We start from the raw sequence: 48,376 nt of genomic DNA, 5'->3' as shown, positions 1-48,376 counted from the left end.
TTTCTTCCCTCGACAAGAGGAATCATCGATCAAGGGCTGTCCTCATGATCAGCCGGGGTCGATGCCACCCAGCCGCAGGTTAAAACTCAAGCTAGGCCGAGTCGGGTTTCGCGCGTCGCACCCCCGGCGCCCGACGCCGGCTGCGCTGGGTCAGCACGACGCACCCCAGCACCGCCGCGGCCGCCAGCATCGAGGCGGCGGTCACCCGCTCGCCGAGCAGCAGTGCCGACCACCCCAGGGTGAGCACCGGCTGCGCGAGTTGGACCTGGCCGACCCGCGCGATGCCGCCCCGGGCCAGGCCCGCGTACCAGGCGAAGAAGCCCAGGAACATCGAGACCACTGTGAGGTAGCCGAACGCCGACCAGCCCGCGGCATCGGTGTGCGGCGGGTCGGCCACGGCGGCGGCGACAGTGACGGACGCGGTGGCGGGTAACGCGAGCAGCAACGCCCAGCAGATCGTCCGGGCGCCGCCCAACTCGCGGGCGAGCGCGCCGCCCTCGGCATAGCCCAGGCCGCAGAGTACGACCGCCACGAGCAGAAACGCATCGGGCGGGGTGATCACCCCGCGTACCGCGCCACTCGCGCCGAGGAACGTGAGCACCGCCAGCAGCCCGCCGACGCTCGCCACCCAGAACAGCGGCGGTGGACGTTCGCCGGCGCGCAGCACCGCGAACACGGCCGTCATCGCGGGCAGCGCGGCGATGACCACTGTGCTGTGCGCGGAGGTCTGCGTGCGCAGCGCCAGGGAGGTGAACAACGGGAAGCCGACGACGACGCCGAGGGCGACGATCCCCAGCCGCCGCCACTGTTGCGGAGTGGGCCGGGGTGCGCCGCTGAGGCGCAGGTACGCCCAGGCGAGCAGGCCCGCGCCGACGGCCCGGCCGAACGCGACGAACCATGCGTCGAGGTGATGCACGGCGATGCGGGTGGCGGGCAGGGAGAGGCTGAAGCCGAGTACGCCAAGCGCGCCGAGGGCGAGGCCGCCGACCCGGTCGGTTGTTATCGTCCGGGTCGCAGTAGCGCTACTATCCTCACTCATGGAAAACGGTAACGCAGCCGAGCGCGTTATCCAAGATCTACGCCGACTGGCGACCGCCTCCGGTCCGGGCGCCCGACTGCCCTCGGTCCGTGAGCTGACCGCCCGGCACCAGGCGTCGCCGGTCACCGTCGCCGAGGCGATCCGGCGGTTGGTTGCCCAGGGGTTGATCGAGGCGCGACCCGGCAGAGGCACCTTCGTGGCCGCGCCGTCCGACGGGCGGCGCGTGTCCGACCTGTCCTGGCAGACCGTCGCGCTCGGCCCGCGCCCCTCCGGTGAGGACGAGATGCAGGCACTGCTGGCGCTACCACGCGCCGGCGCGCTGTCGCTGTCCGGTGGCTACCTGGACGCGGAGTTGCAGCCTGCTGCCGCGCTGGGCGCCGCCCTTACCCGGGCCGCCCGCCAGCCGGCGTCCTGGCAGCGCGGACCGGTCGAGGGTCGCGAGGACCTGCGCGCCTGGTTCGCCCGCGAGACCGGGCACGGACTGCGGGCCGACGACATGGTGATCTGTTCCGGCGGGCAGGCCGCGCTGTCGTCGGCGTTGCGGGCGCTCGCCGCCCCCGGCGACACACTGCTCGTCGAGTCACCGACCTACCTGGGCGCGCTGGCGGTGGCCCGCGCGGCCGGACTCCGGGTGGTGCCAGTGCCGGCGGACGCCGACGGGGTACGCCCCGATCAGCTCGCCGCCGCGTTCGCCCGCACCGGCGCGCGACTCTTCTACTGCCAACCGCTGCACGCCAACCCGCACGGCGCGACGCTGGCGGCGCACCGCCGCGCGCAGGTCGCCGACGCGGTACGCGACGCCGGGGCGTTCCTGATCGAGGACGACTACGCCCGAGATCTGACCATCGACGGCCCGGCCCCACCGCCGCTGGCCGCCGATGACCCCGACGGGCATGTCATCTACCTGCGCTCGTTGACCAAATCGATCGCGCCTGGACTGCGCGTCGCCGCCATCGGCGCACGCGGGCCGGCCGGCGCTCGGCTGCGCGCGGCGCGGCTGCTCGACGACTTCTTCGTCGCCGGCCCGCTGCAACAGGCGGCCCTGGAGTTCCTCACCTCCCCGGGGTGGCCGCGACACCGGCGGGCCCTGGCCACGGCACTTCGGACACGGCGCGAGGCGCTGGTGAGCGCGCTGCGGCGGCACCTTCCCAGCCTCTGCCCGCAGACGATTCCGCGTGGGGGTCTGCACCTCTGGGCCCGCCTGCCGGACGGGACCGACGACGTGGCGTTGGGCGTAGCGGCTGCCGCCCAGGGGGTCGTCATCTTCCCGGGTCGTCCCTGGTACGCCGCCGAGCCACCGGCCCCTCATCTGCGTCTCACCTACGCGGCCGCCGCGCCCGACCTCATGGACGAGGCCGTGCGCCGCCTGGCCCGCGCGATGCGGTGAGCCAGGTGGCGTCCCGGGCGGTGACGGCCCGCCTCAGGCATTGAGGGTCTCGCGCGGCGGCACCCCGTAGCTGGCGTGGTACCGGGCGGTGAACCTGCTGTGGCTGGCGAACCCCCACCGGCTGGCGATCGCCGAAACGGTCTCCTGTCGAGGGTCGGCGCGCACCAGATCGTGGTGGGCCCGGTCGAGTCGGATCCGACGCAGGTACGCCATCGGGGTGGTGCCGAGATGGCGACGGAAGGCGAGTTGCACCGCGCGCAGGGAGACGGCGGCGGCGCTGGCGACGTCGGTGGCGCTGATGTCCCGGTCGGCGTTCTCCTCCATGAAGGCGACGGCGCGGCGCAGGGTGGCGGTGCTGGCGTCGCGGCGGTCCTCGGCGGTCTCGTCGGTGAACGCCGTGTTGGGAAAGATCGCGAGCGCCGCCGCGGCGAGCATCCGTGCGGCATTGCCGATCACCAACGGCTGGGCGCTGGCGCTCGGGATGCTCGCCACGATGTCGCTGACGTAACTGGTGGTCAGGTGCCACTGCCGGGCGAGCGGCGCGTCGACTCCGCCGAGGTCGGTGAATCGGATCTGGCCCGGCCGGCGGGCCGGCGCGGCGGTCGCCACCTGCGTCAGCACTCCGAGGTCCAGGACGCAGAGTTCCACCTCGCCGGGTTCCCACCGCAGGTGGAACGGCTGCCCGGGGCGGGTGACCAGAAAGGTCTCGCCGGGGCCGAAGCGATGGGGTGACCCCTCGCAGGCGCGGCTGATGAGGGCGGTGCGGGTGCGGCAGACGACCAGTCCGTCGAGGTCGCCCACCTGGATGTCGAGATGGGCGGTCTGCCGTGTCGTGGCGAGGGCGAACGGCCCGGTGTCGACGCGCTGGTGGACGAGGTGGTACCCGATCTCGCCGGCGCGGATCCGCAGGTGCGGGGTGTACGTGCTGGCCAGGAAGCGGTGGATGGCCGCCGGGTCGCGGCTCTCGAATCCACGGGTCTGCACTGGTGACGTCATCCGCTGTCTCCGTCCGGGAGGAAACCGCCGGGTGGGGACCAGGGCCGGCGGTGTGGTCGGGACGTATCCGGGCGCGTGCGCCGCTGATCGCGGCACGTTGCTGACCGGCGGTACGGCGGTGGTGGCGGCCTCCTTGGGGTCGCCCGGGATCGGGGCGGCCGGAGGAGGATCCCAGTGGATCTCGGGTGTCGGCGGAGGGACGGGTGGTGACCGGTCGAGCGTTGTCACGGTGGGCGGAACTCTAAGCATTCCCAACAACTCAGATATCCATTGATGGGAATTCCACCATACGGCAGTCGGCGGCGCGCTGCCGACGATCCGACAAATTGCAAGTCGGCTTCGCTTTTCGGCTATCGGGCGCGGCGATCCTGCGCCCGCTGTCCTAGTCGTCCCGGCGGCCGCGACGAAATCTTGTTCATGATCCCCCGGACGCCGCCGGCGTCCGGACCGCTGCCGGAGGATCCGGCCAGCAGGCGGAGGTGAGGCGTTGGACAGTACCGATCCGGAGCGCGTCGTTCGGCTGGCGGTGGCCGAAGCGCTGGCGCGGGTGGCGGACGAGGACAGCCTGGGACTGGGCGAGGGTGATGCGCTGGTGAACCTCGGCGCCGCGCTGCGGACGGTGCTGCGCCGCGCGCTCGACGACCGGGTGCCGTTGTCCACGCCCGAGTTCGTCGACCTGTGCCGGGACCTGCGGCTCAACCGTGACTCGTTCGACGTGTTGGGGCACTACCTGCTCACGGCGTTGCTGGCCCACCACGTGGGACCGGACGCCCTGGTTCGCGTCGGAGCGCTCCTCGGCACCGTCCGGCGCTATCTGCCCGCCCCCCGACCACCCGCGCACCGCAACGGCGGCCCCGAGCCTCGGCGACGCGACGTGCGCGCGGACAACAGTGTCGTGGGCCGGTACCGGCGCACGAAGCTGCCCGAGCACCTGCCCAGTCCACCGAGCTGGACCTGCACCGGATGTGGCCGCGAATGGCCCTGCGCGACCAAGCAGAGCCAACTGCTCGCCGAATTCGGCGGGGCGCGTGCCGCTCTCGCCGTCTATCTCGGCTCCTGCCTCGTCGCCGCCGCCCAGGATCTGCCGACGCTGCCCCTGCCCCGAGCACGACTCCGTTTTCTCGGCTGGCTGCCGCGCGCCCGGATCTGACGACGACGCGCCGCCGAGGACACTAGGCAGGAGAACATCGATGCGATGGAATGTCCTCACGCGTCGTAACCGGGAGGACACCCATGTCGACCGCCCGACCCCGCGCACGGATCGCCACCGTCCTGGCCAGCCTGCTGGTCGCGGTGCTCGCCGCCGTCGAACCCGCCGCCGCGACGGCGGCCGCACCGACGGCGCGACACCGCCCGACCCCGCCGCACGTCGTCGGAACCGGGACCGTTCCCGCCTACTCCTACGCCGACGCCATCCGGGAGAGCGTCTGGGTCGAGACCCGTGTCGACAGCGATGGTGACGGTGCGCGTGACCGGGTGGCGGTGGACGTCGTCCGGCCCCGGGAGGCGGCCGCGGCCGGGTTCCGCGTGCCGGTCATCATGGAAGCCTCGCCCTACTACCTCTGCTGCGGCCGGGGCAACGAGGGCGAGCTCAAGACGTACGACGCGGCGGGTGTCATCGCCAAGGTGCCCCTCTTCTACGACAACTACTTCGTCCCGCGCGGATACGCCTTCGTCGCCGTCGACCTCGCCGGCACGGCCCGCTCGACCGGCTGCGAGGACGTCGGCGGGCCGGTTGAGGTGGGCAGCGCCAGGGCTGTGGTGGACTGGCTCAACGGCCGGGCCCGCGCCTTCACGGCCGACGGTCGACAGGTGGACGCCGGCTGGAGCACCGGCCGGGTCGGCATGATCGGCAAGTCGTGGGACGGCTCGGTCGCCAACGGGGTCGCCGCCACCGGGGTGCCGGGCCTGGCCACCATCGTGCCCATCTCGGCGATCTCCAGCTGGTACGACTACATGCGGTACCGGGGGCTGTTGACCGCCCCCGACTATCCCGGCTACCTGCACGAGGCCGTCAACGGCCGCCCGGAGGACGTCTGCGCGCAGGTACTGGCCCGGCTGCGCGGGGACAGCGCGGAGGAGACCGGGAACTACAACGGGTTCTGGGCGCAGCGGGACTACCGGCCCTCGGCCGACCGCGTCCAGGCCAGCGTCTTCGCGGCGCACGGCCTCAACGACCTCAACGTCACGACCAACCAGTTCGCCGACTGGTGGCAGGAGCTGGCCGAGCGTGGCGTGCCCCGCAAGCTGTGGCTCTCCCAGTCGGGTCACCAGGATCCGTTCGACGTGCGACGCGCCGAGTGGGTGGCCGCCCTGCATCGCTGGTTCGACTACTGGTTGCAGGGGCTGCCCAACGGGGTGCTGGACGAGCCGCGGGTCGACCTGCAGACCGCGCCGCACACGTGGACGACGCAGCGGGACTGGCCGGCCCCCGGCGCCCGCGACGTCCGCGTGCCCCTCGGCGTCGGCGACGGCGTGACAGGCACGCTGGGCGGGCGCGGCGCGCGACCGGGCGAGGAGCAGGCGTACGTCGACGAGTCGTTGACCGAGGAGGAGGTGACCGCCGAGCCGAACACCGCGACCGCCGGCCGGCTGGTCTTCCTCTCCGGCACCCTGCGCACTCCACTGCGGATCTCGGGCAGCCCGTCCGTGCGGCTACGGGTGCGGGTGGACCGGCCGACCGCCGCGCTGAGCGTCCGGCTCGTCGACTACGGCACCGCCGAGCGAATCAGCTTCGGGGGAGTGCGGACGCTGGACACCGAGTCCTGCTGGGGTGCATCCACAGACGTCGACGACGCCTGCTACCACGACACCGAGGAGATCACCGAGGTCTCCGACCACGCGGTGCTGACCCGGGGCTGGCTGGACGCCGCGCACCACCGCACGCTGCGGTTCACCACGCCGCTGCGGCCGGACCGGTGGTACGTGGTGACCGTGCCGCTGAGCGCGTACGACGCGGTGGTGCCGGCCGGGCACGTCCTCGGCCTGGTGCTCGGCCAGAGCGACCCGGAGTTCACCGATACCGACGACCAGGACGCGACAGTCCGGGTCGACCTCGGTCGCAGCCACCTGATCCTTCCGGTCACGGGCCGGGCCGGACTGCCCGCCGTCGACCTCGCGCCGTCGGTGCCCACCGCACCGCGCCAGCCGTCGGCGGCGCGGTCGGCCCGCGATCCGCGACAGTTGCCCTGACCCGGGCCGTTGCCCTGACCCACGCTGCGCTGTCGTGGCGTGACCCGCGACCGCCGCACACCACGCCCTTCAACGGGCTCGGCCAGGGTGTTCATCGGGAGCCCGCCCGTCGTACTGCGGGCGTTCACCGAGCTCTTCAAGGCTTCTTGATCGAAAGAGCATTCGCTTGATCGAGGAGAGGCTCTCACGTGAGAGACAAGCAAGCCGAAGAGGTCGAGCGCGCGCAGCTGTCGCGGCGCAAGCTGGTCAAGTACGCCGGCGTCGGCGCGACGCTGGCCGCCGCCAGCCCGCTCGTGGGCGCGGGCGCGGCGTGGGCCGACGACGAGCGCCGACCCGGCGACGACACGAGCGACCGGGGCAACACCAAGAACCGGGCCTGGCGCGCTGGTGACCACCACGTGCACTCCGAGTACAGCGGCGAGTTCGACACCACGAAGAGCCCTATCGTCTTCCACAAGGGCGCCGACGCGGTCTACCCGATCGTCACCAACGCGATCATGGCCAAGAACTTCGGTCTGACCTGGGCCATGTGCACCGACCACGGTGGCCCGACGCACTCGAAGGTGAACATCGAGCAGGCGTACCCCGACCTGTTGCGCTCGCGCAAGCTGGTCCCCGAGGTGCTCCAGTTCTGGGGCATGGAGTTCGACGCGCCCGCGCTGGACCACCACACGCTGATGATCCCGCGCCACGAGGACGAGGCGAAGCAGCTCTTCGAGCTGGAGAGCCGGTTCGCCAAGTACGACGCCTTCCCCACCGACCCGGCCCGCGACACCGAGGCCAGGATGGTGGAGTTCCTCAAGGTCGCCCGGGGCATGCCGCACAAGCCGCTGGTCATCGCCCACCACGCGTCCCGCTCGGCCACCGGCCTCGGCGTCTACGGCCAGGACACGCCGCGGGAGTTCCGCAACGGCAACAACGCCGCGCCGGATGTCTACATCGGCTTCGAGGGCGCGCCCGGCCACCAGGCCGGTCCGCTCAACGGCGGTAAGCGCGGCGGGTACGGCAACCACCCCACCTACGGCGGCTTCGACCAGATGACCGCGCGGGTCGGTGGGCTCTGGGACTCGCTGCTCGGTGAGGGCCGGCGCTGGTGGATCACCGCGACGTCGGACTCGCACGTGCACTGGTCGCGCGGCGGCTCGGACTTCTGGCCGGGCGAGTACAGCAAGACCTACGTGCACGCCCGTCAGGACTACGGCGACATCATGGACGGCCTGCGCAACGGCCGGATCTGGGTGACCACCGGTGACCTGATCCGCAGTCTCGACGTGACCGCCAGGTCCCAGGGGCGGACGGCCGAGGTCGGCGAGACCATCACGGTCAGCCGCCGCAGCCGCACCGACGTCGAGATCGAGATCAGGTTCCGTCCGCTGGACGGTGTGAACGGCAACGGGGACCGTCCCGAGGTCCGCCGGGTCGACCTGATCGTCGGTCAGATCACCGGGCCGAGCGCCAACCTGGACGCCGACACCAACCCCACCACCAAGGTGGTGGCCCGGTTCGGTCCGCGGGACTGGCGTCGTCAGGGTGCGGACTACGTCATCCGCCACACCCTGCGCAACGTCGAGGCCGACACCTACGCGCGGGTGCGCGGCACCAGCACCGACGAGGCCGAGCCGCTCGCCGACGGGCTGGAGAGCCCGTGGGACGACCTGTGGTTCTACTCGAACCCGGTGTTCGTGCACGTGCGCTGACCCGTCGCCGCAGCGACACGGCGGGCCCGCCGGCACCCCTCGACGCGCCATGGTCGGGGAGGGGCCGGCGGGCCCGCGCCGTTGCGGCCGGCGCGTGAGCGATGCCCGGCGCGGTCAGTCGTCGCTGCGGCGGCGCGATCGGGTGGCGCGTGGCCGAGCGGGGTCGGCCGCTGTGTGCGGTGGACTCGGCGCCGGCGCAGCGGGCTCGGGCCGCACCTCGGCCACCGCCTGGCAGAGATCGCGCAGGGGGTCGATCGCCTGTGTCGAGCAGGCGACCCGTTGCAGTAGGGCCCGCAGGGTCGCCGACTCGGCAGGCGTGAGCGCCCCCAGCAGGTGCGCCTCGACCTGTCGCAGCGCCCCGCGCCGCTGCTCCCGGGCCGCCCGCCCGGCGTCGGTGACGTCCACCAGCCGGCTGCGCCGGTCGGTCGGGTCCGCCCGCCGGGCGACGAACCCGGGGCGTTCGAGGTCGTCGATCAGGTACGTGAGCACCGTCCGGTCGATGCCCAGCTCCTCGGCGATCGCGCCCTGGTTGCGGGCCGGCCCGGTGGCCGCGGCGGTGAGCACCTGGTAGCCACGCGGGCCGCCGGGAAAGTCGGTAAGGGCGTGCTCGGCTGCCCGGACGTAGCCCCGGAAGACGATTCCCAGCATCCAGCCCAGAACGTCGTCGAGGGGATCGGGCCGGTCCGGCCGGTCGGTGACAGCCGTCATGCCCCCGACAATAGCGCAGGCGCACCAACCTTGTTGGCAACAGATGTTCTGTCCGACATAAGGTTGAGGTCACGACGCATCGTCCGACGCGTCACGACGGGAGGCTCGCCATGAGCGACTACGGCCACGACCTGGTCTTCGGATCGTTCACCACGCCGGGCAACGACGATCCGGACCGCACGGTCGGGCTCGCGGTCCTGGCCGAGCAGGTCGGGCTGGACCTGGTCACCTTCCAGGACCATCCGTACCAGCCGCGGTTTCTGGACACCTGGACGCTGCTGAGCTTCGTCGCCGCGCGCACGGACCGGGTGCGCCTGTCGGCGAACGTCACCAACCTGCCGCTGCGCCCGCCCGCCGTGCTCGCCCGCAGCGTCGCCAGCCTCGACCTGCTCAGCGGCGGTCGGGTCGCGCTGGGCCTCGGCGCGGGAGCGTTCTGGGACGCCATCGAGGCGATGGGCGGTCGGCGGCTGACGCCCGGGCAGGGCGTGCGGGCGCTGGAGGAGGCCGTCGACGTCATCCGGCAGATGTGGGACGCGCAGGCGCGCGGTGGCGTGCGGGTCGACGGCGAGTTCCACCGGGTGGTCGGTGCCAAGCGCGGTCCCGCACCCGCCCACGCGGTGCCGATCTGGCTCGGGGCGTACAAGCCGCGCATGCTCGCGCTCACCGGTCGCCGGGCGGATGGCTGGCTGCCGTCACTGGACTACCTCCAGCCCGGCGACCTGGCCGGCGGCAACAAGATCATCGACGATGCCGCGCGGGAGGCCGGCCGCTCGCCAGGCGACGTCCGCCGGCTGCTCAACATCTCCGGCACCTTCTCGTCGACCGGTGGCGGCCTGTTGCACGGGCCCGCCGGGCAGTGGGTGCGGGAGCTTGTCGACTTGGCGCTTGTCGACGGCGTCAGCACGTTCATCCTCGCCAGCGACAACCCCGACGACCTGCGCCGGTTCGCCGGCGAGGTGGCTCCCGCCGTACGCGAACTGGTCGCGGCCGAACGTGACAGTGGCACCCCGTCGGCGCGTACTCCCGCCGAGCCCGTGGTGGCCGCGCAGCCGGCGGCGCTCGTCGCGCCCGCCCCACGGCCGACCCGCGCGAGGGTGACCGGCGGGGCCTTCGCTGTGGTGCCGACGCCTGACGACGGCCGGCGGCTCAGCGACCGGCGGGTCTGGGACGAGTCCGCTCGCCCGAGCGGGCCCACACCCGACCCGACGCGCACCTACACGGCGCACGAGCAGGCAGCCGGCCAGCATCTCGTGCAGGTGCACGACGGCCTGCGCGGCGAGTTGGCCGAGATCCACGACCTCATCGAGCAGGTCGCGGCGGGCGAGATCGACGCCGGCGCGGCGCGATCGCACATCAACACGATGACCATGCGGCAGAACCGGTGGACGCTTGGCGCCTACTGCGAGTCCTACTGCCGCATCGTCACCACCCACCACACCATCGAGGACCAGGCACTCTTCCCACGATTGCGGCAGGCCGACCCGCGGCTGCGGCCGGTCGTCGACCGGCTGGAGCAGGAGCACCACGTCATCCACGAGGTGCTGGAGGGCGTCGACAAGGCGCTTGTCGCGTACGTCGGGACGCCGGACGGCCTGGCCGAGCTGCGCGATGCGATGGACCTGTTGACCGATGCCCTGCTGTCGCACCTCAGCTACGAGGAGCGCGAGCTGGTCGAGCCGCTGGCCCGCCTGGGGGTGAGCTAGCGAAGGCTTGCCTCGGTGAATCTGAGAGACTACTTTCGAAACATGTCTCTCACTAATCCGTACGGGGATTTCGAGATCACCGAGCCGCAGGCGCTGCGGGCGCTGGCGCATCCCGTCCGGTTGGCCATTCTCGACCGGCTCCAGCGGCACGGCCCGGCCACGGCCACCGGACTGTCGCCGCACGTCGGCGCCACGCCGTCGGTGGTCAGCTGGCACCTGCGCCACCTCGCGACGTTCGGTCTGGTCACCGACGCCGACGGTGCCACCAGCAAGCGGGAGCGCTGGTGGCAGGCGGCCGCCCGGGGGTTCCGGTTCACGCTGCCCGACGACGCCGAGGGGCAGGCCGCGGGACGGCAGCTACGCGGCGAGATGTTCGCCCGGATCGCGGAGACGCCACAGCAGTGGCTGCTGCACGACGAACCCCGTCTGGACGCCGAGTGGCGCGTGCTCGCCGGGGTGGCCGACACCCGCTTCGTCGCGACGCCCGACGAGATGCGGCACCTCGAAGAGGCGATCGAGGAGCTGATCGGCCCGTACGTGCGGCGCAAGGACGACGACACGAAGCCGGCCGGCGCGCAGATCGTCCGGATGCTGCGCTACCTGCTGCCCGAGCCGGCCGACGACTCGTCCGCGTCATGACCGCCGTCGACGCCCCGCCCGCACCGGCGCTGCACCACGACAGCCGGTTCCGCACCTTCTGGATCGGCCAGACGATCTCGGCGTTCGGTGACCGGATCAGCGAGCTGGCCCTGCCACTGATCGCCGTCTCCCTGCTCGCCGCAACGCCCGTCCAGGTAAGCGTCCTCACCGCGCTGATCTGGCTGCCCAACCTGCTGGGCCTGTTCCTCGGCGCCTGGGTGGACCAGCGCACCCACAAGCGTCGACTCCTGATCCTCGCCGACCTCGCCCGCGCGGCCGTGCTGCTCAGCCTGCCCGTGGCCTACCTGGTCGGCGCGGTCACCCTCACCCAGCTCTACCTGGTGGCGCTGCTCACCGGCGCCGGGGCCGTCCTGTTCGCCCTGGGGCAGCAGGCGTTCTTCGTCGCCCTGGTGCCGCGATCGGCGTACGTGGACGCGAACAGCAAACTCAGCGTGAGCCGGTCCCTCTCGTTCATCGCCGGTCCGGCCGTCGGCGGTGGCCTCGTCCAAGCGCTCAGCGCGCCGGTGGCGATCCTCGTCGACGCGGTGTCCTTCCTCGCCTCCGCGCTGCTGCTGCGTCGCATCCCGGTCACCGAGTCGCCTCCGCCGCCCCGCAAGACGTCCACCCTCGGGCTGGTCCGCGAGGGCCTGGTGCTGGTGCTGCGCCACCCGGTGCTGCGCGCCGCGCTCGGCTGCACCACCACCGTCAACTTCTTCACCTTCATCGCCGCCGCGCTGCTGGTGCTCTACGCCAACCGTGAACTCCACCTCTCGCCCGGCGCCATCGGCGTCGCGTTCGGCGTCGGCGCGCTCGGCGGACTGGCCGGCGCGGCCCTGGCGCCCCGCCTGTCGCGGGCCATCGGACTGGGCCGGACCGCGATGATCGGCGTGGTGGCCTTTCCCGCGCCGCTGGCGCTGACGGCGCTGATCGCCGGCCCGACGTGGGCGAAAATGGCCATGCTGGCGGCCATCGAGCTGGTGTCCAGCCTCGGTGTGATGCTGATGGACGTCAACCTCAACGCCCTGCTCATGGCCGTGACGCCCGACGACGCGCGCGGTCGTCGGGCCGGCGCGTACAGCGCCGTCAACTACGGCATCCGGCCACTCGGCGCGCTTGTCGGCGGCGCGCTGGGCACCACCCTCGGGCTGCGCTCGGCCCTGGTGGTCGCCGGGGTGGGCGGCATGCTCGCCGTGCTGTGGCTGCTCGCGTCCCCGGTGCGCCACATCAGGACGCTCGACGCGGCCGCGCCCTGAGCCCTCCGGACCGGTCAGCCGATCTCGTCGGCCAGCAACCGGGCCAGCTCGGCGGGCTGGGAGAACATCGGCCAGTGGCCGGTTGCCATCGGGACCAGTCGCCACTGCTCGCCTGTCAGCAACGCGGCCACCGTGTCGTTGGGCTCCGGCCCGTCGAGCAGGCACTTGACGTACGTCGTCGGCAGCTCGCCCAGCGGGCGTGCCAGCACGGCCGGCTCGGTAAGCGTGGCCCCCGGGTGCGGGGTGGCGCCCTTGAGCAGTCGGGCAACCTGTTCGTCGGTGAGCCCCTGACCGTCGAACTCGGACGCGTCGAGCGGCGGCCAGTCGCCGCCGTTGTCGGCGAGCACCGACTCGAACGCCGCCTGACCCTGCCACCAGCCGGACGCGAACGACTCACCGTCGACAGGCACCTCCGCGTCGACGTAGACCACCCGGGTCAACCGGTCGCCGATCCGCGCGGCTGCCTGACCCACCGGGATGCCCGAGTAGCTGTGCCCGACCAGCACCACGTCACGCAGGTCGCGCCGCTCGATCTCGCCGACGACGTCCTGCACGTGGGTCTGCTGCCCGGCGGGCACGCCCTGCCTCTCGGCGAGACCGGACAGGGTCAGGGGAAGGACCTGGTGCCCGGCGGCCCGCAGCGCCGGCGCCACCTCGTCCCACGCCCACGACCCCAGCCACGCACCCGCCACCAGCACCACATCAGCCATGGCGCGAACCCTAGCGCCGACCCCTGACAGGCCGATGGGTCACGGCCAGGTGCGGGCCTGGGCGTCGAACACCTCGGGCGGGCTCTCCACCGGCAGCACGCAGAGCAGGTGCCCGCCGGGCGCCCGCAGAATGCGGCACTCCAACCACTGCGACACCTCGGTGGCGCCCAGACCGATGAGCCGTGCGGTCTCGGCCGCCACGTCGTCGGTCTCGATGTCGAGGTGGTAGCGCGGCGCGTCGTCGACGGCCTGGACGGCGGTGACCAGGCCGGGCAACGCCTCGTGCAGACCGACGAACTGCGGCTCGGCCGGATGGGACCGGGTGCCGACGCCGAGCGCCGCAGACCAGAACTCCGCCGCCCGCGCGGCCTCCGCCTCCGGCGTGTCGATCAGCAACGCGTACACACGGCTTCGATGCATGCGAGGCAGGATATCGAGGACTCCCGTCCGTCGCCCGTCGTGGCGAGGCGGGCAGGGTGGCGATGCGCGGTATCCCCATGCCGAGCGCCGCGAAGCGCCGGCCTCGCCGGGTGCGCTCAGGCAGGCCGGTCAACCAGGGCGACCAGCCGTTTGGGTGCCTGCACGCTGTAGCTCTCGGTGAGCAGCTCGCCGACCTCGGCCCAGTCGGTGGCCTCGTCCAGAATCATGCCCAGCACGTTCGGGCTCCAGTCCGGCTTGTAGAAGGGGTGCCCGCCGCTCAGGAGACCGGCGATCTCGTCGAGCGGCGACCGGAAGACCATCAGGCAGGACGGCCGGTCGAGCGCGGCGGCACGCGCGAGCACCGCTTGACGGTGGGGGTCGACGGTGAGTACGTGGGCGAAGGTGCGTCGGCGGATCCGCCAGCGGGTGCCTACCCAGGCCGGCTCCTCGTACGTCTCCGGCAGCCCGCGGCAGATCGGGCGCAGCCGGTCGAGAACCTCGGGGTCGACGTCTCCGGGTGCGGTCACGGGCCAGAACGCTAGGCGACGGGTACGACAATGACGCCCGACGACGGGCGGCGGTGGTGTGCTCCCGATCCATCGGTCAGGATGGTCGGGGCGACGCCGGCCGCCACCCCGAACCGACACCCCAGCCCCGCCGAGGAGTTCCGTGCCGTCCACCCTGCTCTCCCGCCGTGACCTCGACTTCCTGCTGCACGACTGGTTGCGGGTGTCGCAGCTCGTCGAGCGTCCCCGCTACGCCGAGCACTCCCGGGAGACCTTCGACGACGCCCTGGACCTCGCCGAGCGGGTGGCCACCGAGCAGTTCGCTCCGCACAACCGCGCCGCCGACCTCGCCGAACCGACGTTCGACGGGCAGCGGGTGCGGCTGATCCCGCAGGTACGCGCGGCGTTGGAGAGCTTCGCCGAGACGGGACTGCTCACCGCCGGGCTGGACGAGTCGGTAGGCGGTCTGCAACTGCCGCAGGCCGTCGCCGCCGCCTGCTTCGCCTGGTTCCAGGCGGCCAACGTGGCCACGTCGGCGTACCCGATGCTGACCCTCGGCAACGCGAAGCTGTTGCTGGCGCACGGCAGCGCCGAGCAGGTCGACACGTACGTGCGACCCATGCTGGAGGGTCGGTTCTTCGGCACCATGTGCCTGTCCGAGCCGCACGCCGGCAGCTCACTGGCCGACATCACCACCAGGGCGGAGCCGCAGCCGGACGGCACGTACCGCCTGTTCGGCACCAAGATGTGGATCTCCGGTGGTGACCACGAGCTGGCCGAGAACATCGTCCACCTGGTGTTGGCGCGGATTCCCGGCGGGCCGCCCGGGGTGAAGGGGATCTCCCTGTTCGTCGTGCCCAAGGTGCTCGTCGGACCGGACGGATCGCTCGGCGACCGCAACGACGTGGTGCTCGTCGGGCTCAACCACAAGATGGGCTTCCGGGGGACCACCAACACGCTGCTCAGCTTCGGCGACGGCGGGCACACCCCCGACGGTCGCCCCGGCGCGGTGGGCCACCTGGTCGGTGCGCCGCACCAGGGGCTCGCCCAGATGTTCCACATGATGAACGGAGCCCGGATCGGCGTGGGCGCCGGCGCCATGGCGCTGGGCTACACCGGCTACCTCAAGAGCCTGGCGTACGCCCGTGAGCGGCCGCAGGGCCGACCGGTCGACGCGAAGGACCCGGCGGCACCGCAGGTGCCGATCATCGACCATCCGGACGTACGGCGGATGCTGCTCGCGCAGAAGAGCTACGTGGAGGGCGCCCTGGCCCTGGTGCTCTACTGCGCCCGGCTGCTCGACGAGGAGCAGACCGCCCCGGAGCCTACCGACCGGGAGCGGGCGCACCTGCTGTTGGACGTGCTCACCCCGATCACCAAGAGCTGGCCGTCGCAGTGGTGCCTGGCAGCCAACGACCTGGCGATCCAGGTCCTCGGCGGCGCCGGCTACACCCGCGACCACGACGTGGAGCAGCACTACCGCGACAATCGGCTCAACCCGATCCACGAGGGCACCCACGGCATCCAGGCACTGGACCTGCTGGGCCGCAAGATGACCATGCGCGACGGCGCGGGTCTGCTCCTGCTGTCCGAGACGATGAGCGACACCGTCGCCCGGGGCCGTAAGGCCGGGGGCGAGGCCGCCGAGCTGGCCGACCGGCTGGCCGACGCGGTGGATCGGATCGCCTCGGTCACCCGCCGACTCTGGGCCGGCGGCGACCCGGCGCTCGCCCTGGCCAACGCCAGCGTCTATTTGGAGGCGGTCGGGCACGTGGTGATCGCGTGGATGTGGTTGGAGCAGGTGCTGGCGTTGCCGTCGCAGGAGGGTGGCGACGCCTTCCACGCCGGTAAGCGGCAGGCCGCCCGCTACTTCTTCACGGTCGAGCTGCCCCGCACGGGCCCGCAGTTCGACCTGCTGGACAGCCTCGACCGGACCACGCTCGACATGCGCGCGGACTGGTTCTGAGGGAGGCCGGGCGTCACCGCCGGCGGGTCTGGTGGTGCATGGCCTGCCGGCCCTTGACCACGCCGAGGATGATCACGATCACCAGCGCGATCAGACCGATGATGATCAGCCAGCGGACCGCCTCGAGAATCAGCCCGAGCAGAATCAGCACGCCGGCGACCACGCCGACGACCCAGAGCATGGCGCGCATCTCGACCTCCCAGGACGGGCCGCGTTCGGATACGCGGGCCCGAGCCTCCCCTTCCCGATCCCGCCATCCCCAAACGAGCCCTCCGGCCCCACCCTCCGCGATCGTGTGCCTGCTGTCCCCGCGAACCGGGACCCAGCGCCAAGACGAAGAGGGAGGAGCGGGATCAGCGGCGGGCCACGTAGACGGTGTTGGCGGACTCTCCGCCGGTGAGGGGGTTGGCGAACGGCACGACCTGCGCCCGCGCGGTCGCGAACACCTCGGTGAGCGCCGCGACGAACTCGTCGTCCGGCGGGTCGTCCGACCAGAGCGCGAAGACGCCCTCCGGGCGCAGCAACGCGGCGAGCCGGCGCAGCCCGTCCGGCGTGTAGAAGGGGGCGTGGCTGGGGTGCAGGACGTTGCGCGGCGAGTGGTCGACGTCGAGCAGGACGGCGTCGAACCGCCGGCCGGGGGACTCGGCGTCGAAACCGTCGTCGGCCGCCACGGCGGCGAAGAAGTCGGCCCGCGCGAACCGGGTCCGCGGATCCTCGGCGAGCCCGGCCGCGAACGGCAGCAGCCCTCGCCGATGCCAGTCGATGACGTCCTCGACGGCCTCCACGACGAGCAGTGACCCGACCCGGGGGTCGGCCAGCGCGGTGCACGCGGTATAGCCCAGTCCGAGGCCGCCGACCACCACGTCGAGGACGTCACCTGTCAGTTCGGCCAGGCCCAGCCGGGCCAGCTCGATCTCGGCGACGGGGAAGAGGCTGGACATCAGGTACTCGTCGTCGAGCTTGACCTCGTACACCTCGACCTGGAGTGCCGGATCGCGGCGTCGCCGCAGGCTGATCGCGCCGATCGGGGTTTCCCGCCAGGCCAGCTCCTCGAAACGCGCGCCCACGGGTGCCCTCTCGCCGCCGGATTCGTCCCCGGATGGTACCGGTCGGGGGCGGGGCCGCCACGCAGGGTCCACGGGACATCGACGCAGCGCATATCCTGTGGCCCGGTCGAACCAGCGGAAGGGACCTCATGCCGTCGCGGCAGGATCAGCTGCACTCCTACCAGTTCAGCGTCCAGCGGGCGGTCGCCGCCCTGGTGATGCGGGAGACCGACCCGGCCCAGTCGCCGTTTCGGCGGTTGGCTGGCGCGGGCCTGGCCAGCGTCCTCGTCGCGGCGATCGGGCTCGGGGGCTTCGCGCTCTACGGCCTGTTCGCCGGTGGCGGCACGGGGTGGCGCGATCCGGGCGCGGTGATCGTGGAGAAGGAGTCCGGCGCCCGGTTCGTCTACCGCGAGCAGAAGCTGCACCCGGTGCTCAACTACACGTCGGCGTTGCTGATCGTCGGTGCGGACCGGTCGAAGACCGTGTTGGTCTCCCGGCGGTCGATCGACGGGGTGCCGCGTGGCCTGCCGCTGGGCATCGCCGACGCACCGGACTCGCTGCCCGCCCCGGGCCGGCTGGCGGCGGCCGCCTGGACGGTCTGCTCGACTGCCGGCGGTGAGGACCCCCGCTCCGCGCTGCTCATCGGCACCGAACCCGACGGCGGTCGGTCGTTGGGCGACGACGCCCTGCTGCTGCGCCACCCGGACGGCGGCCTGCACCTCGTGTGGCACCAGCACCGGTACCTGATCCGTGATCCCAACCGCGTGCTGGCCGCGCTGGCCACCACTCGTTCCCGGTCGGTGCCGGTCGCGCCCGCCCTGCTCAACGCGCTCCCCGCCGGCGTCGACCTGGCCCCGCCGGCGCTGCCCGGCGAGGGTCAAGCCTCCACCCGGGTGCCCGGGGCCACGATCGGTCAGGTCTACCTGGTCCGTAACTCCGGCGGCGGTCGGCAGTACGCGGTGGCGCTCGACGGCGGGCTGGCCGGGATCACCGAGTTGCAGGCCGGGCTGCTGCTGGCCCGCACCGGGCAGGGGGAGTCGGAACCGATGACGCTGGGTCGGTTCGCCGCGCTGCCGACGATGCCCGACCTCGCCCCGAGCGGCCCCACCGCGCCGCCGCCCGTCCCGCCCCGGCTCGCGACCTCCGACGACGCGGCGATCTGCGCCCGGGTCGGCGACGACGGCGGCGCGGGCGAGGTGCTCAGCGGCGTACGGCTGCCGGATCTGGCGGCCGTTCCCCGGACCGCGCCGAGCGGCGGCGCGGCGCTGGCCGACCATGTGGTGGTGCAGCCGGGTGGCGGCGCGGTGGTCGAGGCCGCCGCGGCGCCCGGCGCGTCCGGAGGCGCGGTGTCCGTGGTCACCGACCTGGGCCGGCGGTACGTGCTGGCCGACCGGGAGGTGCTGGCGATGCTCGGCTACCGCGACGTGCGACCGGTGCGGCTGCCTGCCGGCCTGGTCAGCCTCGTGCCGGCCGGCGCCACCCTGGACCCGACCGCCGCCCGGGCCGTCGCCGCCCCGTCCTGACGCCTGCCGGTCTGGCGGTCGGCCGTGCGCCCGGCCGCCTGTCAATCGGGTGTCGTCTGCTCGCGGCGCGCCGCGCGGGCGGCGCTGGGCCGGGCCTCCGGCCCGAGGCGCGGGCGGCGGTCGGCCGGGCTCTCCGCCGGTCGGGGGTCAGGTGGCCGGGCGGCGCAGGAGGCTGACCGCGAACGGGGCGTCGTCGCGCCACGGCCGCAGGTCCCAGGTGGCGAAGCGGTGCTCCAGGCGCAGCCCGGCGGCGACCGCGTCGTCGTCGAACGCGGTCAGCGGGTAACCGCGTTCGGTGCCGAAGCCCACGGCCAGCACCCCGTCGGGGCGCAGGTGCACGGCGAGTCGGCGCAGCACCTCCGGCTCGGTGCCGGCGGCGACGAAGGCGAGTACGTTGCCGGCGAGGACTGCCGCGTCGAACGGCTCCGCCTCGCCGAGCGTCGGTAGGTCCAGTTCGGCCAGGTCGGCGACCAGCCAGCGCGGGCCGGGGTAATCGGCGCGGGCGGCCTCCACCAGCGCGGGATCGGCGTCGACCCCGACCACTGTGTGACCCCGCTGGGCCAGCGCCGCGCCCACCCGACCGGTGCCGCTGCCGGCGTCGAGGATCCGCGAACCGGGCGCGACGAGCGTGTCGACCAGCCGGGCCTCGCCGGCCAGGTCCGCTCCCTCGGCGGCGAGCTTGCGAAACCGGTCGATGTACCACTGCGAGTGCTCCGGACCGGTGTCGGTCGCCCAGCGGGTCGGGTTGGCCATACGGCCACCGTAACCGGACCGGTCGGGGCGCGACGGGCCGGTCCGGCAGGCGCACCGATCGGTGGCAGCTCGCCGGGGCGGTGCTCGGCGTGTCGACTCGCTCCGCTGCCAACGATCAGGAAACGGTGGGCGGGCGCTGAGCGGCGTCACGCCGCCCAGCGCCCGTACGCCCTCGCTCAGCCCTTCTCCGCGCCGCTGGTCAGGCCCTCGGTGAGGAGTCGCTCGCTGGCGAAGAAGAGGATCACGATGGGCAGGGTGAGGACGACCGACCCGGCCATCAGCACCGTCTTGGGCACCTCCACACCGTCGGAGAGCAGCGACAACCCCAGCGACACCGTCCACCGGTCCGGCTTGTCGACCAGGAACAGCAGGGCGAAGAGGAACTCGTTCCAGGCGATCATGAAGTCGTAGAGCGCGACCGCCATGATCGATGGCATGGCGAGAGGCAGGCTGACGCGCCGGATGATGCCGAGTCGACCGGCCCCGTCGATGGCCGCCGACTCCTCGAGGCTGACCGGGATGGTCTCGAAGTAGTTCTTCAGCATGTAGACCGACACCGGCAGCGTCTGCGAGATGTAGACCAGCACCAGGCCGAACAGCGAGCCCCGCAGCCCGGCGAGGCTGAAGACCACGAACAGCGGGATCGCGATGACGATCGACGGGAACAGGTAGACGGCCAGGAACAGGAAGTCGACCTGCCGCCGGCCGAAGAACCGCAGCCGGGCCACGGCGTACGCGCCGGGGATCGCGACGAGCAGCGTGAGCACTGTCGCGGCGACCGCGACGAGGCCGCTGTTGCGGATGAACGTGAGGAAACCCTGGCCGCCGTCGTCGGTGGCCTTGAGCACCTCGGCGTACGTGGCCACGGTCAGCTCGCCGAAGCCGACGACAAGCGAGCCCGGGTCGAGCAGCAGCCGCTCGATGGGGCGCACCGAGAGCACGAGCATGTAGTAGAAGGGGAAGACGGTGACCACCAGGAACGCGGCGATCACCAGGCGGCGCAGCCAGCGCAGGCTCACCGTCTCGACCATGTCCCGGTCCATCAGCTCACCCTCCGTCCGAAGAAGCGCAGATAGATCAGCACGAAGACGATGAGCACCACGGCCAGCACGACCGCCTGGGCGGCCGCCGCGCCGATGTCGGTACGGGCGGTGAGGAACTCGTACACCCGGACGCTCACCACCTCGGTACCGGCGGCCCCGCCGGTGAGCAGGTAGACGTCGTCGAACTTGTTGAACGTCATGATGAAGCGCAGCACCCCCAGCAGGGCGATCACCGGAAGTAGCTGCGGCAGCAGGATGTGCCGGAACCGCTGGGTGGGCGTGGCGCCGTCGACGCGGGCTGCCTCCTCCAGCTCGCCGGGCACCGCCTGGAGCCGGGCCAGCAGGAACAGGAACGCGAACGGGAAGTAACGCCACGCCTCGAACACGATGACGGTGGCCAGCGCCGTCGACTCCTGGGTGAGGAACGGCACCGGCGCGTCCCAGCCCAGCAGGCGCTGCCCCCAGTGGTTGACGATGCCGAGCTGCGGGTCGAGCATCACCTGCCAGACGAAGGTGACCGCGACCACCGGCGCCACGTACGGCAGCAGCATGGACGCCCGCACCAGCGTGCGACCGCGGAACGGCCGGCGCACCACGAGGGCGGCGACCAGACCGAGCGCGATCGACCCGACGGTGCCGCCGACGCTGTAGAGCAGCGTGACCCACAGCGTGTCGGCGAAGCCCGGGGTGTGCAGCACCCGGTCGATGTTGCTCATGGTGAACTCGCCGAACAGCCCGGTCTTGCGCAGGGTTGCCAGCCGGACCCGCTGGAAGGCGAGCACCACGGTCCACACGATCGGGATGCCGATGACCGCGATGGTGACGAGCAGGGTCGGCGCGACAAGCGCCAGCCCGGCACGGGACTCGCGACGGCGCAGGGTCAGTGGTCGGCGGCGGGGCGGCTCCGGCCGCTCCTCGGTGGGGGAGCGGCCGGTGTCGGGGGCGGTGGTGGTCAATTGACGCCCGCCTTGATCGCCTCGACGTCCTTCTTGGCCCGGCCGGCTGCGGCCGCCGCGTCGGACTTGCCGGACACGAGGTCGCCCAGCACCTTGGGCACCGGCAGCTCGCCGAGCATGGCGCCGACCAGCTTGCCCTGCCCCTGACTGAGCCCCCACCGCTGGAACGTGTCCGGGCTGCTGCGCAGGGTGGCCAGGACCTCCTCGCCGTACACGTCGGAGAGGGGTTTCTTGGCGTCCACACCGGCCTGGCTGGTGTTCCATGCGGTGAGGAACGCCTCCGGCTCGGCCGGGGTGCCCTTGCGCACCGGGAAGCGGCCCTCCGGGGACATGCCGAACCAGCGCGGGTAGCCGTCGCCGAGCATGTACTCCACGAAGGACTTCGCCGGGTCGGCCACCGCGCCGTCCAGCACGGCCCACGAGCTGATCTCGCCGTACTGCGCGGGTTCGGTGCCGTTGGGGCCCTTGATCGCGGTGACGAACCCGCTGTTCTTGGCCAGGAACGTCGGGTCGGCCTGGCACTGCGGGCAGGTCGGCTTGGCGTCGTTACGCAGCCCGGCCAGCTCGTCGAGGATGAACGGCGACCAGACCACCATCGCCGCCTTGCCCGCGAAGTAGGTGGCCCGCGTGGTGTCCACGTCCTGTGCACCCTTCACCGAGCTGGTGCGGATCAGGTCGCCGTAGAAGCGGAACGCCTCGACGCACTGCGGCGAGTCGAGGGTGACCCCGCCGGAGTCGTCGGTGAGTTGGCAGCCGTTGGCAAGTGCCAGGTGCTCGAAGGTCTGCTGGGTGAACACGTCGCTGGGGGAGGTCGCCGCGGTGATGCCGGCGACGCCGCCGGTGTTCAGCTTCGCCGCCGCGGTGGTGATCCGCTCGTACGTGTCGGGGGCGGGCAGGCCGGCGGCGGCGAACAGGTCCTTGCGGTAGACGAGCAGCTGCCCCCACCCGTCGCTGGGCACGGAGAGCTGTTTGCCGTCGTCGGAGGTCAGCTCCAATGCTCGGGGCGAGAACGTCTGCCGGCCCAGCTTGTCGACGACCTCCGCGTTCGCCGAGGCGTGCAGCAGCTCGTTGCCGGCGAGCGTACGGATGCCGGCCAGGGAGACCGAGCCGACCACGTCGGGCAGGTCGCCGGCGGCGGCGTTGGCGGCGATCAGGGAGGGGAACTGGTCCTCGTTGACTGTCACGAGGTCGACCTGGATTCCGGTCTTCGCGGTGAAGTCCGCGATGATCGCCTTGGTCGCGGTGACGCGGTCGGCGACGTCCTCCAGGCTCCAAACGGTGATCTTTTTGCTGTTGCTGTCTGATTGGTCGTCCCCGCAGGCCAGCAGGGTGGACGCTGCCAGTGTCATGATCAGGGTGGTGGCGAGTATCCGCCTCGGAGGTGCTGACATCGGTGGCACTCCTCTCGAAGGGTACATGACGGATTCAACACGTTCGATTGATCAATAACAAGACATATTGCGATTTTGTGTCTATCCTGGAGCCCAGTGCTACCGGGATGTGACACATGGGCAACTGGGTTGTCTCTCTCGCCGGGCCTCGACGGATCAGCCTCGAGCCCTGCCCGCCGGATCCGCTCGGCCCCGGCCAGGTCCGGGTCCGCACCTGCTACTCGGGCATCTCCGCCGGCACCGAGCTGACCCTCTACCGGGGCAGCAACCCTCGACTCCGTAAGGACTGGGACGACGCCGCCCGGATGTTCGTCCCCCGCCAGACCCCGGTGCCCTACCCGCTGATCGGCTTCGGCTACGAGGAGGTCGGCGAGGTCGTCGAGGTGGCGCCCGAGGTCGTCGACAGGCATCCGGGGCAGCTCGTGTGGGGCATCTGGGGGCACCGGGCCGAGGCGGTCCTCGCCGCCGGGGCGGTCTGGCCGCTCCCCGCCGACCTGGACCCGCTCGCCGCGGTCTTCGCCCGGCCCGGCGCCATAGCGCTGACCGCCGTGCTCGCCGGTGACCTGCACCTGGGTGACTGGGTCGGCGTCTTCGGGCAGGGCGTCATCGGGCTGCTCGCCACCCGGCTCGCCGCGCTCTCCGGCGCCCGGGTGGTGGCCGTCGACCGGGTTCCCGCCCGGCTGGCCCACGCCACCCACTACGGCGCGCGGTCCACGGTGGACGTCGCGACCCAGTCCGCGGCCACCGTGCTGCGTGACCTCACCGGCGGCCGGGGCGCGGACGTCTGCCTGGAGTTGTCCGGGGCGTACCCGGCGCTGCACGAGGCGATCCGCTCCACCGCACACGCCGGCCGGGTCGTGGCCGCGGGCTTCTACCAGGGCCAGGCCGACGCGCTCGGCCTCGGCGAGGAGTTCCACCACAACCGCATCCAGTTGGTGGCCGCCCAGGTCTCCGGACCCACCCCCGCGCCGGGTATGGCCGGCCGGTGGACCGGAGACCGGGTCGCGCAGACCTTCATGGAGCTGGTGGCCGAGCACAGCGTCGACCCGTTGCCGCTGGTCAGCCACATCGTCGACGCCAGCGCGGTCGCCGACGCCCTCGCGCTGCTCGACCGCGGCGCCGGTGACGTCCTCCAAGTGGTGTTGAGGTTCTAGATGACCACCATCGCGCTGGCCTGCCAGGAACAACTCCTGCCGGGCACCAACCTGATCCAGAAGTACGCCCTCGCCACCGCGCTCGGCTACCAGGGCATCGAGCTGCGCGGCCGCGGGAACCTCGCGTTCGCCGACCGCCTGCCCGAGCTGCGCCGCGCCCGCGCCGCCGGGGTGGTGATGCCCACCGTCTGCGTCGAGATGGACCACTTCATCGGCGACTTCGACCCCGGCCGGTCCGCCGACGCCGTCCGCAACCTGCGCTCACAGCTCTCGGTCATCGCCGAGCTGGGTGGCGTCGGAGCGATGACCCCGGCCGCGTGGGGCATGTTCTCCCGGCGGCTGCCGCCGTTCGAGCCGCCACGCCCGCCGGCCGGCGACCGCCAGGTGCTCCTCGACGCCCTCGGCGCGCTGGGCGAGCACGCCCGCGCCGAGGGGGTCACCCTCTTCCTCGAACCCCTCAACAGGTACGAGGACCACATGGTCAACCGGCTCGACGAGGCGGTCGCCCTCTGCGCCGCGCTCGGGCTGCCCTCGGTGCGGGTCGTCGCCGACACCTTCCACATGAACATCGAGGAGGACGACGTGCACAGGGCGCTGCGCGCCGCCGCTCCGTACCTCGGGCACGTGCAGGTGAGCGACTCCAACAGGTACCAGCCGGGCACCGGTCACCTGGACTGGCCGGCGCTCGTACGGACCCTGCTCGAGCTGGACTACCGCGGCTGGCTGGCCCTCGAGTGCCGGCTGCGCGGCGACCCGGTCCGTGCCCTGCAACAGGCCGCGGCGGTGCTGCGGCACGCGCTGCCCCGGCGGGCCGCCGCATGACCGCCGGCGCCGTCCCCACCCGCACCGGCGGGTCCACCGAGCTGGCCGGGCTGCGTCGGCTCGCCGTCGCCACCCTCGACGCCAACTGGGAACACGACCACACCGTCCCGTCGCGCACCCTCTATCCGCACCAGTGGAGCTGGGACTCCGCGTTCATCGCCCTCGGGTGGGCCCACGTGCGTCCCGAGCGGGCCTGGCAGGAGTTGGCGAGCCTGTTCCGGGCGCAGTGGGCCGACGGGCGGGTGCCGCACATCGTGTTCAACCCGGCGCTGCGCGTCGGCGCGTACTTCCCCGGCCCGCAGCTGTGGCGCTCCGCCGACGTCGAGGGCACGCCGGCGGTGGACACCTCCGGCCTGGTCCAGCCGCCGGTGCACGCGCTCGCCGCGCTGCTGGCGTACCGGCGGGCACCCGATCCGGCCGGGCTGGCCGCGCTGCGTCGGCTCTACCCGGCGCTTGTCGCCCAGCAGCGGTACCTGGCCGAGCGGCGGGACGTCGCCGGCAACGGCCTGGTGTGCGTCGTCCACCCCTGGGAGTCCGGTCTGGACAACAGCCCCGCCTGGGACGAGCCGATGGCTGCTGTCGACGCCGAGGCGGCGGTCATGCGCGCGTACCGTCGGCACGACACCGCGCACGCCGACGCCGCGCACCGCCCCACGGACCTGGACTACGCGCGCTACCTGGCGATCGTCGCGGCCTACCGCGACCACGGCTACGCCGACCGCGACCTGGCCGACGGCCATCCGTTCCTGGTGGAGTGCCCGCTGTTCAACGCGGCGTTCGGGGCGGCCGAGCACGCGCTGGCCGAGATCGCCGCGCTGACCGGCGCCGACCCCGCCGCGCACCGGGCCCGCGCGGACCGCGTCACCGAGGCGTTGGTACGCCGGCTGTACGACCCCCGCACGGGCACGTTCCAGCCCCGCGACCTGCGCACCGATCGGCTCGTCGGCGCGCGTACCGTGCTCGGGCTCGCACCCCTGATCCTGCCCGGCCTGCCCGCCCGGCAGGCCGACGCGCTTGTCGCCGAGGCCCGGTCGCCGCGCTTCGGAGTGGCCCGGTGGATGGACCGGCCGCTGCCCACCTACGACCGCACCGCGCCCGACTTCGAACCGCTGCGCTACTGGCGCGGGCCGAGCTGGCTGAACATCGGCTGGCTGGTGCGGCACGGCCTGCTGACCCACGGCCACCCTGAACTGGCGTCCGGCCTGCGCCGCTCGATGATCGACCTGGTCGCCGGCGCGGGATGCCACGAGTACTTCCACCCCGACACCGGCGTCGGGCTGGGCTCACCGGCGTTCGGCTGGACCGCCGCGCTGCTGCTCGACCTGCTCGTCGACGAGCCGGCGCCCTGAGCGGTCCGTCGGCTGGTAGCGTGCCCGGTCCTGGCGGCGGGGAGGGGTGGCGTGCGCGAGATCGACAAGGTGGCCTGGATCCTCATCGAGGACGGGCGGGTGCTGAGCACCCGGTCACAGGGCAAGGACGTGTGGTACCTGCCCGGCGGCAAGCGCGAGCCGGGGGAGAGCGACCTGGAGACGCTGCGCCGGGAGATCGACGAGGAGTTGAGCGTCGAGGTGGACGTGCGGGATGCGGTGCACCTGGGCACGTTCAGCGCGCAGGCGCACGGACACGCGACCGGGATCACCGTGCGGATGACCTGCTACCGCGCCGGCTACCGGGGGCGGTTGCGGCCGGCCAGCGAGATCGCCGAGATGGCCTGGCTCGGGTACGCCGAACGGCACCGGACCTCCCCGGTCGACCAGCTCATCTTCGACCACCTGCGGGACGCGGACCTGCTGCGCTGAGGGATGTTCCGTCCCGTGGTGCCGATGGCCGTGCTGGTGGCTGGGCTGCCGTGCTGGCCGCGTCGTTTGGCGTCGGCGGCCCGGGGTAAGCGCGCGGCGTGACCGACAGCGCGGGCGGCGACGGGTTTCCGCACTTCATCGACGCGGTGTCCCGACGGTCCGGCCTACCGACCGAGCAGGCCGCCGCTCTCGCCCGCGCGGTGCTCCAGACGATGGCCGACCGAGTAACCGGTGGCCCGCCGGACGATCTCACCGAACACCTTCCGGACGAGGTCGACGGCTACCTGGACGGCGCGGCGCCGAACCCGCCCGCGAGCCCGGCGGGCCTGCCTGCGGGTGTGGCGGGTTGGCCTGCGGACCCGGTTGGGCTGCCTGCGGACCCGGTTGGGCTGCCCGGGGACCTGGCTGGCCTGCCTGCGGAGCTGGCTGGCTCGTCCTCGGACCCGGTTCCCGATCCGGTCACCGGCGTCGACGGGCTCGACACCGGTGTGGGCCTCGAGATCGGTGGGCCTGCCGCGACGACGCCGGGGGACGCCGGGTCGGCGGAGTTCCTGCGCCGGGTGGGCCAGCGCGCCGGGGTGGACCAGGCAACGGCACGGGCCGGCACCGGAGCGGTCTTCGCGACCCTGCGGGAGGCGGTGACCGTACGGGAGTTCCGGGAGATGGTCGCGCGACTGCCCCGCGACGACCATGGCGGCGCCTCGACCGGTTCGCCCACCCTGCCCGACCCGTTCACACCCTGACCCGCGCCCACGCCGCCGTCCGCGCTCCAGGCCACCAAGGTCCACTCGCCTTCCTGGAAATGGGGGCATCCCGAAACGCGGATACCCCGATTTCCAGGAACCGGAGTTGATCAAGCCTGCGACGGGCAACTAGGCGTCGGCGTCGGGCAGGTCCTCCGGCTCGGCGACCCACGCGGAGAAGACCGGCACCCCGTGCCACGGTGCGGTGGCGCCGTCGGCTCTGGTGTCGGTCGCGACGGCCACCACGGCGTACGGGTGGCCGAAGCGCAACTCGGCCGTGCGGGCGACACCCTCCGGCGGCAGGCTGACCGTGCCGAACATGCCTGTCACCGCCGCCGCCTCGAAGCCGTACCGGCCGTACCTGGCCATCGCCACCTGCCGCGCCTCGAAGCCCTGCACCGGCTGGGCGAGCGCCGTGGCCAGCGCCGCCGTGGCCGCCGGGAAGCCCAGCGACTCGGCGGTCAGGTCGTGCTCGCTGCGGGCCGACCAGCAGGGGAGCACCGCGCTGTGCCGTTCCTCGCGGCCGTCACGGGCGCGGGTCCGGACCCGCTCCTCCCGCAGCGTCCACAGCGCGGTCTCGCCCAGCGGCAGGTCGAACAGCGAGCGCCGTCCGGCCGGTCGCGCGCCGTCGGCCGCGCCGGCGCTGAGGTCGTACGCGGCGGCCAGCACATCGGCCGGCGGGACGTGCGGTGCGGCGGCCACCGAGAGCACCACCAGTCCCGCGCCGTCGGTCGCCTGGGCCGGTGCGGCGTGCACGATCACGTCGCCGGCCCGTGCGGTCGTGACGATCGCGCCCTGGTGCCCGTGGCTCGGGCTGCGCAGTGCTCGCCGTAGGTCGCGCGCCCATGCGCTGGCGGGGCCCAGCGCGCGGGCGTCGGTGACCTCGAACGGCTGCGCCCAGGAGATCCGGGTCGCGAGGGCACTGGCGAGGGCGAACACGACGTCCGGGTGGACCTTCAGGGGAAACGTCTCGATCAGGCCGTCGGTGTGCTCGCGTGCCCACGCGTCCAACCCGGCCTGGTCGGGGAGCGTCCCGACCTCGGTCGCCGTGGGCAGCGCGGCCCGCCAACCGGCCGGCTCGCCGGTGAGGTGGCCCGACCGGAGCCAGAGCGCGGTGGCCGAAGCGACAAGCGGATGCGGCGCGTCGAGCAGCGTGCGGGCAACCGCCGCCGCGCGGGCCAGGTCCGTGCCCAGCGCGTCCGCCAGTCCACCGGTCGGCGGTTCCGGCCCGGTCGCGGCCGCCAGGACGGTGGCCGCCGTGGGGTCGATCGCCGGTTCCGGTCCGGTCGCCGGGTCGGCGTCGGCCGTCGCCGCGCTGAGGGCGAGCAGCAGCCAGGCACCGAGCGGGGAGGCGACGTGGTGCCGGTCCCCGATCGTGGCGTGCAGCCGCTCGGCGTACGCGGCCAGCGGCCCGTGCAGGTCGGTCGTCATGCCCCCACTCTGCCCGCCGCGCTCCGCTCCGGCATCCTCGCCGCCGCGACTCAGGACCACAGCTCGAACGGCTCGTCGATCTCCTCGCCGGCCAGGAAGGGCGTGACCAGCCGGGGGAGCTGCCCGGGGTAGAACCGTTGCCGGCTGGCCACCATCTCCGCCAGCGGCCACCAGCGGAAGCCGAAGTAGTCCTCGCGCTCGTAGTCGAGCCGGTCCGCCTCGTCGACGTCCGGGCCCGGCCCGGTCAGCCGTACGGCGACGATCACCTCGTCCTGGACGTGGCGCAGTTGGCGGTGCAGGAAACTGGCCCGGCGTCGCCAGGTCGGCGCGCCCACCTCGTCGACGGTGACCACGATGCCGGTCTCCTCGCGCAGCTCCCGCACGGCCGTGTCGCGGTACGTCTCACCGGGGTCCATGCCGCCGCCGGGCAGCTCCCACCACGTGCCCAGCCGCGGATGGTCCGGGTCGCGGGTGTGGAACAGCAGCACCCGGTCGGTGTCGTCGAGGACCACCACGCGCACCGCGCGCCGCTCAAGGATCGGCAGGTCGTCGGGTAGTTCGTCCATCGGGCCAGTCTGCCGCAGTGCGCCGACTCCGGCGGTCCGCGCCAGGGCCGGTAGGCTGCCCGCCGTGGCTGGTCTGTTGAGGAACGTGGCGCAACGCATCTCCCGGGTGGGCGCGGTCATCCCGTCGTCCCGGCGTACCGGGCCGGCCCCCGCGCGGGTGGCTCGTCCCCGTCAGGTGAGCGCGTTGCAGCGTCGGGAGCTGACCTACGCGCCCGAGCGGGACGGCCAGGCCGATCCCGGCGAGATCGTCTGGACCTGGGTGCCGTACGAGGATGACCCCCGCCAGGGCAAGGACCGCCCGGTGCTGGTGGTCGGGCGGCACAGCCGGACGTTGTTCGGGCTGATGCTGTCCAGCCAGAGCGAGCGGGACGGGCAGCGGCACTGGTTCGCGCTCGGCCCCGGCGAGTGGGATCGCGACAATCGGCCGAGCTGGGTCCGACTGGACCGCGTGCTCACCATGCGCGAGGACAGCATCCGCCGCGAGGGCGCCGTGCTGGACCGGCCCCGGTTCGACCGGGTCGGGCAGGCGCTGCGCGCCAACTACGGCTGGCGCTGACCGTACCCCTGTGAAGCCGACGGTCAGGCCGGTTCGCGGCTCGGGCCGACCGCGGCGCTGCGCGCGTCCGGCGGGGGGTACGGCTGCTCGGCCAGCAATCGGGCCAGGTGCGCGCAGTTGAGCGCCAGTGCCTTCGTGGTGCGGCCGGTGGTGTCCGGCTTGGGGCCGACGTCGCGGTAGTCCACCGTGTGCAGCGCCTCGCCGACCCAGTAGGTGGCAGCGGCGGCGGGGCAGGTGAAACCGACCTCGTTGAGCGCCTGCTGCACCTGACCGATGGTGTGGTGGGCGCCGTCCTCGTTGCCGACGACCGCGACACCGGCCACCTTGCCGTAGGTCAGGAGTCGGCCCTCGGCGTCGGTCTCGGAGAGTTCGGCGTCGAGGCGTTCGAGGACCATCTTGCAGACGCTCGCCGGCTGTCCGAGCCAGATCGGTGTGGCGATGATGAGCACCTGGGCCGCCAGCAGCTTGGCGCGGATCATAGGCCATCCGTCGCCGTGTCCCTCGTCGATCGACACGCCGAAGCGAACGTCGTGGTCGACGACCCGGACCAGTTCGCCGTCCACCCCCTGCGCGGCCAGCTCGGCCAGCACCTCCCGGCCGAGCTGTTCCGAGCTGGACGGGGCCGGCGACGGTTTCAGGGTGCAGTTGAGTACGAGCGCGCGGATGCTCGCCATGTCTGTTCCTTCCGGCCGTCGGGCAGAGCGCTGATCTGCCCCCTCATACCCGGGCACCGGCCCGAATCACGCCAACAAAGGAGGCGACACATCCCGGGGCCGGTGGCAGGGTGCACGCATGATGGCCGACGTGTCGCGTCAGGTGGTCGCGTGGGTCCGTGCGGACTTCGGTATCGACCTCACCGCTCTGGACGAGGTGAGCCACGGTACGGGCCGGTACGCCAGGCTGTGGCGGGCCCGGACACCCGACGGCGCCCGGTATGCGGTCAAGCTCAGCGGTGGCGGCACCTCGGCCGGCCCGATCGTGACCGCGCACCTGGCGGCGCGGGGCGTGCCGGGTATCGCGGCGCCGCTGCGTACCCGCGACGGGCGTCTGTTCCCTGAGCGCGACGGGCGCCGGCTCGCCGTGGTGCCGTGGGTCTCCGACCAGCGGGCACTCGACGGCCCGATGACCGAGGCGCACTGGCGTGCTTACGGCGAGATGTTGGCAGCCGTGCACGCGGTACCGGTGACCGACGAGCTGGCGCGTACGCTGCCGGCCGGCGGTGAGGCGTACCCCTCGATCGTGGCCGCGACCCGCGACATGGCCGGGCGGCTTCGCGACCGGATCGAGTCCGGCGATCCGTTGGTCGCCGAGTTGGCGGCCACCTGGGCCTCGGTCGCCGACCGGGTGTCCACTGTGCTCCGGGGTGTCGAACGGCTGGCCGCCGGCCGGTCGGGCCCGGCGGTGATCTGCCACGGCGACCCCCACCTGGGCAATCTGCTGCTCGGCCCGGACGGCCAGGTCTGGTTGGTCGACTGGGACGACGCGGTGCTCGCCCCGCCCGAGTGCGACCTGATGTTCGTCGTGGGCGGCGTGCTCGCCTTTGCGCCGATCACCCCCGCGCAGGAGAGGAACGTGCGCGCCGGGTACGGCGCTCCCGACATCGACGCGGCTCGGCTGGCCTGGTTCCTCGCCGTTCGTGCGCTCGACGACCTCAGCGACTGGACCCGCCAGGCGCTGGATCGCGCCAGCAGCCCCGACGATCGCGCGACGGCGGCCCGGATCGTGCGGGGCCTCGTGTCGCCGGTCGGCCTGGTCACCCTCGCCGACGCGGCGCTGCGCGACCTCGACCGGCGGCCCTGAGCGGGAAACCCCGGAGGAGAAACAGAAAGGGCAAGGAGATCGCACTCCCTGCCACCTCTAACGTATATCGCACCGGGGGTCTTGCGGCAAGACCCCTGTGGTGCCGCAGAATCTCCACCCGAAGCCCGCAATGGGGAAAATCGGGGGATTTCATGATCGACGTGATCATTGCCGGCGGTGGACCGACCGGTCTTCTGCTGGCCAGCGAGTTGCGGCTGCACGGCGTGCACGCCATCGTCCTGGAGAAGGACACCGAGCCGACCCGCTACGTCCGTTCGCTCGGCCTGCACGCGCGCAGCATCGAGGTGATGGACCAGCGTGGTCTGCTGGAGCGTTTCCTCGCTCTGGGCACGCGGCATCCGCTCGGTGGTTACTTCGCCGCGATTCCCAAGCCGCCGCCGGGCGGTCTCGACACCGCGCACGCGTACGTCCTCGGTATCCCGCAGACCGTCACCGACCGCCTGCTGGCCGAACACGCCGTCGAGGTCGGCGTCGAGATCCGGCGCGGCCGCGAACTGGTCGGACTGAGCCAGGACGACGACGGGGTCACGGCGGAGTTGGCCGACGGCACGCGGCTGCGCTCCCGATATCTCGTCGGCTGCGACGGCGGTCGGAGCACGGTGCGTCGGCTGCTCGGCGTCGGCTTTCCCGGCGAGCCCAGCCGGGTCGATTCGCTGCTGGGCGAGATGGAGGTAGGCGTGCCCGCGCAGACGGTGACCGACGTGGTGGCCGAGGTGCGCAGGACCCATCTGCGGTTCGGCCTGGGGCCGCTCGGGGACGGCGTCTACCGGGTCCTCGTTCCCGCCGACGGGGTGGCCGAGGATCGCTCGGTCCCGCCGACCATCGAGGAGTTCCAACACCAACTGCGGGCGTACGCGGGCACCGACTTCGGCGTGCACTCGCCGCGCTGGCTCTCCCGTTTCGGTGACGCCACCCGGTTGGTCGAGCGCTACCGGGTCGGTCGGGTGCTGCTGGCCGGCGACGCCGCGCACATCCACCCACCGACCGGCGGTCAGGGGCTCAACCTCGGCATCCAGGACGCCGCCAACCTCGGCTGGAAACTGGCCGCCGAGGTCAACGGCTGGGCGCCCGAAGGGCTGCTGGACAGCTACCACACCGAGCGGCACCCGGTGGCTGCCGACGTGCTCGTCAACACCCGCGCGCAGATGTTCCTGCTGTCGCCCGAGCCGGGGCCGCAGGCGGTACGCCAGCTGCTGGCGGAGCTGATGGACTTCGAGGACGTCAACAGGTACCTGATCGAGAAGGTCACCGCGCTCGGGGTCCGCTACGACTTCGGCGCGGGCCACGAGCTGCTCGGCCGGCACCTGCGGGACGTGCGGCTCAGGCGGGGGCGCCTCTACGAGTTGCAGCGCGCCGGTCGTGGGATGCTGCTCGACCAGACCGGTCGGCTCTCGGTCGCCGGCTGGGCCGACCGGGTCGACCACGTCGTCGACGTCGGCGACGGGCTGGACGTACCCGCCGTGCTGCTGCGGCCGGACGGCCACGTGGCGTGGGCCGGTGACGATCAGGCCGAGCTGGAGGACCATCTGCCCCGGTGGTTCGGCGCACCCGCCACCTGAGCGGTCACCGCTCCGCGAGTCGGGTGCTGTCGACGAGTTCGCGGGGGGCACGTGGGCCGGAGAGGCTCTTCGCCTGGTACATGGCCGCGTCGGCGCGGCTGAGCGCGTCGGTGAGCTGGGCCGGGCCGGTCACCGGGGAGAGCCCGACCGAGGCGGTGACCCGGACGCTGCACCCACTGAGCCGGATGGGCGCGGCGACGGTCTCGCTGAGGCGTCGGGTGGCGTGCTCGATCCAGCGTCGGTCGACGGTCGGACTGGCGAGCAGACCCGCGAACTCGTCGCCGCCGAGGCGGGCCACGAGGTTGTCGCCGGCGAAACCGGCCAGGCGTTCGGCCACGCTGATCAGCACCTGGTCGCCGGCGGCGTGCCCGTACCTGTCGTTGATCTGCTTGAAGTCGTCGAGGTCGAGCACGATGGCGATCAGCGGCTGGCCGTCGGCGTTGGTGAGCAGGGCGGCCGCGAGGCGGTAGAAGGCGCGGCGGTTGGGCAGCCCGGTGAGTGGGTCGTGGCTGGCGGCGTGCCGCTCGGCGGCCAGCTCGGCCTGGAGGTGCCCGATCTCGGCCTCGGCCTGCAGGGCCCGTCGGCGCATCTGCCAGGAGGAGAGGAGCGCTCCCGCCGCACAGAGGCCGGAGGCGACGCTCATCGGATCCGGCACGAGACCTCCCATCGCCGCGACCGCCTCCCGCCGTCGGTCTGCGCGGCGCGGTGCCGCGTCGGGCCAGTTTTCCCTGGTGGTTGCCCCCGTCGGGGTAACGCAAAGTGAACGGATAAGCACCGATCACGTGCGTTATCATGCTCGCCGTCCGGTGCAGATGCAATAGCAGATGCACGTGCATAACCGTCCGATGTCGATACCGCACCCTCGCCGTCACCGCTCCTCCCACGGGCACCGGCGGGCTCGTGAGCAGAAAGACGCCTCTCATGCAACAGCCACCCAATGGCGTTCCGATTCCTCAGTTGCCCACGCTGACCTGGCAGAAGAGCCGCCGCAGCAACCCGAGCGGCAACTGCGTCGAACTCGCCGAACTGCCCGGGGGCGCCGGCATCGCCGTTCGCAACTCGCGCCATCCCGAGGGGCCCGCACTGATCTACACAGTGGACGAGATCGCGGCCTTCGTGCTCGGCGCGCGCGACGGCGACTTCGATCACCTGATCAACTGACCGGCTGCCGGAGGTCGTCCCGGCGACGGGACTGAATCGCCGGTCCGGAGGAGTTCACCTCACTGTCGGTCCATGGCATGCTTACACGTCGGCCGGGCTGGGTGCCCGACCGCGTGGTCGGTATCCGGAGGTCCGCACGTGACGATGGTTCCCGCCGAGGGCGGCCCGACAACCGGGCCCACCGTGCTGCGCATGCTGCTCGGCGCCCAACTGCGCCGCCTGCGGGAGTCCAGCGGGGTGACCCGGGAGGGCGCCGGGTGGGAAATCCGCTCCTCCGAGTCGAAGATCAGTCGGATGGAGCTGGGACGGGTCGGCTTCAAAGAGCGCGACGTGTCCGATCTGCTCACCCTCTACGGCGTCAGTGACGAGGGGGAGCGCGAGGCGCTGCTGAAGCTCGCCCGGGACGCCAACAGCCCCGGCTGGTGGCACCGCTACGGCGACGTGCTGCCCAGCTGGTTCCAGTCGTACCTGGGCCTGGAGGCCGCGGCCGCGCTGATCCGCAGCTACGAGGTGCAGTTCGTCCCCGGCCTTCTACAGACCCGGGAGTACGCTCGCGCGGTCGTGCTCCTCGGTCACGGCGGGGCCGGCGCCGACGAGATCGATCGCCGGGTGGCGTTGCGGATGCAGCGCCAGCAACTGCTCCACCGGGACAACCCGCCGCAGCTCTGGGCCGTGGTGGACGAGGCGGCGCTGCGCCGTCCGATCGGCGGCGCCGAGGTCATGCGCGGCCAACTCACCGCGTTGATCGAGGCGACCAAGTCGCCAGGCATCCGGCTCCAGGTCATCCCGTTCGCCGCAGGTGGCCACGCGGCCGCCGGTGGCGCCTTCACCATCCTGCGCTTCGGCGACCAGGAGCTGCCCGACATCGTCTACATCGAACAGCTCACCAGCGCGATCTACCTCGACAAACGCGACGACCTCGACTACTACGCCGTGGCCATGGAGCGGCTGTGTGTCGAGGCCGAGCCGCCGGAGCGTACGCAGGAGATCCTCGGTCGGCTGCTGGACGAGGTCTATCCGCAGTGACCCCCGTCGGGGCGACGGTCACACCCGCGGTGGCATTAGCATGGTCGGCGACTGGCCACAGTGGACCGACGCGTGGAGGCGACAGTGACCACCGATGCCCGCGACACGGCCGGCGATGCGCCGAGTGACCGGATCGACACCTCGGTGGCACACCCCGCCCGCCGCTACAACTACTGGCTCGGCGGCAAGGACAACTTCCAGGCCGACCGGGAGTCCGGCGACGCGATAGCGGCCTCCTTTCCGACCATCCGGACCGCCGCTCTGGAGAACCGCCGGTTCCTGCGGCGGGCGGTGGGCTTTCTGGCCCGCGAGACCGGCATCCGGCAGTTCCTCGACATCGGCACCGGCATCCCGACGGCCGACAACACGCACGAGGTCGCGCAGGGCGTCGCACCCGAGTCCCGGGTGGTCTACGTCGACAATGACCCGATCGTGCTCGCGCACGCCCGCGCGCTGTTGAGCAGCACTCCCGAGGGCGTCACCGCGTACATCGACGCCGACCTGCGCGACCCGGAGCGGATCCTGCGCCATCCGGAGCTGCGGCGCACCATCGACCTGTCGCAGCCCGTCGGGCTGATGCTGGTGGCGGTGCTGCACTTCGTGCCGGACGACGACGACCCGTACGCCTTGGTGCGGCGGCTGCTCGACGCGCTTCCGGCCGGCAGTTACCTGGCCGCGTCGCACGCCACACACGAATACCTGCCGCCCGCGATCGCCGAGGAGGCCAGGGCGGCGGCCAGGGGTGGCGGCCCACACGGCCTGATCAACCTGCGTACGCGCGCCGAGTTCACCCGCTTCTTCTCGGGGCTGGACGTGGTCGAGCCGGGCATCACGTCGGTCGCCGAGTGGCGGGCCGAGAGCGAGCCGCAGCCGCGGCCGTCGGTGGTCGAGGTGAGCATGTACGGCGGCGTCGCCCGCCTGCCCTGAGCAGCCGGCCCGGGTCAGGCGCCCGAGGCGTCGTACCGGTCGCGGGCGGAGTGCACCTCGCCGATGTGCGTCTCGGCCCACGCCTTGATGGCGCGCTGCACCGGCAGCAGGCTCTCGCCCAGCGGCGTCAGCCGGTAGTCGACCCGAGCGGGCACGCTCGCGGTCACCGACCGGCTGACCAGGCCGTCGCGTTCCAGCTTGCGCAGCGTCTGGGTGAGCATCTTCTGACTGGCCCCGGCGACGGTGCGCGCCAGTTCGCTGTGCCGAAGCGGTCCGTCGGCAAGCGCGCTCACCACGAGCGTCAGCCACTTGTCGCTGAGGGTCGCCAGCAGTTCGTGCCCCGGGCACTCGGCCAGGAAGGCGTTGTACCGGCGGCGTTCCCGCTCGCGGCGCTCGTCGGCGGTCATGGTGGCCATCGTGAACCTCCCGGGTGCCCAGGGCACCCGAAGGTGCCTCCTTCCCGCCGCAGACTAGCGCTCCTAGCGTCGGCGGTATGAGAGCTGTGATCGTCCGCCGGTTCGGCGGCCCCGAGGTCCTGGAGATCGCCGACCTGCCCGTGCCGGAGCCGGGAGTCGGACAACTGCGGGTGCGCGTCGCCGCTGCCGCCGTCAACCGGATCGACCTGTCCACCCGCAGCGGCGCGTTGAGTGCGGCGGGTCTGCTGCCACCGCTGCCCGTCGTGGCGCTGGGCTGGGACGTCGCTGGGGAGGTGGACGCGGTCGGGCCGGGCGTGCGGCGGTTCGCGGTGGGCGAGAAGGTGATCGGACTGCGGGACCTGCTCTCCGCGCCGGGCGCCCAGGCCGAGTGGGTCGTGCTGGACGAGGACGCGGTCGCTCCCGCGCCGCGTACCGTCGCCCCGGAACTGGCGGCGACGTTGCCGCTGATCGGTCTGACCGCGGCCCGGTCGTTGGCCCTCACCGGTCTGGGCGTCGGGGGCACGTTGCTTGTCACCGGCGCGGCTGGCGGGGTGGGCGGTCTGCTGCTCGAACTGGCGGCGATGCGCGGCATCCGGACCGTCGCGGTGGCCGATCCCCGGGACGAAGAGCTGGTACGGGGGTGGGGAGCGGACTGGTTCGTGGCGCGTACCGACCGGCTCGGCGCGGCGGTGCGCGCGGTGGTCCCGGGCGGCGTGGACGCGGTGGTCGACGCGGCGGTTGTCGGGGTCGGCGCGCACGAGGCGCTGCGGGGCGGGGGCACCTTCGTCGCGCTGGTCGCGCCGTTCGCTCCGCCGCCGCTGCGGGCCACCCGGGTCGTCGTGCAGGAGGTCTGCGCCGACGGCGCACGACTGGCCGAGCTGTCCGCCCTGGTCGACGGTGGCCAGCTCAGTCTGCGTCTGGCCGACCGGCTCCCACTGACCGAGGTGGCGGCGGCACACGAGCGCCTGGCTGCCGGGGGCCTGCGCGGTCGCCTCGTGCTGGTGCCCTGACCGGGTCGGCGTATTGACCGTCGCGAACTCGTCGGGTTAGTCTCTGTATCGATCCAGTCTGAATCGATACAGAGAGGTGCCGGGTGAAGCCAACACTGCAAGCCGTGGCGGACGCCGTCGGCGTCTCCCGCAGCACCGTGTCCAACGCCTACAGCCGCCCCGACCAGCTCTCGGCGGCACTGCGCGAGCGGATCCTCGACGCCGCCCGCCAACTCGGCTACCCGGGGCCCAACCCCACCGCCCGATCGCTGCGCCGCGGCTTCGTCGGCTCGATCGGGGTCCTGTTCACGTCGCAGCTGTCGTACGCCTTCACCGACCCCTTCGCGGTCCGCTTCCTCACCGGGGTGAGCGCCGCCGCCGAGCGGCACGGCACCAGCATGTTGCTGGTGCCGCTGCCGCCGGGACAGACCGACGCCCGCCAGGCGGTGGAGAACGCCGCCGTCGACGGCTTCTGCGTCTACTGCGTGGCCGACGAGGAGTGGGCGTTGGACGTGATCCGCGCCCGCGGACTGCCGTACGTCAGCACGGCTGCCCGCGACGACGCCGGCGCGGACGAGCGGTACGTCGGCATCGACGAGCGCGCGGCGGCCCGCGGCGTCGCCGCGCACGTGGCCGGTCTCGGGCACCGCCGGGTGGCCCTGCTCGCCGACTCCGTGCTGCCCGACGCGCCGGCCGGCCCACTCACCCTCGCCGGGGTGCACGAGGTGTGGCACCCCACCACCCGTGGTCGGCTCACCGGCTTCGCCGACGCGTTCCGCGAGGTCGGCGTCGGCTGGGCGGATCTGATGGTGGTGAACGCGCTCGGCAACAGCCGCCAGGCCGCGGGCGCCGCCGTCGCCGGGCTGTTCGACGGGCACGCACCGCCGACCGCCGTGCTGGCCGGCTCCGACGTGCTCGCCCTCGGCGTTCTCGACGCGCTGGCCCAGCGAGCGGACGGCACCCGCCCGCCGGTCTCGGTGACCGGCTTCGACGACGTCCCCGAGGCCGCCGCCGCCGGCCTCACCACCGTCCGGCAACCGGCCGAGGACAAGGGCCGGATCGCCGCCGAACTGCTGCTCGACCCGCCCGCGGACGCCGCGGCCGGTCATGTGCTGCTACCCACCGCACTCGTCGTCCGGGCCTCCACCGGACCTGTCCCGAGGAGTTGACCATGGAATTCCCGACCGGCTACGTCACCGCTCTCGACGCCATGCACCGCCACGTCACCTCGGCCCGACCGGACGCCCCCGTCCAGGTCGAGCGCGCCCGCCGGCCGCTGCTCGCCCCCACCCGGCAGGTGACCGCCGTCGCCCTGCGCCGGCTCGCCGACCGCATCCAGCCCCGACCGTTGCCCACGGTGACCCGCTGCTCCTGACCCCATTTCGGTACGCACGGGACGAACAGCACCGTGCCGGGCACGCAGGGTGGTCGACTGGCCACTCGCCAGGCAGACTGGTGAGGCCATGTCACCCTTCGCGCCCACCCTCCGCCTCCACGACCGCTACGTGCTGCACGAGCGGATCGGTCTCGGTGGCATGTCCGAGGTGTGGCGGGCCGACGACGAGGTGCTCGGGCGGCCGGTCGCGATCAAGGTGCTCGCCGGGCAACTCGCCGCCGACCCGCAACTGCGGGCGACCATCCAGCGCGAGGCCCGCGCGGCCGCCCGGCTGACCCATCCACACGTCACCCAGGTGTACGACTACGCCGAGGCGACCCTGGCCGGCGGCGTCGTCGTCCCGTACCTGGTGATGGAGCTGGTCGAGGGGCACAACCTGGCCGACCGGCTGCGTGGCGGCCCACTGCCCTGGCCGGAGGCGGTCCGCGTGGCCGGGCACATCGCCGCCGCGCTGGCCGCCGCGCACCGCATCGGCGTGGTGCACCGCGACGTCAAGCCCGGCAACGTCATGCTGACCGACACCGGCGCCAAGGTCCTCGACTTCGGCATCGCCGCGCTCGGCGGCCTCGACAGCCAGTCCGGCGAGCCGCTGATGGGCACTCCCGCGTACTTCGCCCCCGAGCGCCTCGCCGCCGGCCCGCCCGACCCGGCCAGCGATGTGTACGCCCTCGGCGCGCTGCTCTACCGCACGCTCACCGGCCAGGCGCCCCTGCCCGTGCAGAGCTGGGAGGACGCGCTGGAGGTGCACCGGCGGGGCACCCCGGTGCCGCCGCTGCGGGTGGACGGCCTGCCCGCCGACATCGCCGAGCTGACCCTCGCCTGCCTCGCCGCCGACCCGGCCCGCCGGCCGAGCGCCGCGCAGCTGGCCCGCCGCTTCGGCGCCGGCCAACCCGTCGAGCCGCCCACCGAGCTGCTGCGCATCCTGCCGCCGGCCTCGGCGGCCCACCCGCCGACCCTTATCGACCGCTCAGCCGCCGCCCGCCCGACGCCGGTCGTGGCCCCGCCGGCCCGCCGCCGCTCGCGCCGGCCCCTCGCCCTTCTCGTGGCGGCCGGTCTCGCTGTGCTGGTCGGCCTCGGCGCGCTGCTCAGCCAGGGTCACGGCACTCCCGACACCTCCGGCTCCGCGCCGACCGCCGCCCCGCCGTCGGCCGCTGCCCCGGTGCCCGCGCCCATCACCCGGTCACCGAAGCCGACGGCGTCGGCCTCCACGTCTCCGCCGGCCACCAACGGCCCCGTCCCCTCGGCAGTCGGCCAGCAGGTGCCAGTCAGCTTCCGCCAGGTGAGCGACCAGTTCGGCGAGGTGCTCGCCGCGGCCGTGGCCCGCGACGACATCGACCGGAGGACAGCCGAGGACCTTCGCGACGAGCTCGCCGACGTGAACCGGCGCTCCAAGGACCGCAACCGGCGCATCGCCGACCTGCGGGACACCATCGCCGAGTTGGTGGACCGTGGCCGGTTGCCACGGCAGACGGGCGCCCAACTCGACGCCCTGCTCAGCCACGCCGGTGAGCTGTCCACCGACCGCGCCGACTGAGCGCATGGCGCGCTCGCCCACGGGCCACCGTCGGTCGTAGTCTCACCGGATGACGACACCGCAGACGCACACCCTCGCCCTACCCGGCGTCGATCTCGTCTATGACGTTCGCGGACCGCTGCCCCCCTCCGACGGGCATCGGGTGCTGCTCATGATCGCCCAACCGATGACGGCGGAAGGCTTCCACGCGCTCGCCACACACGTCGCGGACCGCACAGTCGTCACCTACGACCCGCGCGGCCTCGGGCGCAGCACCCGCACCGACGGCCGGTCCGACAACACACCCCAGCAGCAGGCGGCCGACCTGCACCTGCTCATCGACGCGCTCGGCGCCGGCCCGGTAGACATCTTCGCCAGCAGCGGCGGCGCGGTGACGGCCCTCGAACTCGTCGCCACCCACCCCGATGACGTCGCCACGCTTGTGGCCCACGAACCGCCGATCAACGCGGTGCTCCCCGATGCCGCGGCCGCCGAGCGCGCGCGGGCCGGCTTCTACGAGGCGTACGAGGCGAACGGCTTCGGGGCCGGCATGGCCGCGTTCATCGCGATGACGTCCTGGCAGGGCGAGTTCACCGACGCCTACTTCGCCCAGCCCGCGCCCGACCCGGCGTCCTTCGGCATGCCGACCGAGGACGACGGCGGCCGCGACGACCCGCTGCTGTCGAAGAACTCCTGGGCGGTCACCGACTACCGCCCCGACGCGAGCGTGCTCACCGCGGCGTCGACCCGGATCGTGATCGCGGTCGGGGAGGAGTCGACGGGCACGTACACCGCGCGTACGGCCCTCGGCACGGCGGCGCTGCTCGGCCAGGAGGCCGTGGTGTTCCCGAGTCACCACGGCGGCTTCCTCGGTGGCGAATACGGTTACGCGGGCAAGCCCGAGGAGTTCGCCGCACGGCTGCGCGAGGTGCTGGACGCCGACTGATCGCGATCTTCGCCACCGGCCGTACGGACGGTGATCCATCCGCCCGCGTCGCTGGCATGATGGGCCGATGCGAACACGGCTGATCTTCGTGCGGCACGGCGAGTCGGTCCACCAGGTCGACGGGGTCGTGGGTGGCCCGCACGGCTGCCGCGGCCTGACCGCGCTCGGCCACGACCAGGCACAGCGGCTGGCCCGGCGGCTCGTGGACGACTACGCCGCCGAGCCGCCGGCCGCGGTGTACTCGTCGGTGCTGCGCCGCACCGTCGAGACCGCGCAGCCCATCGCCTCGGCGTTCGGCATCCGCCCCCTCGCGGACTGCGGTCTGTGCACCTGGCACACCCCGCCGTACGCCGACGGGCTGCCGGTCGCCCGTTTCCGGACGGAACACGCGGTGGCCGGTGGGGGCGTGTTCCGGCCGTTCGAGGACGGCAACGAGAGCTGGGCCGAACTGGTGGTACGCGTCAGCCGCGCGATCATGGAGATCGCGCACCGGCACCGGGGCGAAACAGTGGTCCTGGTCGGCCACAGCGAGACCGTCGAGGGCGCCTTCCACGCCCTCGCCGCGCAGCCGATCTTCCGGGCGTTCGACCTGGACGTGCCGCCCGCCTCGATCACCGAATGGGTCACCGACCACGACACCGGCGGCTGGCCGCCGGCCCGCTGGACCCTGCGCCGCTTCGGGGACACCGGCCTGGCTGGAGCATGATCCGGTAACGCCGTGCGTGTCAGTCGCTCAGGATCTGCTCGCGAAGGATCTCCGCGTGCCCGCAGTGCTGGGCCAGCTCGCGCAGCACGTGCAGGTAGACCCAGCGCAGCGGCAACGGGCCACGCCGGTTGCCACGCAGCACGTCGTCGAGGCCCAGGGACGCCGTCGCGCGCCGGGACGCCTCGCACGCCTCCCGATGGGCCGACCGGATGCTGTCGATGGTGTCGCCGTCGTCGAGGATGAACGACTCGTCAGGCGTCGCCGGGAGGCCGATCTCGGTGCGCGACCGACACGTCACGGCCTCGTCGAACCACACCTTCTCGACGAACGTCGCGTGCTTCACCAGACCCAGCAGGGTCGTCCGCGACGGCACCAACGAGCGGCGTGCCTGCTCCTCGGTCAGCCCGTCCAGGCAGCCGTTGAGCGCTGCGCGGTGCTCGTCGATGAACGCCTCGAACTGTGCCTGGGCTGGCCGATCGACGACATCGGCGGCGAACGTCGGCGGGAAGACGGTCATGGACCGAAGCATCTCAAAGGCCCTCACCCACGAGCAACCACGGCACGCTCAGCCGAAAGACACGAGAGCGCCGCGCTCGTCGAAGACGGCCGTGCCCGCCCAGGCGATCTCCCAGCGGTTGCCCTCGGGATCGGCGATGTAACCCGAGCGCCCACCCCAGGGCCTGTCGGTCGGCTCCGCCACCACAGTCGCCCCCGCCTCGACGGCCGCGGCGAAGGCCGAGTCGACATCCGCGCGGCTGTCGACGTTGCAGGCCAGAGTCACACCGGACCAGCCGCCGGTCGGCTCGGGCACGCCGGGCGCCGCCTCGGCGGCCAACTCCGGCAGTGGAAAGAGGGCGAGGAGAACGCCACCGAGCAGGAACGCGGACCAGCTGTCGTCGCTCGTCGGCAGCTCCGGCCAGCCCAGGGATCGGTAGAACGACCGCAGCAGGCCCATGTCACGGGCGCCCAGGGTGACCACCGACAGTCGGGAAGGGATCGCGCTCATGCCCCGATTCTTCCGCAGTGGTACGACACTTGGGCGCTCCTCGGGGCCCGGGCGCGTCGGCCGTCGAGAGCGGTGCGCTCAGTGGATGGTCGTCGCGGTCACCTCGCCCGGCGCCGTGCCGACCCGGGCGGCCACGTCACCTCGCGGCGTCCAGATGGCCGACCGGCCCGCCGCCTCGGTGTAGCCGCCGCCGGTCGACCCGGCGAAACTCGCCACCGCCACCCAGACCCGGTGCGTCGTGGCAATCCGCTGTGCCCGCTCGTCCGGCACGGCGGCGTCGCGCGCCAACTCCAGCACCCCCGCCGCGTACACGTCGATGCCGAGCGCGGCGGTGCGCCGCGCGTGCGCGGCGACGCCGGTGTCCTTGCAGACCGCCAGGCCGATCCGCCAGCCATCCACATCGAGCACGCTCGGCGTGTCGCCCGGCCGGAACCGCTGCGCCTCCGCGCCGCCCAGCCACATCTTCCGGTACGCCACGGACACCCCGTCGCCGGTCACCGCCAGCACTCCGATGTGGTCACCGGCCACCGGCGCGCCGACCAGCGCCAGCGTGCCCGCCTCGGCGCAGGCTCGCACCAGCGGCCCCAACCGGCTGTCGTCCACCGCAACGACCGGACCATCGAACTCGTACCCCGTCAGTGACAGCTCCGGGAAGACCACCACCCGGGCGCGCGCCACGCGGACCGCGTCGGCGTGCGCCCGCGCATTCTCCGCGACATCCAGGGGTACGCACGGCGGCTGCGCCACGGCGAGCCGCAGCGGGGTGCGGTTTTCCGCACCCCCGCCGGTGGGGGCGACCCGCGGGGCCGGGCGGTCCGCCTCATGGTCGACTCTCAGGATCGGTTCGTAGCGTGGGGACATGATTCGAACGTCGCACGTCGCGCTCGCCACCGGAACCCCCGCCGCCGCGGCCGAACCGCCCCAGGGCGGAATCGTCGGCTACGTCAGCGATCTGGTGGAACGGCTCGGCGGGCCGGGCGCCGGTCTGGCGGTGGCGCTGGAGAACCTGTTCCCGCCGATCCCCAGCGAGGTCATCCTGCCGCTGGCCGGGTTCGTGGCCGCGCAGGGCCGGATGAGCCTGGTCGGCGCGATCTTCTGGACCACGCTGGGCTCGGTGCTGGGCGCGCTGGCGCTCTATCTGATCGGCGCGTCCCTGGGCCGGGAGCGGATGCGCGGCATCGTCGCCCGGCTGCCGCTGGTGAAGCTCAGCGACGTGGACCGGACCGAGGCGTGGTTCCTGCGGCACGGCGTGAAGGCGGTGTTCTTCGGCCGGATGATCCCGATCTTCCGCAGCCTGATCTCCATCCCGGCCGGGGTGGAGCGCATGCCGGTGCGGACCTTCCTGCTCTACACGACGCTTGGCAGCCTGATCTGGAACACCACCTTCGTGCTCGCCGGCTACCTGCTCGGCGACAACTGGCACCTCGTCGAGGGCTACGTCGGCACACTCCAGAACGTCGTGATCGTCGCCTGCGTCGCGGCCGTCGCCTGGTTCGTCGGGTCGCGGGTGCTGCGGGCCCGCCGCGCTGCGCGAAACCCCGAGTCCGCCGACCCCGCCGGTCCTCCCCGGCCGGGCGCGCAGGCATCGGGGATGCCCGACCCGGGCGGTCGGGGCACCCTCTACCGGGGCGGCTCCTGGGCCTCGGACGAGCGCTGACCGAGCGAGGGGAGCGGCATGGCAGGGGAGCGGCGCACCCGCCGGTGGTGGGCTCGGCTGCGGCTGCCGGTAGGCGTCGCCGCCGGGAGCGTGACGGCCGCCGTCGAGCTCGGCTTCCTGACCGCCGCGGCGGTCGCGCTCGCCGTGTCCGCGCTCGCGCCCGCGGCCAGCCGCCGGGTCACCGACCTGACCAGACGGTACGCGGGACAGCTCGTAGCCCTGGAACGTCGGCGCCTCGCCGGTCTGCTCCCCGGTCTGCACGCCGCCGGCGAACCGCTGCCGCCGCGCGAGGTGGCGACGCGGCGGCAGGTCGCTTACCTGGCCGCCCGGCTGCTGCCCGGCACGCTCGGCCTGCTGGCGTACGCCGTGCTGGGCATCGGGCTGGTGCTCGCCGGGATCGTGCTGCGCGCGGCGGTACGAGGTGAGTTGAGCCTCCTCGACGCGCTGTCCCAGGTCGCCGTCGGGGCGGTGCTGCTCCTGCTCAACATTCAGGCCCTCGCCAGCATCGCCGCGCTGGACGTCCGGCTGGCTCGGCGGCTGCTGCGTCCGGACAGCCGCGCGGAGCTGACCCGGCGGGTGCAGGAGCTGACCACCAGCCGGGCGGAGGTCATCGCGGCGGTCGACGCCGAACGGCAGCGCATCGAACGCGACCTGCACGACGGCCTCCAGCAGCGGCTGGTCGCCCTCGGCATGCTGCTCGGCCGAGCCCGTCGCTCCCGTGACAGCGACCGCGCCCAAGCCCTGGTCGCCCAGGCCCACGAGGACGTGCAGCGGGCCGTCGAGGAGTTGCGCGAGGTGGCGTGGCGGGTCTACCCGTCGGCGTTGGACGGCAGCGACCTGGGCGAGGTGCTGGCCATGGTCGCCCGCCGCGCCGAGGTGCCGGTGCGGATCCGCTGCGACCTGCCGCAGCGCCCCGAACGGCAGATCGAGACGGTGCTCTACTTCGTGGCCTGCGAGGCGCTCACCAACGCCGCGAAGCACGCCGCCGCTACCCTGGTCACGGTCGAGATCGGCGTACGGGAGGGGTGGGTCCGGATGCGCGTGCACGACGACGGTGTCGGCGGCGCGGACCTCAGCGGGCGCGGCCTGTCCGGGCTGGCCCGTCGGGTCGCCGCGCTGGACGGCCGACTGGGCGTGACGAGCCCGGCCGGCGGGCCGACCACCGTGCTGGCGGAGTTGCCGTGCGGCTAGTTCTCGCCGAAGACTCGACGCTGCTCCGGGAGGGCCTCACGCGACTGCTCACCGAGGAGGACCACGAGGTGGCCGCGGCGGTCGGCACCGCCGACGAACTCGTCGAGGCGGTCGGCAGGTCCCGTCCCGACGTGGTCGTCACCGACGTCCGGATGCCGCCCACCCACACCGATGACGGGTTGCGTGCCGCGCTGGAGATCCGCCGGCGCTGGCCCGACACGGGTGTCCTCGTGCTGTCCCAGTACGTCGAGCGGCGCTACGCCGCCCGGCTGCTGGCGGACCGTCCCGAAGGGGTCGGCTACCTGCTCAAGGACCGGGTCGCGCAGGTGGACGACTTCCTCGACGCCCTGGATCGGGTCGCCGCCAAGGGCACCGCGCTCGACCCGGAGGTGGTCCGTCAGGTGGTGGCCGGAGCGGATCGACCCGACCCGTTCGTCCGACTCACCCCGCGTGAACGGGACGTCCTGCACGAGATGGCCCAGGGCTACACGAACTCCGTTGTCGCCGAGCGGTTGCACATCTCGCAGAGCGCCGTGGAGAAGCACGTCAACGCCATCTTCGACAAGCTCGGCCTCGCCCACACGACCGGCCGCAGCCGCCGGATCCTCGCCGTCCTGCGCTACCTGGGCACCCTCTCCTAGGGCTCGGCGTCGGGGCGCGGGGTCGGCATGTCCGGTTGCTCGCATCATCCGGTATCGTCGGAGCTGGGGGAATCGTCACCTGTCGGCCGGTTGCCGCCTTCACGGGTGATACCCGCTGGACGTATTGTCGGGTTCCGGGCAGTTTGGATGTGACCTGGTGCATCCCCGGGCCGGAATCATGGCGGGCCGGGGACCGTTACATACCCTGACGATCGCAGGACCACGGGCCCCGCCCCCGTTCGTGAGGGTGGGAATGGCAGGCCCGACCGGGTCGTTGCAGACCCCCGAACGACCGTGGGCTCGCCGCCGGATACGGCTGCTGAGAGCCCGGGAATGACCCCGGACCGGCGGTCGTTACACACGGTCCCGGTGCCACGAGCTCTTCGCTCGCCGGCCCCTGGCGCCGCAAGCCTCGGCTCGCTGGCCGCCACCCCCCAAGACTTTCCCCCTGCATTGTGCAGCGCCGGACGAGGTGCTCACACCCCCGTCACCGCCCCCTGGTGATGCGGGTGTTCCTACCCCCGAAGGAGCTACCCCCATGAACACGATCTTCCGTAAGAGCATGCTGTCCGTTGCCGGTCTCGCGTTCGCCGGTGGTGTCTTCGCCGGCCCGATCGCCCATGTCGCCGCCCCGAGCACGGACGCCCGGCCGGTGGCCGTGGTGCAGGCCGACAAGCCCGACACCAGCAAGCTGATCCCGCACGGCACCCAGGGCGACCAGTCGCACATCGACCTGAACGACGAGCAGACCGGCAACGCCAAGGCGATCATCGCCGCCACGAAGAAGGCCGGCCTGCCCGAGCGCGCCGCGGTCATCTCGATCGCGACGAGCCTGCAGGAGTCGAAGCTCGAGAACCTGGGTCACCTCGGCGACATGAACGACCATGATTCGCTGGGTCTGTTCCAGCAGCGCCCGTCCAGTGGTTGGGGTACGCCGGAGCAGATCACCAACCCGGAGTACTCGACGACCGCGTTCCTCAAGGGCCTGCGTCAGGTTGACGGTTGGCAGGACATGCCGCTGACCGAGGCCGCGCAGACCGTGCAGGTGTCGGCGTACCCGGACGCGTACGCCCAGTGGGAGCAGCAGGCCGCCGACCTCGTCGGCCAGTACTGGAACAGCTGACCCACCGCACGATCCCGACCGATGGCCGGCATCCCGACCCCGGGGTGCCGGCCATCGGCATACCCACCCATCGCCCGGCCTGACCCCGGTCCGGCCCGGCCTGGCCCCTGCCCGGCCTGGCCCCTGCCCGGCGCGGCCCGGCGCGGCCCGGCCCGGCCCGATCGGAACGTCTCCGCTTGAGATCTTGGACAGTTTCCGTCAGGGCGGCGGGCTCAACTGGTGGTTGCAACACTCAGGAGCTGGGTCATCTTCTCACCTGGGGTGGCCCAGCCCAGGGTCATACGGGGGCGGTCGTTGAG

Annotated in this window: 50 protein-coding genes; 30 read left to right on the top strand and 20 right to left on the bottom strand. The window is 72.8% G+C overall.

Translation table 11 applies throughout. The features are described 5' to 3' along the window. Window positions 1-91: 91 nt before the first annotated feature. Window positions 92-1,039 (bottom strand): DMT family transporter, encoded by a 948-nt coding sequence (locus tag AB0K10_RS32540; protein WP_363689964.1) that lies wholly within the window; start codon window positions 1,037-1,039, stop codon window positions 92-94. On the opposite strand from AB0K10_RS32540, the gene AB0K10_RS32535 reads away from it, so the two are divergent. Further along, the gene (locus tag AB0K10_RS32535) at window positions 1,038-2,426 is read left to right on the top strand and encodes a PLP-dependent aminotransferase family protein (protein ID WP_363689962.1); all 1,389 of its coding nucleotides are present in this window, start codon (window positions 1,038-1,040) and stop codon (window positions 2,424-2,426) included. The genes AB0K10_RS32540 and AB0K10_RS32535 overlap by 2 nt on opposite strands. 33 nt (window positions 2,427-2,459) lie before the next feature. Here AB0K10_RS32535 and AB0K10_RS32530 read toward each other — a convergent pair whose 3' ends face one another. Continuing rightward, window positions 2,460-3,422 (bottom strand): AraC family transcriptional regulator, encoded by a 963-nt coding sequence (locus AB0K10_RS32530; protein WP_363689960.1) that lies wholly within the window; start codon window positions 3,420-3,422, stop codon window positions 2,460-2,462. 487 nt (window positions 3,423-3,909) lie between these two features. Between AB0K10_RS32530 and AB0K10_RS32525 the strand changes: the two genes are divergently transcribed. The 3 genes from AB0K10_RS32525 to AB0K10_RS32515 all read left to right on the top strand — a co-directional run bounded on the left by AB0K10_RS32525 (window position 3,910) and on the right by AB0K10_RS32515 (window position 8,311). Further along, complete coding sequence (locus AB0K10_RS32525) at window positions 3,910-4,572, top strand: hypothetical protein (RefSeq protein ID WP_363689958.1); 663 nt, start codon at window positions 3,910-3,912, stop codon at window positions 4,570-4,572. Window positions 4,573-4,655: 83 nt separating this feature from the next. After that, window positions 4,656-6,614: a Xaa-Pro dipeptidyl-peptidase gene (locus AB0K10_RS32520; protein ID WP_363689956.1), complete on the top strand. Its 1,959-nt coding sequence runs from the start codon at window positions 4,656-4,658 to the stop codon at window positions 6,612-6,614. Between the two features lie 188 nt (window positions 6,615-6,802). Then, window positions 6,803-8,311, top strand: a complete 1,509-nt coding sequence (locus AB0K10_RS32515; RefSeq protein ID WP_363689954.1) for a phosphoesterase — start codon at window positions 6,803-6,805, stop codon at window positions 8,309-8,311. Window positions 8,312-8,425: 114 nt separating this feature from the next. On the opposite strand, the gene AB0K10_RS32510 is transcribed toward AB0K10_RS32515, so the two are convergent. After that, on the bottom strand, window positions 8,426-9,019 hold the full coding sequence (locus tag AB0K10_RS32510; RefSeq protein WP_363689952.1) for a MarR family winged helix-turn-helix transcriptional regulator: 594 nt from the start codon (window positions 9,017-9,019) through the stop codon (window positions 8,426-8,428). A 110-nt stretch (window positions 9,020-9,129) separates the two neighbouring features. Between AB0K10_RS32510 and AB0K10_RS32505 the strand changes: the two genes are divergently transcribed. The 3 genes from AB0K10_RS32505 to AB0K10_RS32495 are packed head-to-tail and all read left to right on the top strand — an operon-like array spanning window position 9,130 to window position 12,614. Continuing rightward, window positions 9,130-10,722: an LLM class flavin-dependent oxidoreductase gene (locus AB0K10_RS32505; protein WP_363689950.1), complete on the top strand. Its 1,593-nt coding sequence runs from the start codon at window positions 9,130-9,132 to the stop codon at window positions 10,720-10,722. Between the two features lie 42 nt (window positions 10,723-10,764). After that, complete coding sequence (locus AB0K10_RS32500) at window positions 10,765-11,361, top strand: helix-turn-helix domain-containing protein (protein WP_363689948.1); 597 nt, start codon at window positions 10,765-10,767, stop codon at window positions 11,359-11,361. Further along, window positions 11,358-12,614 carry an MFS transporter gene (locus tag AB0K10_RS32495; protein ID WP_363689946.1) on the top strand — a complete coding sequence of 419 codons (1,257 nt, stop codon included), beginning with the start codon at window positions 11,358-11,360 and terminating at the stop codon, window positions 12,612-12,614. The genes AB0K10_RS32500 and AB0K10_RS32495 overlap by 4 nt, the downstream gene beginning before the upstream one ends. A gap of 14 nt (window positions 12,615-12,628) precedes the next feature. On the opposite strand, the gene AB0K10_RS32490 is transcribed toward AB0K10_RS32495, so the two are convergent. The 3 genes from AB0K10_RS32490 to AB0K10_RS32480 form a co-directional block, all read right to left on the bottom strand. Continuing rightward, a complete protein-coding gene (locus AB0K10_RS32490) occupies window positions 12,629-13,324 on the bottom strand; it encodes an alpha/beta hydrolase (RefSeq protein ID WP_363689944.1) in 696 nt (231 codons plus the stop codon). 39 nt (window positions 13,325-13,363) lie between these two features. Beyond that, entirely contained in the window at window positions 13,364-13,744 is a 381-nt protein-coding gene (locus AB0K10_RS32485) for a VOC family protein (RefSeq protein ID WP_363689942.1), read from the bottom strand. Window positions 13,745-13,860: 116 nt separating this feature from the next. Beyond that, window positions 13,861-14,271: an MmcQ/YjbR family DNA-binding protein gene (locus AB0K10_RS32480; RefSeq protein ID WP_363689940.1), complete on the bottom strand. Its 411-nt coding sequence runs from the start codon at window positions 14,269-14,271 to the stop codon at window positions 13,861-13,863. Window positions 14,272-14,413: 142 nt separating this feature from the next. Between AB0K10_RS32480 and AB0K10_RS32475 the strand changes: the two genes are divergently transcribed. Then, complete coding sequence (locus AB0K10_RS32475) at window positions 14,414-16,216, top strand: acyl-CoA dehydrogenase (protein WP_363689938.1); 1,803 nt, start codon at window positions 14,414-14,416, stop codon at window positions 16,214-16,216. Between the two features lie 13 nt (window positions 16,217-16,229). Here the strand turns inward: AB0K10_RS32475 and AB0K10_RS32470 are convergent, their stop codons facing one another. Continuing rightward, window positions 16,230-16,406, bottom strand: coding sequence for a hypothetical protein (locus tag AB0K10_RS32470; protein ID WP_007459256.1), 177 nt, complete (start codon window positions 16,404-16,406; stop codon window positions 16,230-16,232). A 163-nt stretch (window positions 16,407-16,569) separates the two neighbouring features. Then, a complete protein-coding gene (locus AB0K10_RS32465; RefSeq protein WP_363689936.1) occupies window positions 16,570-17,283 on the bottom strand; it encodes a spermidine synthase in 714 nt (237 codons plus the stop codon). A 128-nt stretch (window positions 17,284-17,411) separates the two neighbouring features. On the opposite strand from AB0K10_RS32465, the gene eccB reads away from it, so the two are divergent. After that, window positions 17,412-18,785, top strand: coding sequence for a type VII secretion protein EccB (eccB, locus tag AB0K10_RS32460; RefSeq protein WP_363689934.1), 1,374 nt, complete (start codon window positions 17,412-17,414; stop codon window positions 18,783-18,785). A gap of 147 nt (window positions 18,786-18,932) precedes the next feature. Here the strand turns inward: eccB and AB0K10_RS32455 are convergent, their stop codons facing one another. The 4 genes from AB0K10_RS32455 to AB0K10_RS32440 form a co-directional block, all read right to left on the bottom strand. After that, window positions 18,933-19,538, bottom strand: coding sequence for a class I SAM-dependent methyltransferase (locus tag AB0K10_RS32455; protein WP_363689932.1), 606 nt, complete (start codon window positions 19,536-19,538; stop codon window positions 18,933-18,935). Between the two features lie 176 nt (window positions 19,539-19,714). Then, window positions 19,715-20,581 carry a carbohydrate ABC transporter permease gene (locus AB0K10_RS32450; protein ID WP_363689930.1) on the bottom strand — a complete coding sequence of 289 codons (867 nt, stop codon included), beginning with the start codon at window positions 20,579-20,581 and terminating at the stop codon, window positions 19,715-19,717. Beyond that, entirely contained in the window at window positions 20,581-21,537 is a 957-nt protein-coding gene (locus AB0K10_RS32445) for a sugar ABC transporter permease (RefSeq protein WP_363689928.1), read from the bottom strand. The genes AB0K10_RS32450 and AB0K10_RS32445 overlap by 1 nt, the downstream gene beginning before the upstream one ends. Then, window positions 21,534-22,928, bottom strand: a complete 1,395-nt coding sequence (locus tag AB0K10_RS32440) for an extracellular solute-binding protein (protein WP_363689926.1) — start codon at window positions 22,926-22,928, stop codon at window positions 21,534-21,536. The genes AB0K10_RS32445 and AB0K10_RS32440 overlap by 4 nt, the downstream gene beginning before the upstream one ends. A gap of 116 nt (window positions 22,929-23,044) precedes the next feature. Between AB0K10_RS32440 and AB0K10_RS32435 the strand changes: the two genes are divergently transcribed. The 5 genes from AB0K10_RS32435 to AB0K10_RS32415 all read left to right on the top strand — a co-directional run bounded on the left by AB0K10_RS32435 (window position 23,045) and on the right by AB0K10_RS32415 (window position 27,446). Continuing rightward, complete coding sequence (locus tag AB0K10_RS32435) at window positions 23,045-24,082, top strand: zinc-binding alcohol dehydrogenase (protein ID WP_363689924.1); 1,038 nt, start codon at window positions 23,045-23,047, stop codon at window positions 24,080-24,082. Continuing rightward, window positions 24,083-24,904 carry a sugar phosphate isomerase/epimerase family protein gene (locus AB0K10_RS32430; protein ID WP_363689922.1) on the top strand — a complete coding sequence of 274 codons (822 nt, stop codon included), beginning with the start codon at window positions 24,083-24,085 and terminating at the stop codon, window positions 24,902-24,904. Further along, window positions 24,901-26,253, top strand: a complete 1,353-nt coding sequence (locus AB0K10_RS32425) for a hypothetical protein (protein ID WP_363689920.1) — start codon at window positions 24,901-24,903, stop codon at window positions 26,251-26,253. Before AB0K10_RS32430 ends, AB0K10_RS32425 begins: the two co-directional genes overlap by 4 nt. Window positions 26,254-26,304: 51 nt before the next feature. Next, window positions 26,305-26,703, top strand: a complete 399-nt coding sequence (locus AB0K10_RS32420) for an NUDIX domain-containing protein (RefSeq protein ID WP_363689918.1) — start codon at window positions 26,305-26,307, stop codon at window positions 26,701-26,703. Between the two features lie 98 nt (window positions 26,704-26,801). Further along, window positions 26,802-27,446 carry a DUF2267 domain-containing protein gene (locus AB0K10_RS32415; protein ID WP_363689916.1) on the top strand — a complete coding sequence of 215 codons (645 nt, stop codon included), beginning with the start codon at window positions 26,802-26,804 and terminating at the stop codon, window positions 27,444-27,446. 129 nt (window positions 27,447-27,575) lie between these two features. Here AB0K10_RS32415 and AB0K10_RS32410 read toward each other — a convergent pair whose 3' ends face one another. After that, entirely contained in the window at window positions 27,576-28,877 is a 1,302-nt protein-coding gene (locus AB0K10_RS32410) for a hypothetical protein (RefSeq protein ID WP_363689914.1), read from the bottom strand. A gap of 50 nt (window positions 28,878-28,927) precedes the next feature. Beyond that, on the bottom strand, window positions 28,928-29,443 hold the full coding sequence (locus AB0K10_RS32405; RefSeq protein ID WP_363689912.1) for an NUDIX domain-containing protein: 516 nt from the start codon (window positions 29,441-29,443) through the stop codon (window positions 28,928-28,930). 64 nt (window positions 29,444-29,507) lie between these two features. Between AB0K10_RS32405 and AB0K10_RS32400 the strand changes: the two genes are divergently transcribed. After that, window positions 29,508-29,999: a type II toxin-antitoxin system PemK/MazF family toxin gene (locus AB0K10_RS32400; protein ID WP_363689910.1), complete on the top strand. Its 492-nt coding sequence runs from the start codon at window positions 29,508-29,510 to the stop codon at window positions 29,997-29,999. A gap of 23 nt (window positions 30,000-30,022) precedes the next feature. Here AB0K10_RS32400 and AB0K10_RS32395 read toward each other — a convergent pair whose 3' ends face one another. Next, window positions 30,023-30,673 (bottom strand): NAD(P)H-dependent oxidoreductase, encoded by a 651-nt coding sequence (locus AB0K10_RS32395; protein WP_363689908.1) that lies wholly within the window; start codon window positions 30,671-30,673, stop codon window positions 30,023-30,025. Window positions 30,674-30,791: 118 nt separating this feature from the next. Here AB0K10_RS32395 and AB0K10_RS32390 point away from each other — a divergent pair, with 118 nt between their 5' ends. Together AB0K10_RS32390 and rox are read left to right on the top strand one after the other, a co-directional pair. After that, on the top strand, window positions 30,792-31,799 hold the full coding sequence (locus AB0K10_RS32390; RefSeq protein WP_363689906.1) for a phosphotransferase: 1,008 nt from the start codon (window positions 30,792-30,794) through the stop codon (window positions 31,797-31,799). A gap of 152 nt (window positions 31,800-31,951) precedes the next feature. Next, the gene (rox, locus tag AB0K10_RS32385) at window positions 31,952-33,379 is read left to right on the top strand and encodes a rifampin monooxygenase (RefSeq protein WP_363689904.1); all 1,428 of its coding nucleotides are present in this window, start codon (window positions 31,952-31,954) and stop codon (window positions 33,377-33,379) included. A 4-nt stretch (window positions 33,380-33,383) separates the two neighbouring features. Here the strand turns inward: rox and AB0K10_RS32380 are convergent, their stop codons facing one another. Next, entirely contained in the window at window positions 33,384-34,034 is a 651-nt protein-coding gene (locus tag AB0K10_RS32380; protein ID WP_363689902.1) for a GGDEF domain-containing protein, read from the bottom strand. A 266-nt stretch (window positions 34,035-34,300) separates the two neighbouring features. On the opposite strand from AB0K10_RS32380, the gene AB0K10_RS32375 reads away from it, so the two are divergent. The 3 genes from AB0K10_RS32375 to AB0K10_RS32365 all read left to right on the top strand — a co-directional run bounded on the left by AB0K10_RS32375 (window position 34,301) and on the right by AB0K10_RS32365 (window position 36,493). Then, window positions 34,301-34,540: a DUF397 domain-containing protein gene (locus AB0K10_RS32375; protein ID WP_363689900.1), complete on the top strand. Its 240-nt coding sequence runs from the start codon at window positions 34,301-34,303 to the stop codon at window positions 34,538-34,540. Between the two features lie 138 nt (window positions 34,541-34,678). Further along, a complete protein-coding gene (locus AB0K10_RS32370) occupies window positions 34,679-35,566 on the top strand; it encodes a helix-turn-helix transcriptional regulator (protein ID WP_363689898.1) in 888 nt (295 codons plus the stop codon). Between the two features lie 84 nt (window positions 35,567-35,650). Next, a complete protein-coding gene (locus AB0K10_RS32365; protein WP_363689896.1) occupies window positions 35,651-36,493 on the top strand; it encodes an SAM-dependent methyltransferase in 843 nt (280 codons plus the stop codon). A gap of 14 nt (window positions 36,494-36,507) precedes the next feature. On the opposite strand, the gene AB0K10_RS32360 is transcribed toward AB0K10_RS32365, so the two are convergent. Further along, the gene (locus tag AB0K10_RS32360; RefSeq protein ID WP_363689894.1) at window positions 36,508-36,909 is read right to left on the bottom strand and encodes a helix-turn-helix domain-containing protein; all 402 of its coding nucleotides are present in this window, start codon (window positions 36,907-36,909) and stop codon (window positions 36,508-36,510) included. A gap of 77 nt (window positions 36,910-36,986) precedes the next feature. Here AB0K10_RS32360 and AB0K10_RS32355 point away from each other — a divergent pair, with 77 nt between their 5' ends. The 6 genes from AB0K10_RS32355 to AB0K10_RS32330 all read left to right on the top strand — a co-directional run bounded on the left by AB0K10_RS32355 (window position 36,987) and on the right by AB0K10_RS32330 (window position 42,459). Then, window positions 36,987-37,919 (top strand): NADP-dependent oxidoreductase, encoded by a 933-nt coding sequence (locus AB0K10_RS32355; protein ID WP_363689892.1) that lies wholly within the window; start codon window positions 36,987-36,989, stop codon window positions 37,917-37,919. A 104-nt stretch (window positions 37,920-38,023) separates the two neighbouring features. Beyond that, on the top strand, window positions 38,024-39,067 hold the full coding sequence (locus AB0K10_RS32350) for a LacI family DNA-binding transcriptional regulator (protein ID WP_363689890.1): 1,044 nt from the start codon (window positions 38,024-38,026) through the stop codon (window positions 39,065-39,067). A gap of 2 nt (window positions 39,068-39,069) precedes the next feature. After that, the gene (locus AB0K10_RS32345) at window positions 39,070-39,273 is read left to right on the top strand and encodes a hypothetical protein (RefSeq protein WP_363689888.1); all 204 of its coding nucleotides are present in this window, start codon (window positions 39,070-39,072) and stop codon (window positions 39,271-39,273) included. Between the two features lie 88 nt (window positions 39,274-39,361). Continuing rightward, window positions 39,362-40,828 (top strand): serine/threonine-protein kinase, encoded by a 1,467-nt coding sequence (locus AB0K10_RS32340; protein ID WP_363689886.1) that lies wholly within the window; start codon window positions 39,362-39,364, stop codon window positions 40,826-40,828. Between the two features lie 49 nt (window positions 40,829-40,877). After that, window positions 40,878-41,753 (top strand): alpha/beta hydrolase, encoded by an 876-nt coding sequence (locus AB0K10_RS32335; protein WP_363689884.1) that lies wholly within the window; start codon window positions 40,878-40,880, stop codon window positions 41,751-41,753. 67 nt (window positions 41,754-41,820) lie between these two features. After that, complete coding sequence (locus tag AB0K10_RS32330) at window positions 41,821-42,459, top strand: histidine phosphatase family protein (RefSeq protein WP_363689882.1); 639 nt, start codon at window positions 41,821-41,823, stop codon at window positions 42,457-42,459. Window positions 42,460-42,478: 19 nt separating this feature from the next. Here AB0K10_RS32330 and AB0K10_RS32325 read toward each other — a convergent pair whose 3' ends face one another. The 3 genes from AB0K10_RS32325 to AB0K10_RS32315 form a co-directional block, all read right to left on the bottom strand. Next, a complete protein-coding gene (locus tag AB0K10_RS32325; protein ID WP_363689881.1) occupies window positions 42,479-42,976 on the bottom strand; it encodes a DinB family protein in 498 nt (165 codons plus the stop codon). 48 nt (window positions 42,977-43,024) lie between these two features. Further along, window positions 43,025-43,465 (bottom strand): VOC family protein, encoded by a 441-nt coding sequence (locus AB0K10_RS32320; protein ID WP_363689880.1) that lies wholly within the window; start codon window positions 43,463-43,465, stop codon window positions 43,025-43,027. Between the two features lie 78 nt (window positions 43,466-43,543). After that, window positions 43,544-44,224 (bottom strand): carbon-nitrogen hydrolase family protein, encoded by a 681-nt coding sequence (locus tag AB0K10_RS32315; protein ID WP_363689966.1) that lies wholly within the window; start codon window positions 44,222-44,224, stop codon window positions 43,544-43,546. Between the two features lie 100 nt (window positions 44,225-44,324). Between AB0K10_RS32315 and AB0K10_RS32310 the strand changes: the two genes are divergently transcribed. The 4 genes from AB0K10_RS32310 to AB0K10_RS32295 all read left to right on the top strand — a co-directional run bounded on the left by AB0K10_RS32310 (window position 44,325) and on the right by AB0K10_RS32295 (window position 48,077). After that, the gene (locus AB0K10_RS32310) at window positions 44,325-45,122 is read left to right on the top strand and encodes a DedA family protein (protein ID WP_363689879.1); all 798 of its coding nucleotides are present in this window, start codon (window positions 44,325-44,327) and stop codon (window positions 45,120-45,122) included. Window positions 45,123-45,140: 18 nt separating this feature from the next. After that, the gene (locus tag AB0K10_RS32305; RefSeq protein ID WP_363689878.1) at window positions 45,141-46,313 is read left to right on the top strand and encodes a histidine kinase; all 1,173 of its coding nucleotides are present in this window, start codon (window positions 45,141-45,143) and stop codon (window positions 46,311-46,313) included. After that, window positions 46,304-46,954, top strand: coding sequence for a response regulator transcription factor (locus AB0K10_RS32300; RefSeq protein ID WP_363689876.1), 651 nt, complete (start codon window positions 46,304-46,306; stop codon window positions 46,952-46,954). The genes AB0K10_RS32305 and AB0K10_RS32300 overlap by 10 nt, the downstream gene beginning before the upstream one ends. Window positions 46,955-47,492: 538 nt before the next feature. After that, window positions 47,493-48,077 carry a hypothetical protein gene (locus AB0K10_RS32295; protein WP_363689874.1) on the top strand — a complete coding sequence of 195 codons (585 nt, stop codon included), beginning with the start codon at window positions 47,493-47,495 and terminating at the stop codon, window positions 48,075-48,077. Window positions 48,078-48,376 lie beyond the last annotated feature (299 nt).

It is taken from the genome of Micromonospora sp. NPDC049274 (assembly GCF_040678875.1).
Lineage (GTDB): Bacteria > Actinomycetota > Actinomycetes > Mycobacteriales > Micromonosporaceae > Micromonospora.
The sequence above is the reverse complement of the archived record's forward strand: the minus strand, read 5'-3'. Positions and strand labels throughout refer to the sequence as shown.

Bases quoted from the DNA above. Each gene is read 5' to 3' on its own strand.
- AB0K10_RS32450 (WP_363689930.1), bottom strand. From the start codon at position 20,581: ATGGACCGGGACATGGTCGAGACGGTGAGCCTGCGCTGGCTGCGCCGC.
- AB0K10_RS32435 (WP_363689924.1), top strand. From the start codon at position 23,045: ATGGGCAACTGGGTTGTCTCTCTCGCCGGGCCTCGACGGATCAGCCTC.
- eccB (WP_363689934.1), top strand. From the start codon at position 17,412: ATGCCGTCGCGGCAGGATCAGCTGCACTCCTACCAGTTCAGCGTCCAG.
- AB0K10_RS32440 (WP_363689926.1), bottom strand. From the start codon at position 22,928: ATGTCAGCACCTCCGAGGCGGATACTCGCCACCACCCTGATCATGACA.
- AB0K10_RS32540 (WP_363689964.1), bottom strand. From the start codon at position 1,039: ATGAGTGAGGATAGTAGCGCTACTGCGACCCGGACGATAACAACCGAC.
- AB0K10_RS32430 (WP_363689922.1), top strand. From the start codon at position 24,083: ATGACCACCATCGCGCTGGCCTGCCAGGAACAACTCCTGCCGGGCACC.
- AB0K10_RS32485 (WP_363689942.1), bottom strand. From the start codon at position 13,744: ATGCATCGAAGCCGTGTGTACGCGTTGCTGATCGACACGCCGGAGGCG.
- AB0K10_RS32500 (WP_363689948.1), top strand. From the start codon at position 10,765: ATGTCTCTCACTAATCCGTACGGGGATTTCGAGATCACCGAGCCGCAG.
- AB0K10_RS32495 (WP_363689946.1), top strand. From the start codon at position 11,358: ATGACCGCCGTCGACGCCCCGCCCGCACCGGCGCTGCACCACGACAGC.
- AB0K10_RS32375 (WP_363689900.1), top strand. From the start codon at position 34,301: ATGCAACAGCCACCCAATGGCGTTCCGATTCCTCAGTTGCCCACGCTG.
- AB0K10_RS32360 (WP_363689894.1), bottom strand. From the start codon at position 36,909: ATGGCCACCATGACCGCCGACGAGCGCCGCGAGCGGGAACGCCGCCGG.
- AB0K10_RS32335 (WP_363689884.1), top strand. From the start codon at position 40,878: ATGACGACACCGCAGACGCACACCCTCGCCCTACCCGGCGTCGATCTC.
- AB0K10_RS32345 (WP_363689888.1), top strand. From the start codon at position 39,070: ATGGAATTCCCGACCGGCTACGTCACCGCTCTCGACGCCATGCACCGC.
- AB0K10_RS32470 (WP_007459256.1), bottom strand. From the start codon at position 16,406: ATGCGCGCCATGCTCTGGGTCGTCGGCGTGGTCGCCGGCGTGCTGATT.
- AB0K10_RS32320 (WP_363689880.1), bottom strand. From the start codon at position 43,465: ATGAGCGCGATCCCTTCCCGACTGTCGGTGGTCACCCTGGGCGCCCGT.
- AB0K10_RS32510 (WP_363689952.1), bottom strand. From the start codon at position 9,019: ATGACGGCTGTCACCGACCGGCCGGACCGGCCCGATCCCCTCGACGAC.
- AB0K10_RS32340 (WP_363689886.1), top strand. From the start codon at position 39,362: ATGTCACCCTTCGCGCCCACCCTCCGCCTCCACGACCGCTACGTGCTG.
- AB0K10_RS32325 (WP_363689881.1), bottom strand. From the start codon at position 42,976: ATGACCGTCTTCCCGCCGACGTTCGCCGCCGATGTCGTCGATCGGCCA.
- AB0K10_RS32535 (WP_363689962.1), top strand. From the start codon at position 1,038: ATGGAAAACGGTAACGCAGCCGAGCGCGTTATCCAAGATCTACGCCGA.
- AB0K10_RS32505 (WP_363689950.1), top strand. From the start codon at position 9,130: ATGAGCGACTACGGCCACGACCTGGTCTTCGGATCGTTCACCACGCCG.
- AB0K10_RS32405 (WP_363689912.1), bottom strand. From the start codon at position 29,443: ATGGACGAACTACCCGACGACCTGCCGATCCTTGAGCGGCGCGCGGTG.
- AB0K10_RS32310 (WP_363689879.1), top strand. From the start codon at position 44,325: ATGATTCGAACGTCGCACGTCGCGCTCGCCACCGGAACCCCCGCCGCC.
- AB0K10_RS32355 (WP_363689892.1), top strand. From the start codon at position 36,987: ATGAGAGCTGTGATCGTCCGCCGGTTCGGCGGCCCCGAGGTCCTGGAG.
- AB0K10_RS32425 (WP_363689920.1), top strand. From the start codon at position 24,901: ATGACCGCCGGCGCCGTCCCCACCCGCACCGGCGGGTCCACCGAGCTG.
- AB0K10_RS32520 (WP_363689956.1), top strand. From the start codon at position 4,656: ATGTCGACCGCCCGACCCCGCGCACGGATCGCCACCGTCCTGGCCAGC.
- AB0K10_RS32490 (WP_363689944.1), bottom strand. From the start codon at position 13,324: ATGGCTGATGTGGTGCTGGTGGCGGGTGCGTGGCTGGGGTCGTGGGCG.
- AB0K10_RS32410 (WP_363689914.1), bottom strand. From the start codon at position 28,877: ATGACGACCGACCTGCACGGGCCGCTGGCCGCGTACGCCGAGCGGCTG.
- AB0K10_RS32295 (WP_363689874.1), top strand. From the start codon at position 47,493: ATGAACACGATCTTCCGTAAGAGCATGCTGTCCGTTGCCGGTCTCGCG.
- AB0K10_RS32455 (WP_363689932.1), bottom strand. From the start codon at position 19,538: ATGGCCAACCCGACCCGCTGGGCGACCGACACCGGTCCGGAGCACTCG.
- rox (WP_363689904.1), top strand. From the start codon at position 31,952: ATGATCGACGTGATCATTGCCGGCGGTGGACCGACCGGTCTTCTGCTG.
- AB0K10_RS32530 (WP_363689960.1), bottom strand. From the start codon at position 3,422: ATGACGTCACCAGTGCAGACCCGTGGATTCGAGAGCCGCGACCCGGCG.
- AB0K10_RS32390 (WP_363689906.1), top strand. From the start codon at position 30,792: ATGATGGCCGACGTGTCGCGTCAGGTGGTCGCGTGGGTCCGTGCGGAC.
- AB0K10_RS32395 (WP_363689908.1), bottom strand. From the start codon at position 30,673: ATGGCGAGCATCCGCGCGCTCGTACTCAACTGCACCCTGAAACCGTCG.
- AB0K10_RS32330 (WP_363689882.1), top strand. From the start codon at position 41,821: ATGCGAACACGGCTGATCTTCGTGCGGCACGGCGAGTCGGTCCACCAG.
- AB0K10_RS32305 (WP_363689878.1), top strand. From the start codon at position 45,141: ATGGCAGGGGAGCGGCGCACCCGCCGGTGGTGGGCTCGGCTGCGGCTG.